Below are 55,639 nucleotides of genomic sequence, written 5' to 3' on the forward strand. Positions count from 1 at the left end.
AACGCCATGCACTACCTGATCGGGAAGCGGAAGGATCTGGAGAACGATGGCACCATCGTTGTTCCCGTGTTCGCCAAGGACCGCATGGGCCCCAAGGCCCTCACGGCCAAGTTCGACAAGGACCTCGCGCTGGATGGCCCGAACCCGGAAGTGGTCATCCAGGCGGCGGACCTGGGCCTGAACAAGATCAGCAAGGTGAACGTGATTCCCGGGTCTCTGGAAAAGGGCAAGCACTACAGCCTGACCTTCTCGGAAGACCATAAGAACGCCACCGTCCGCATCCTGGATGCTGATCGGCTGCGCAATGACCGCGTCGTGCTGGCGGTGACGGATTAGGTGCTGAGGTTTCCGTGGAAGCGCCCCTTCGCGGGGCGCTTCTGCTTGCTGGATTTGAATTCGCCGGCGCTGGCAGTCCTCTGGGGGGTTCGAACTGGTCTGGCTGCGCCAGTGTAACGCGGCGACCGGTTTGGCGCGACATTTGCACATGATTTGACACGTCAAACCAACCCAGGAGGAGCGCTAGTCGGTGGCTGTGTCCACGGCCGCTTCCAATTCGGGAACCCGGGCCTTTGCCTGGGCAATCTGGTCGCCCAGGTGCCGAACCTCCTCCAGAAGAGCATTGATGGTGTTGTTGTCGGATTCGACCTGGGCCATGAGCAACTTCACTTGAGCGAGCGCACCGGCCAACGTGTCCCCAAGCACGGCCTTGGCTTCTTCGCTCCCGGCTTCCATCACTTCGCGGATGGAGTTGGCGGCAATCTCGACCCCATCTTTGAGGACGACGCGTCGGGATTCGCGGTAAAGGTTGGAAGGCGCCCCGTCTACATAGGCAATCTCAATGCATCGGATTGTTGAAACTTCGGCAAGCGACATGCGCACTCCTTAGACGTTGAAGATGGTTCCAGAAATGATGAGCTGCGTTTTCCCAGAGCATGTCGGGAGGTAGAGTTTCCCATCGACGTTGACGAGGCAGTTCCCAACACCACCCCACGTCTGGTCGTTCATGCCGCAAGTTGAAAGCCGAGCGGGCGTAAACGGAAGCGTGATCGACGTCGAAGCCGTTGTGCAGCTCAAGGACGTTCCCGCGATGATGAGTGAAAAATCAGTCCGACCGCCTGCACGGACATATTTGGTCGCGTAGCCGATCCCGGAGCCGCCAAGATTTGCGGCGGTCGGGGTCCAGGTTCCTTCGTCATAAGCCGATAGACTTGCGGTCCCTCCGAGGTTAATCCCCTGCGGAAATTGGGGAATGTTTGATCCAGCCAAAACCTGCATGTAGGCTGCATTTTGTGCAACATTTTGGAGATAGAGGTCGTAAGTTGTTCCAGATGTAGCGGGTATGACGAGGCCAAACCCTGAAGAAAGGCGGATATTTATGGTCTGCCACGCGGTTCCATTGAAAAACCACTGCTGAGCAATTACCGAGGATCCATCTCGGACAGACCATCCCGTCCGCGCCGTGAAGAACTCCCACGCGGATGCAATGCTGGACCACCTGGCGATCTTGTTCCCCTGACCTGCCCAGGCGGCGGTAGGGCTCGTGCCGATGACATAGGCGTCTCCATCGGCAGGAGACCCCGGCGGAGCATTTGTCCCGACCCCCTTCATAGCAGGCATCAGAAGGGTATCCATGCCGCGCCATTGCTTCATCAGCTCGGCATAGTGAGCCTCACCCTGCGCTGCATCGACCAGAAGGCCTGTGTTTGGTCCGAATGATTTAGCCATCGATCACCCCTGAATTCCGCCGCAATAGAGGCCGCAGGTCATACCAGCCCCCGTCATCACAAAGGCCGGGCTCTTGCGCTCGACGCTTGCCAGAGCGCCATTGACGCTCTGAATGGAGATCTCCACTGTCTTGGTCCCGTCGACGTCGTCAGAGGCCCTCTGAGCGGCCGTGTAGGCTTGGCTGGTGGCCACCACCCCGGTAAAGGTGCGCTTGAGGGTGCCGCCAACGTAGGCCCGCACTGTATAGGTGCCCTCCGGCGCTGCCTGAGTGGGATCGTCCTGTCGAACGACCTGAGTCTGGGTCAGGCGGTTCCGATGCACCCATGCGGCCGCAACATCGCCCACGGAGGTTGTGAGGGTGGCAAGCCCGTTCACGGTGAGCCCGGCCGGGGGATAAGGCTTTGCGGCCCTGCCCACCAGATTGAGGTTGGACTGAAGGGCGCTCGCGATGGCCAAGGTGCCCCGGAAGCCCGTAGGCAGCAGCTTTGCAGCCAGGGTATCGCCAGCTGCGAAGATCTCATCCGTGGATGCCTGCCCGTAGGCGCCAAACCAGATGCGTTCACCAGCCGCATGAGCCTGAGGAACGGTGTCAAAGACGCCGCGCCACACTCCCTTCAGGGTCCACGTTCCATCTCCATTCGCGATGGGCTGCCGAATGACGATGGCCTCCCCGCTCTCGAAATAGGCCACATTGGCGCCCAGGCGCAGCTCTGAATCAAGCACGGGTGCTAGGGCCGCCAGGTCGGAGCTACCGGAGACCGTGAACCCGACCTCATCCACAGCGGCCGTCATGCCGTAGGCGGATGTCAGGATGCCCACGGGGGCGAAGGCCAGGCCGGTTCCACGATAGGTGAAGTCGGCATCCGCCGAGGGGGCGGTCTTCTTGATCCAGATGTCGTAGGTCTGACAGCTGCCATTAGGCCGCTGTCCCATGATGAGAAGCTTGGGGGCATCCTGCCGGGTGAGGTGGTAGGGTGCCTCCAGTAGCTGCTGAGCAGGGCACGCCGCTGGATCCTGAATGGGGTTGGTCCGGCCCGAAACAGCTGGAGCACCATAGAGCGCCTGGCCGAGGCTGAAAACGTCCTTCAGGACGCTGATGCGGATGGAGCGGTTCTTCAGTGTGCCACGGGCGGTACGAAGGACGCGGCAGACCACTTGGTCCAGGCCGAGGGGTCCCCACCGAAGCACGAAGACATCACCAGGGGCCAAGTCACGGGCCGCACGATTGCAGATCAAGTCGCCCTTGGCCAGGGAAGTGCAAATCGCCCGGAGATCACGCTCTGCGAGCTTCGCAGCGATGTCCGAACGGCTGATCATGGGATAGGACAGGGCCTGGTTCACGACCGCATCCTGCTGGCGAATGTTGCTGAACGATGCTGCCTGGACCTGCTTTTCCACGAATCCGGCCGCACGGTCCAGGTAGGTCAGCTGCACCTGATTGGTGCTCTCATCAATAGCCGATTCGCTGTAACCTTCCAGGCTCGTGATGACGGACTCATCGAGCACAGGAAGCGAGGCGATGTTGTAGCCACCACGGGCCAGCTTGAGCGTCCACTGGCCTGTCTTGAAATCCAAGTAGCAGGCGCCGTCGATGGTGCGCAGGATGTCATCCAGGAAATCGCGCACAGGCCTGTCATTGTCCCAAACCGCGCTGATGCCGAGCCCCTCTGAGGCCATTTGGTTCGCCGCAGCTTGAAAGGTGCTCAGGTTGATCATCGAGGTGGGCTGCGTCATCCCGCAATCGGGATTGGTCAGCAGCTCGTAGATGACTTCAGCAGCGTTGGCATCCCCGTTCAGGTTGGTGATACCTGCGGACAGGCCGAGGTTGGATGGAAGGCGGCGAACCACCGCGCTGATAGGCGCGATGCGTTTGCTGGTTCCTAGGTAGCCGCTTTCGCCTCCTGAAGAGGGCCCACGCCAAACCAGGCTCGCGATGCCGCGCCATGCGGGGAGTGGCGACCCGAGCTGGCTTTGGAGGTAGGGGTCCACCGCATGCGTCAGGGATCCAGGCAGGAAGTTAATGGTGCCAGAAAGACCGCAACCACTGTCCTCTCCACCAAAAAGACCGGGCGCGTCAATGTTCAGCACACCGCCCGTGGAAACACCAGTCCAGAACGACTTGCCATCGGCTTTCAGCTCCAGCAGCTCCACCGGGCCAAGGCATAGCTTCAAGAGCATCCCCGCGTAGTAGCGGAAGCCCACGTCCTGCCAGATGGTGCGGCCGGTCCCCATGAAGCCGCCTTTGCCCGCCTTCTTCTTGATAGGGCGGTTCGTGACATCACCCCACCACGTCACGTTCGGCGCCTTCAGCTCCACGGTTCCGCAGATGTAAGGCACTTTCCTCGCCTCAGTGGCAGTCGGAAACTCAAAGTCGGCGACGCCAGCAGGCTTCGCGTTGTCCACCTGGAGCTTTGGGCGCAGGAGCTCCCCAGCCACCATGCTGGCTACCCAGGTGAGGAAGAACGCCCAGAAAGGCATCAGCCGTCCAATCCGGAGGCGAAAGGGTTCTTCGCAGGAATGAAAGGATCACCACCGAAATTGACAGCGTTGCCGTAGACCGAATGGCAGTCGCCCCAGGAACCGTCAGAGCGCTTCCAGAGGTGATCACAGCCACGGATGACCTTGATGGCATCCGCGACCGCGGCACCGGGGAACGGCAGGCGCAGGGTCACAGCGTTGCCCACATGGCCCACGATGTCCTGCCGAACATCCAGCGCCGGATGGTATGCCTCGCCACGAATCCACCAGCCATCGGGCTGAGTCGCAAAGAATGGAGAGGTAATGGTGAGACCGTCACTGCTGATGGAAGCCAGAACCGTATCAAACGTCCACGCGGCCTCGGAGACTCCACAGCGAGCCGAGAAAAGACGGAGGCCACAAGAGCAGCCAAAGGTGTATCGGAGAGTTGCACGGCCCAAAGCCTTGTCCATGGGGTCGCATTGCAGCTTGGCCCTGGATCCAGTCCAGGCCACTCCTCGCACCTTCCCCTGCCAGAGCCATTCCGTGTCCGTCTCCCCGCGATGCTGGCAGCCAACGGACAACCAGATGGAGCTTCCAGGAGACCCACCTCGAAACAACATCGCGATGGGGAAATCTCTGACCACATCAAGGGTCAGGGTGGAATGCCGCTCCTCTTTGCCCAGAGCAGGATCGCTCCGCTCGATGGATGCCGGGAGGTAAAGACCGTCAACCGTCGTAACGGGAACCTCGGCACTGGTATAGAGCCAGCGCCTGGCGCCCCGCACAAACTTGTAGAACTCCAGCGGAGCAGCGTCATGCCTCGATGCTTCGCGAGTGGCCACAGTCACAGCAGGATCTCCTTGACCCGGAAACTAACCCGCAGCAGGTCGTCCGTCTCCCATACCAGCTGTAGGCTGTCCTGGTCCAGCCGCACGAATGTCAAGAAGCTGATGCAGCTCCAGTCAGAGGCTTTGCGAGTCTGCCCAAAGGACTGATCAAGGGTGATCCACTCCACGTTCCCGACACCCTGGGAGCTGGCTGTGATGCGACGGAAAATCGGGGGCCCACTCAGAGGATAGAAGGCGAGGTCGCGCCGGTTGAGATGTTGAGCTATGTAAACGCTGTATTCAATGTCTCGGATTTGAATAGAGACATCGGCGGCAGCGGCATCCTGGGCCTGCTCCATATCGTGGGCATAGCTTGGAAGCCAGAAGGGCACCTGGCGCCCAGAATGCCCATCCAGGAAGCCCAGGAACCGGGCGATGGCATCGCGGCCCTTCATGACCCAATTGAACGGACGCGAGAACTCAGGGGCCGAGGTGTGGGGATCGTAGGCTACAGGGCCCACCTCGAAGTCCACCAGGTCTTCATCCAACTCTGCGGATTCCCCGACCTCGAATGACCAATCGGGCTCCTCGGTCAGAACCTCGTATCCCTGATAGAGCGGCAGACCACTGGGGAGGATGCGGTTGGCGGCAATGCCAGAAGAGGTGTCCACGGACCAGTCGATGCGCAGCTGCGACATAAGGGCGTTGGGCCTGCCCCATTGCAGCGCCTTCGGCATGCGCGCCAAGCGCACCGGCACCACACGGGTGCCCTTGGCCCAGTCCAGCCGCGTGGGCTGTTTGAGCTGAATCGAGGTGGCGTCGAAGCTCGCAGTCTCCACGATTTCCCAGGTGAGAACATCCGCCCACAGCAGGACAGATTGGCCCGCCTCGATGTCCTGATAGGCCGTCTGGTAGGGCACGGCCACTGCTCCGGCTGCCAGGTCAGCGGCCAGCCATTGCTGATCCATCCACACCGGCACAGCGAAAACCCGCCCCTGCCAGCCCCAGACCTGGCTCTGGAACCGAGCGTTCTGGCTGGCGTCCTCCAGAAGATAGCTGAACGATAGCTTCCGCCTGGGCTGCCCCAGGATCTGGACCCGCTGCTCCGTGCCTTTGTAGGCCCGCAGAACTTCCGTCTTCCAGGTCAACAGCTCCTCTGGCGGCTCAGACCAATCAGGGCAGAAAGTCATGGCGATGACGCGGGTTCCAGTCACCACCAGCTGGGGCTGTTCGGCGGGGAACTGCCAGGTAAACACCGCGTTCAGTACGGCGGCACCGGCCGCGCTGATAGACACGTTGTAGAGCTTGCTCTCCAGAGGCCCAAAGGTGGCTGGCGGGAGGCTCGCGCCTGAGATCACCGTCCCGTCCGGAGTGATGGTCGCGATGGAGCTTAGGAGCTGGGCATCATCCCTGGCGTTCCAGACTTCGATGGTGCGGACCTGGTTGTCCAGCAGGTTCCCCAGGGCAATGGCAGGAGGGAAGAGGTGAATGTGCCCATAGAGAATGTCGCGATACGAAGCACCACCCAAACCGGTCAATGCCCAATGGGCCACGAGAACAGGGCCAACTGGGATCTTCCCCATAGCCATCCCACTGGCGGCAAGAGCCATCACACCCCAACTGGCCACGCCCAGGCTAAGGCTTGGGCTCACGCTTGGGCCTTCTAGCGTTGCGCCGAATGATCGAGGTGCCACGGAGGGCAAGACAGCCATGCCCTAAACCTGCTTTATTGCCGTGCCACGGGTGGGCAAGTTACCTGGGTAGGGGATGAACCAGTCCGCACCTTGCTGATAGGGCTTCCCTGCCACCATTCCTGAGATGTTGGTTGCATACACGTTCGGCAAGGTCCCAAGCAAGCTCATTCCACCCGCGTCCCGGGCGGTGAAGACTTGAATAGGAAGAAGCGCCGACAGGCTGTTCAGCGAGTTGCGAGCACGTTCCTGAAGGCCAAACAGAGAGGGGATCAATACAGACCTCCAATTGTTCCAGCCCGAAATGTTCGTTTCGCCCAACTTCCCGGTGGCGGCTGTCTGAGCACAGGTAACCCATTTCCCAATAAAGGCGTCCACATCGGCTCGCACAAACACCGAGGCCTCGTTGTTGGCATCTGTGTTCGCGCCGAATGGGAAGGCCGCTCGGTTGACATTCCCGCCGATGCATTCGGCGCCTGCAGTTTTGTAGCTGATGGAGCCAGTCATCCATGCCCCACCGGTCCATGCTCCAGCCTTGATCATGGACTCACCGAAGCCCATCCAACGCCAAACCCCGGTAGTCGTTTGAGCGTAGATCACCAATGACTTGTAGGTATCGTCATAGTCGAATCGGTATCCCACTACGGCGCCTGCTGGGAGCGAAAGAGCGACACCGATTGAATTCGGAGTGCCCGCAGTGTCCTTTGCTACGCCAGCCTGGTCTCTCCAGGCCACGGCGGCGCTATAGCCGGTCCCGAGGTTGAAGCCAATTTGTGGGCCAGCGTTTGATCCTGGAGTCCAAATCGTAGCGCTAAGATCGTCGGAACTCTTCGCGTTCAGATAGAAGGTTCCCTTGTGCATGTGCAGGCGTTTGCCTGGTGCCTCGACCGTCCATGCATCCACCGTCCAGCCTTGGGCTAGGAGGAACACTCGGACTTTATCCAATCCATCAGACGGGTTCAGCCAGGTTCCCGTTTCATAAGCCATTGACCACCTCAGGCGAGCTTGAAGGCCGCATAATCCACCTTCGTGGCACGGAAGACATTTGGAACTGCCATCCAGGTATCGGGTCCATCTGGGTGTGTGTTTTCTGCGGCGTTGGCATGCCCTGTGATCCAATTGACCTGTGATCCAATTGACCTGGTCAAATTGGCCCAGCACGTCGATCTCGCCTGTTGGTGTTGAGCGACTGAGAATCAAGGGCCAGCGCTGATAGGTGCCGTCAAGATTGGGCCTGACATCGGTCGCACCATTCGCGCTGGGATAAATGGCCCCTTCACCATCGACATAGTTCGGGCCGAATCCCCACCAGGTCCCATCAGCCAGACGGACGCGGAGTTGTGAGGCCCGAGCGGATCCACTGCCCGGCTTAAACCAGGCTCGGTTTTCGGTTCCCGTATAGCTCCACCGCAGGTTGGTATTACCAGCCAGCGTTATCGCGTTCGGCCACGCCTGATTTGCGCCTAGAACCATGGGATATGGCCATTGGCCAGGGCTCGCATACGGCGTCAATGCGAACCCAATAATGGTCGATACATAGACCGTTCCAACCTGCACAACAAGGTCGATCCAACGGCCATTGGCACTGAGCCAGTAGCGCATCGCCGCATTCTGCAGCGTCAGTATGGGCCCGGACTGATTCACGCCCCATCCGGTGTGGTGTGCACCTGGTTGAGCCTCAAAGGCCAGGCCCGCGTCAAAGCCAGTGAAGGCGCTCAACACCCAGTTGTAGTAATCGGCGCCAGCATCGCTGAAAGACTTCATCCCCACGAAGATCTGGTCGGTCCCCGTCAAGCCAGGCCCACGAAGAATGGCCTCTCCTGTCACGTTCCGCAGGGCCGTCCAGGCTTGAGCGCCCAGGGCGGCTCCGGTCACATAGGCCACCACCTTGGACATCAGGTCGTTGTAATCGGTCGCGGTGCCGGTCGTCGTGGCCATTCAGCCTCCCATCGCTTCAGGGTTGTCCTTCACCACGCGGATGATGGCCTTCGTGCCACGCGGGGCCTGGGCGGCCTTCTCCAGAGCCGCCTCCATGTCGTAGACGATGATCGGCATGACACTGACGCTGGGGCTCAGAGCCGCCGCCATTGCCCCTGGGGAGGGCGGGCCAACCTGGCCGCCGTCCGCGAATCCAGCACCTCGCCAACGCTTGGGATGCAGGCTGGCCAGGAACTGGGTTCCCCAGAATGCCGTGGTCTCTTGATCATGCACGTATTCGCCGCGATGGACGATTCCCGCCGGTTCGTATTTCCCGCCAAGGCCGGTGTATCCGCCGTCGGCGTAGGATCCACCAAACGCCTTGATAATCGATTGGGACCAAGTGTTCCCGCCAGCAGCTGAATCCCCTAGCCGGGCTCACTGGTGACCACCATGATGCTGGCCTCCGGTGCGGCCCGCCGCTCTAGGATGTCCAGCCCGGCTAGGAACAACCGGAGATTGCTGGTTTTGACGAATTGCCGTTTCACGATGCCTCCAAAAAAGGGGGGATGAGGTTGATCACGCCGAAGCCGCGTCATCGCGGCCCAGCAGGGTTGAAAACAAGTGGTCTTGACGCAGTCGGCGCTGCACCATCGCGGTTTCGTCCGCGTCGGCCAGGTCGGGGTTATCGAGGATCCAGCAGTAGTAGTCGCGGTCCGACTTGAAGGCTGGTCGCCGAGCTTCACCTGTAGACTCTTCCGTCTGAGGCTCAGTGCTCACGGGATCTTCAGGCAGCCCTAGCTTACGAAGCTGGGCATCGGAGGCCGCCACCATCTCAGGGGTCAGGGCCTGGATCGCAAGAGGTTCGGAGGCCGCATCACCCAGCACTCGCTGGGCCCTTTGCTCCAAGCGCTGCCGCTGTCCTTCTTGGCGCTTTTCTCGGAGGCTTTCCACGTAGGGCTTCGGGAAATACGCTGCCTTGTTGGCCTCGAAGCCAGCCTCGCAGATGAAGGTGCCATCCTTTCTGCTGACCCAAATGCGCGTGGCATCATGGATGTCAAAGGCCACGCGGACCTCTTCTCCATGCAGTTCGGCTAGCTCAGTGTTGAAGTAGGTGTTGCCGAAGAGCTGGATTTCTCCGCGCCGGACCTGGCGCAGTTCCTCTGGCCGGAACTCATCCAAGCTGATGGGAAGACCCTCTGGCTTCCAGCCCAGTTCCTGCGCCTTGGCCCATGTCTGGTCAGGGCTCAGTCTTCGCTGGCGGCCGGTTTCGGAATCAAGGGCCTTGGGGCAGGCCTTGCTCGCCCTCTGGTTGTGAGCTGCCACGGCCTGCTCAACAAACGCCACAAAGGCCTGCCAGGAGGGCAGCACCGGTTGACCCTGACGGCTGGCCTTGAAGACGATTTGCCGAGCCTGGCGATCCATGGAGGCGCCGACGTAGGTTGCAAAGGCTTTGGCAGCCAGATCCACCCAAACGGTCTTTTGCAGGTGTTCAATCACACCCCGCGCTTGCGAGTTGTAGGGAATGCTGAAGTGGTGTTCATAGCCCAGGCGGGCCTTCAAAGCCTCCATGCGTTCGTTGCGATAGCCTGGGCCGTTATCCGTATAGAAGATCAGCGGGACACCGCCCGTGAGCACGGCCATGCGGAATGCATCCATGACCGACCAGGTGCTTTCCTTCTCCCAGGCCGACCACCCGACGATACGGTTGGTGCTCACGTCGGCAACCATCGTCAGTTCGGGCCGGAAGGGCCGCCCATGTTCAGGATGTGCAATCTCGGCATCAAAGGTGTGACCGTCTGCAGTGAGCACGTCAAAGGGGAATTCAGGCTTCTCACGGCGCCGGAAAGGCTTGATGGTCTTGAGTTCGCGGGGCAGCATCCTGCCGCGTTCACGGTCTACCGCGCCAACCTTGAGGAGCCACCTGCGGGCGCTGTCATAGCTGGGCACCAAGGCTCCAGCTGGCAGTTGTCCGACCAGCGTTTGGACCGCCCAGCTAAGGGATGGTTTCTGGGGCTGGCGGTAGATCTCCAGTAGTTGTGGAAGCCAGGCAGGCATTGAGCGGTCGCAGGCCTTGGGCGCGAGCCGTTCCATGCCCTGTTTGGCATCAGCGGCCCAGCGTTGGAGCGTTCTGCGTGAAAGCGTTCGATCCCCCGACTGGCCAGAGCGAGCATTGGCCAGGGGAAGGAGGGTTTTCAAGTTCTCTGGAAGAGCACCTGACTCGACCTCTCCAAAGAGGCGATTCAAGGCCCTGTCTCGGCTGACTCGCCCCTCTTCAATCAGGTGGTCGACATAGCGAAGGATGGCCAAACGAGCATCCATTCGTTGCCGCTGCCAGCTCTTCATGGCGGAGATAGCGGTGGGGTCTGATGCTGGAGCGATGACAACAGTGGAAGGAAGCGGCAATTTTGCAGCGGCCTCTGCGGCCTCCAAACGCTGCATAGCCAACGGGAAGATCTTTGCCAAGGACTGTTGATGGACCCGGAAACTAGGCTTTCCCGCTCGATGGCCAATTTCTTCGACAACCACCTCTGCCTGCAGTCGGCCTTGGGCGATATACCGCTGGATCGTCCTGACTGACGAGCCAGCGAATTCGGCCGCTTCTGCAGTTGAAAGGAGACGACAATCCGAAGGGGTGGCCGCCACACCCCTCCCACCCCCAATCATTTCATTGGCACTGTTTTCATATGTTTGCCAACTGTCGCCTGTCCGTTGCGGAATGACGCCAGCACCCGCACAAACAGGCGCCAGTTTGGCGACAGAGGCAGAACTGGCGACATCCGGACTCGACGCCATCCTCGATGGTTTCAATGCCGCAGGCTTTGCCATAGATGCCTCAAGCCGCACTGGAAGTGCTTCGTCCCCACATCCGATTCGGCTCGATGCCAAACCTTGCAGCGATAGCATCCTCAATCCGCCGATCGCGCTTCCTCCGGGCGATGACGGCATGCACGTATGAGTCGCTGACTCCCATCAGTTCGGCGAAGGTCTTGATATCGACCTGATACCGTTCAAAGATGGCTTTAATCCCCTCGGGCCTGACACTCCCGTCCAAATTCACGACTCCGGCGAACAGCCGTTGAAAATCAAAAACCGTTTCCAGACGGGCTTCCTGCGCCGTAGGTAGGCCGATGGCCGCCCCTGGATTGACATCCTTTTGAGGCATTCCAAAATCTCCTTGAGTTGGTGCGGTGTCGAACCACCGTTGAGATCAGTATTGCTCTTAAAAAGAGCAAGTCAAGCCTGAGGCGCTCTTTTTTTGTGCAGGTAGGTAAGGGAAGGTTGGGTAAGGGATATGGAACCGCATGAACGTCTGCAGGAAATACGGAAAGAGATAGGACTTACAACGCGGGCTATGGCCGACGAGCTCGGGGTTGGCGCGTCTGTCTATTCTCAATGGGAGACAGGGAAGCCTCCGTTGCGTAAACCCAACGCCCTTGCGATTCAAGCGGTGTTTGGTTACCGCTGGGAATGGCTCATGACAGGCGAGGGGCCCAGGAAGGTCCAGATGGCTTCTGGGTCCTATGGCCTGATATCTATCCCCATCCTTGAGGTTTTCCAGGGCAAGCCGGTGCGCAACGATACGGCTGATGTCCAGGCGTTTAAGAGACGATTCCTGGAAGATCTAGTGAGTAGAGCTGGCGCGGGGTCTGTTGAGGACCTTTATTTGTTCGAGGTAACAGACAATTTCAACCTCCCATTTCTTGGAGAGGGAAGCTTGGCTCTCGTGAATCCGGCAGTCGAGTTGCGGCAATCACCCGTGGCGGGTGGCTTATACCTGGTTCGCAGGGGCCCAAGCGCCTCTAAGGCGCTAATCCGGCGTGTTTTCCATGGTGACTCCAAGGAGAACGGCCCCTACCTGCTGCTTTCAACATCTGGTTTAAACGGCGTCATCGTTCCACTGAAAAACACAGACATTTGTGAGATCGTTCTTGGTCATGTTGGTTGGTATACAAGTCCAGAGTCCGCTGCGAACCCCCTCGATGGACACTGACGGGCCAGAAGGCGCCAAACCTGCCGCAAATTGGCGCCAGTAATTGCAAACACTGGTCAATCCGTGCCAAAGCAAGTGCACACGATTGGCGCCTGCCTATCCGGTGCAAACCCGCGCACGAATTGAACCTAATCACCTGCGCCAATTCCGGTGCCAGTGACAAAGCAGTCGCCTCCCCACAGCCAGCCCCGGTCTCGCTCCCGACAGCGCCCCGCGCTGTCTCCGCGATCCCACTCGGAGGTCCTAATCCTCTCGCCTGCTTCCGGCCAATAAAAAAGGGTGCGTGGGCACCCTTTTTTATTGGTCGGGGCGAGAGGATTCGAACCTCCGACCTCTCGGTCCCGAACCGAGCGCTCTACCAGGCTGAGCCACGCCCCGACGAAGAACTGACTGTACTGGAAATGGGAGGTGGTGTCCAGCGCGCCTATTCGGATTCGAGACCGAGGCGGATCCGTTCCAGTCGGCGCGCTTCCAGCAAGCGCAGGGCGCGGCGCAGGGGATCGGGATCCTTGGGCTGCTCAAGCACCTCCGCAGGCGGGTCACAGGGCACGATCTGGAGGCCCATGAGGCTCAGCCCCAGAGCGCGCTGGATACGGTCCCGCACCTGGGGCCACACAGCGGTGGCGGCCTCCCGCAGGGGGGCGATGCGGGAGAGTTCCCAGCAGCCCATGACCAGGATGTTGCCCTGCACACGCAGGGGCCGCGTGCGTTCCGCCAGGGCCGGCCCCACCACGAAATGCCAGGCCTGGCGCAGGCGCGCCTCCGCCTTCTGGTTGGGCAGGCGGGCACCCATGGGCACCAGCCGGGGTAGCGGGCGGGGCCCAGGTTTCATGGCTTCCAGCGGGGTGGAGGCAGGGAGGCGCAGGCCCGTTCACCGTTCAGCAGCAACGGCGAAGCCAAGGTGGGCACCATGGTGTTGGTTTCCACTTCAAACAGCGGCTGCAGCAGGTTGTGCAGGGTCCCGCCCTGGCGGAAGAGCACCTCATCGACGCTGCGCACCCGGCTGGCGGGGATGGCGTTGGCTTCGCAGACGGCGAGCACCTCTTCCACGGTGCTCAGGCGAGTGCGGGCCTCGATGAGGGCCACGAGTTCCTCGCGGTCCTTCACGCGGCCGCGGTTCTTCCGCCATTCGGGCCGGGCTTCCAGATCGAGGCCCAGCCACAAGGCCAGCACCTCGAATTGCCGGTCGCTGCCCACGCCGATGGCCACGTCGCCATCGCTGCAGCGGAAGGATTGGTAGGGCACGATCTGCGGATGCGCGTTGCCCCAGCGTTCCGGAGCCTTGCCGGTCATGAGGGAGCCCGCGGCCACATTCACCAGCCCCGCAAGGGCCGCTTCCATGAGAGGCACTTCGATGTGGATGGCCTCGCCCGTGCGTTCGCGGTGCAGCAGGGCCGCCTGGATGCCGTTGGCGCAGTAGAGACCCGCCAGCACATCCACCAGGGCCACGCCCACTTTCATGGGACGCCCTTCGGGTTCACCCGTGATGGCCATCCAGCCGCTTTCGGCCTGGATGATGAAGTCGTAGCCGGCGCGGCGGGAGGCCGTGACATCCGAGGCGAAGCCACGTACGGAGGCCAGGATGAGCTTGGGGAACTTGGCGTGGAGCCGCTTCCAGCCCAGGCCCAGGCGGTCGGCGGAATCGGCGCGGAAGTTTTCCACCAGCACATCGGCGTCCTTCAGCAGCTCGAAGAGATCGGCCTTGCCCTCCTCGGTGTGGAGGTCGATGTTGCGGGTCTTCTTACCGCGATTGGCGGCTCGGAAATAGGCGCTTTCGCCCGTTTCACCGTCCTCGAAGGGCGGTCCCCAGCCCCGGGTGGGATCGCCTCCGGGAGGCTCCAGCTTCTGCACTTCGGCGCCGAAATCCGCCAGCAGCTGCGTGGCGAAGGGACCGGCCAGCACGCAGGACAGGTCCACGATCCTGAAGTGGGATAGAGGCTTGGGCATCGCGGGTCTCCAGGAACCAGCCTACTTCATGTCCACCTGGACCTCGCCCTCGAGGTAGGCCTGGGATTTGAAGCCCTCCTGCCCGGTGGTCACGGCGGCCACGCGGAAGGCTTTCAAGGTGCCGCTCAGCTGCAGGTGCGGGGCCAGCTGGCGGTTCAGGCCCGCTTGCACGGCCTCGCGCAGGCCCTGGAACTGCTGATCCATGAGGAAGTGGGCTTTGTCCGTGAGCAGCTTCCGCAGGTCCGAGTGGTAGATCCAGTCGCCCATGCGGGCCAGCCAGCTCTGGCTGTCCAAGGTGAAATCCAGGTCCGCCAAGCGCAGGGAGCTGGTGGCGGGATCGGACAGGGGCTTCCCCGAGAGCGTCACCTTGCCCGTGATGCGGCCCTTCAGCCCGATCTCAAGAACGGCTTTGCCCTGGTCGCCCCAGACCCGGGCGGAGGTGATCTCGAAGCGTCCCTTGTCGGTGTCGAACACCTTGCCCACCACCTGGCTGGCGAACTGTTGGCTGGCGTGGGTGTAGGAGAGATCGGCTTCCACCCGCAGTCGGAACCCGGGTTTCGGTGTCGCGTTCACCTCGAGATCGGGCAGGGGAGTGGTATCAACCAGGGGTCTGGGGCCCAGCACCAGGCGGGGCTGAGCCTCGATCTCGGGGGTGATGACCACCGTGCGCCCCTGGGTGCTGATGGGCGCCAGCCGGATGCGGCGGGGCTGGAACAGCAGGTAGAGATCCTTGCCGAGTTCGATGGGCTGGTTGAACTGGGTCCAGGCCTCCTGAGCCTTCTGCCGGGCCAGGGCGTTCTCGCGCACCAGCTTGGCCAGCATGTCCGCACCTGCGGAGATGTTCTCCTTCATGCCGGCCACCACCTGATCTGTGATGTCGAAGCCGAGGAACGTGACCTCGCAGGTGTTGAGGGGGGTCACGTCGAAGGCAGTCTGCTGAAGGTCCAAGCCCCAGCCCGGCAGCACGCTGAGGTTGGTCTTGAGTTCGAGCATCACCCGGCGCGGAGGTTCCGGGCTGCGTCCGCAGGAGCCCATCACGGTGTAGTGGTTGCCGATGGTGCGCAGGCCCACATCCATGCCGAAGTTCGCCACCAGGCGCACGGACACCTGCGAATCCTTCACCCGTACGCTCAAGGGCTCGCGGATGAGGTTGAAGCGGAAGTAGGTTCGCGGCTTGCCCTTGATCTCAGCCCAGGTCTCGACGTTGGGCGGAGAGAGGGGCACCTGGGCTTCCACTTGCTTCATCAGGGGTCCCAGCTCCACACGGATGGGCAGGGAAAGGGTGGAGGGCTCCAGTTCCTCGACGAAAGCGGAGGGGGAGGCTGACGGGAGGGCCGAGGGCGGTGCCTGTCCTGCCAAGGGCAAGGCGGAAGCGATGAGAAGGCAGGGAAAGCAAGGGCGCATGGGGCATCCAGGGATCCCCAAACGCTAGCAGATCAGCTGGCAGCCACGGTCTGGCGATAAGCGTTGCCCAGGGCGGCGGCGATTTCCTCAGGGGCATGACCCAGGAAATCCGAGCGCTGCATGAGGTGCACCAGTTGACCGTCCTTGAGGATGGCGGCCTGGGGGCTGGTGGGCATGGCGCCCTCGAAGTATTCGCGGGCCTGGGCGGTGGCCTCCTTTTCCATGCCGGCGAACACCGTGACCAGGTGGTCGAACTTCAGGCCTTGAGTGCGCAGGGCCTCGGTGACGCCTGGCCGGGCCCCGGCAGCGGCACAGCCGCACACGCTATTGACCACCAGCAGGGTGGTGCCAGGCTGCTGCAGGGCCTGATCCACCTGGGCGGGGGTCAGCAGCTGCTGGAAGCCAGCCTGAACAAGCTCTTCACGCATCGGGGCGACCATGTGTTCGGGGTAGTTGGACACAACATCCTCCAGGGATGAAAAAGTTTACCAATCAAGTCAGGATTGATCCAGATCACATTGAAGGAGGAATCTATGCGACTGGTCTTGATGGGCGGAAGCCTTCGGCCCCAATCCCTGAATGGAAAGCTGCTCCGGCACCTGGCCAGGGAGTTGGAAGGCCGTGGCCACGAGGTGGCAGCCTTCGGTGGAGAGACCCTGCGGCTGCCCCTGTACGAAGACGGACTGGCGCCCTCGGCTGAAACCAGGGCCCTGCACGAGGCCCTTCAGGGGGCGCAGGGGTTGGTGATCGTGTCGCCCGAGTACAACGCGGGCATTCCGGGCCACCTGAAAAACGCGGTGGACTGGCTGAGCACCCTGAAGCCCAGCCCCTGGCCGGGCCTGCCCGTGCTGCTTTGCGCCGCGAGCCCCGGGGCCTTTGGCGGTGCCCGCAGCCTCATGGCCTGGCGGGCCACCTTGGCGAACATGGGGGCCCTGGCGCTGCCGGAAGTCCTCACGGTGCCCCACGCGGACCAGCAGCTGGATGAGGAGGGCCGTCCCACGGAGGCCCGAACCGCTGCGGCGGTGCCGAAGATCCTGGACGGCTTCCTGGCCCTGGCGGCGCGGCTGCGGCCCTAACGCGCGGATTATGCGATCCTGAACCACCCTTTCGGAGCTGTCATGAAGGACTTCTTCAAGACTTTTTTCGCCACGCTGCTGGCCCTCGCGGTGGCGGGTGGGCTCACCTTCGTGCTGTTCTTCGGGCTGCTGGCCGTGATCGGCTCTTCTGGCAAGCCCACCGTTCCTGGCAAGGCGGTGCTGGTGTTTGATCTGGACACCAGCCTGTCGGATGCCGAGCGCGAGCCTGATCCCAGTGAAGTGGTCAACGAAGTCATGGGCATCGGCAATGCCCACGGCCAGTCCTTGCCCGCCATGATTGAAGCCCTAGATCGGGCCGCTTCGGATTCCCGCATCAGCGCTCTGTTTTTGACCGGCAGCCTGCAGGGCGGAGGCCCCGCCCAGCTGCGGGAACTGCGGGAGGCCATCCAGCGCTTCAAGGCCAAGAAGCCCGTACTGGCCTACAACCTGGGCTGGAGCAAACGGGACTTCTACCTGGCGGCTGGGGCCACCACGGTGTTCATCAATCCCTTCGGCGAAATGGAAGTGAACGGTCTGGCCAGCGAACCCATGTTCTTCGGCGAAGCCTTCAAGAAATATGGCGTGGAAGTCCAGGTCACCCGCGTGGGCAAGTACAAGAGCGCTGTGGAGCCCTTCATCACCGACCGCATGAGTGAACCCAACCGGGAACAGATCCAGAAGCTGCTGGAGGACATTTGGGGCGAGTGGAAGGACACGGTGGCCAAGGATCGCAAGAAGGCGCCCGCCGACCTGCAGGCCCTCGCCGATGAGAAGGGCATTGTCGATGCGGACGAGGCCCGAAAACTGGGGCTGGTGGATCGCGTCGCGCCCTACGACGAAGTGCTTAACGAACTGAAGAAGGTCGCTGGCAAGGATGCGAAGGACAAGGATTTCCCCCAGATCGCCCTCACCACCTATGCCGGTATTCCCGGCGACGCCAAGTCCGTGAAGACCCGCCTCGCAGTGCTGGTGGCGGAAGGCGAGATCGTGGATGGCGAAGGCAAGGCCAACCAGGTGGGTGGCGAGAAGCTGAGCCGTGAGCTGCGGCGCCTGCGCATGGACGAGCGGGTCAAGGCCGTGGTGCTGCGCGTGAACAGCCCCGGCGGCAGCGCCTCGGCCTCTGAGCTGATTCAGCGCGAAGTGGTGCTCACCAAGAAGGTGAAGCCCGTGGTGATCTCCATGGGCCATCTGGCCGCGTCTGGCGGCTATTGGATCAGCACCTACGGCGACCGCATCTTCGCGGAACCCACCACCATCACCGGTTCCATCGGCGTCTTCGGCATGTTCGCCAACGTGAAGAAGCTGGCGAACGAGCACGGCATCACCTGGGACAGCGTCCAGACCGCGAAGATGGCCAATCCCACCACCCTGACCCGGCCCAAGAACGATCTGGAACTGAGCCGCCTCCAGGGGCTGGTGGACCGCATCTACGAGCAGTTCATCACCAAGGTGGCCGACAGCCGCAAGCTGAAGAAGGAAGCCGTGCAGGAGATTGCCCAGGGCCGCGTGTGGTCCGGCCAGGAAGCCCTGAAGCTGGGCCTGGTGGATGAGCTTGGCGGCCTGGAGGCGGCCTTGAAACACGCCGCGAAAATGGCCAAGGCCGAGAATGATTTCTATGTTGCGGGCCCCGAGCGGGAACCGGATGCCTTCCGGGAGTTCCTCAAAGGGTTGGGCCAGGGCAAGAGCCGGAAACTGGCCAAGCAGGGCCCCGTGGAGGCGCTGACGGAATCCTTCAAGCTGCAGCTGGAGCGGTTGTCCGCGCTGAATGATCCCCAGGGCGTCTACGCCCGGATTCCCTTCGAGATCGACCTCAAGTGATCTGACGCCGTATCATCGGCGCCATAGCCCGTGGAGCTCCTATGCTTGGATCCAGGCCCATGTCGGAGTGGATCCAAGCCTACGCGCTCAGTCACGAGCATCCGGTCAACCAGGCCTGCCATGCCGTGGGCATCCCCATCGTGACGCTGTCGATTCTGACGCTCGCGGCCTCACCTTGGGTTCACGGTCTTTGGAGGGGAGGGCTGCTGCTGTTCGGGGTGGGCTGGGCGTTCCAGTTCCTGGGGCACGCCGTCGAAGGCAAGCCGCCGGAATTCTTCAAGGACTGGCGCTTCCTGCTGGTGGGGCTGCGCTGGTGGCTCATGAAGGTTTCCGGCCGCAATCTTCCCATCCATTGACAGATCGCCAAAGACCTCCGGCCTTTCCGGGTGCAAGGCCCTGTCCCGGGCTATGCTGAGAATCTATGGATTCGTCTTCCTTCATCTCTGCCATCGTTCTGCTGGTGCTGGTGACGGATCCCCTGGGCAACATCCCCCTCTTCGTGGGGCTGCTGCGTCAGGTGGATCCGGCCCGGCGTCAGCGCATCATCGTGCGCGAGGTGCTCTTCGCCTTCGCGATTCTGGTTTTCTTCGCGCTCTTCGGGCAGCGGGTGCTCAAGCTCATGCACCTGACGGACACCTCCCTGGGCATCGCGGGCGGCGTGATCCTCTTCCTCATCGCGCTCAAGATGGTGTTTCCCCATCCCGAGGGGCGGAATGGGCACCCGCTTCACGGCGAGCCTTTCCTGGTGCCGCTGGCCATCCCCTTCATCGCCGGACCTTCGGCCATCGCTACGGTGCTGCTGCTGGTGAGCCGGGAGCCCCACCGCATCTGGGAATGGCTGGGGGCATTGTCCGTGGCCATGGCCGTCTCGGCCATTGTGCTGGGGTTTGCCGAGAAGATCTCTGACTTCCTGGGCGAGCAGGTGACCATGGCCTTCGAGCGGCTCATGGGGCTGGTGCTGACGGCCATCGCCATCGAGATGCTGCTGGCGGGCATCCAGAAGTTCGTGCAGCAGATTCATGTGATCGCAGTCTAGATCTGGCTCCTCAAGGATCGCCTGGGCTTTGTCGATGGGTGGGTAAGGAGAAGGTGAATGCGCCTCCGAACCTGGCTTGCCATGGGCCTGATGGGGCCGATCCTGCTGCTTGTGGCCTGTGGACGGGCCGAGTCGCGCCGCGCCCGCGAGGTGGATCTCCTGGTCCAGGTCATGGCGGTGGAACTCCGCACAGCTTCTGAACAGGCGACGGCCGCCTTCAGCCGCAGGCCTGACTTTGAGGAACTTCGAAAATCTTTCGGCGATGACCGCTTCGATACCGGCATTCCTCTGGGTCCCGCCTTCCAGACCAGTCTCTCCACCATGATCAAGGATCTGGAGGCTCAGCTGGCGAAGGAACCGCGAGATGTGGAATTCCCCCGGAAGGCCGTGCGCAAGGTCCGCCAGATCCACCAGTGGTGGGACTTTGTGCGGAAGCAGCTGCAGACCCGCCGGGATCAGCTGGCGAAAGGCCACCGGGAAGGCCAGGCCCAGCGCCTCCTGGGGGGGCGCGAGCGCGGCCAGGACGTGGTCGAAGTGTTGGATGAGACCATCCAGGTGATCCAGGGCTTTGAGGCCATCACCCAGCGCTGCATCCGCAGCCTGGAGGAGATCATTACCCAATCTTGAGCGATTCGTCCCGCCGCTTGAGGCTGAGTTCCAGCACGAATTCGGCCACCGGCTCGAAGCTGCCTTCGGCCGTCCTGATGGCTGCCTGCACACGCACGGGTTCGGTGATGCGATCCTCCGAGGCGAGGGCGCGCTGCACCTGCGCACGGATGGCTGCACCCTCTTCGCAGATGAAGTAGACATCGGTTTCAGGGCGCTTCAAAAAGGTGGCCTGGAAGGCCTTGAAGACCAATGACACCTTCTGCTTTGAGCGGTTGATCTGCTCCATGGCCAGCAGGCCCCCGGCGCAGTCGGCGCCGATGGCCAGGGCGCCAAAATACATGGAGCCCAGGTGGTTGCGGGTCCAGCGCCGCAGAGGCACGCGGATCACGCAGCGGGTCTCGCTGAGTTCCACCACGGTGGGGCGCACAGAGGCCAGCAGGGGGATCTTCAGCCACCCGAAGAGGCGCATGCCGAAGGTCTGCTTGAAGCGGCTGAATGGGGAGGTCATCCCTCCGATTCTCAGGGCTCGGGCTGGTTCACGTCCAGCAGGCCTTCGGGAGGATCGAGATTCATGCGCCGGTTGGGCAGGTCCAGGGTCCACCAGGCCTTGATGTAGGGGATGTCCCGCTTGCCCGTGCGACCGGGGCGCAGATCCCTCATGACCACCATGTCGTAGCCAGCGGGGCCTGGATCCAGGCGCAGGACTTCGCCGACCTTCTGGCCCGCGATGAAGACCTCGCAGCCGATCCATTGATGGCGGAAGGACTCGCCTTCCTGCAGAGTCGCGGCGGATTCGGGCATCCAGAGTGCCCAGCCCTTCAGGGGTTCCGACGCGGTGCGGTCGGGGATGCCCGTAAAGGCCACGCAGGGCCGGTCCTGGTGCCAGCGGAAGCTGCGCAGGGAAGTGCTTCGGGCCGGTGGCGCAGCCTCTCCGTGTTCAAGGTTCTGCTGGGGAGGTGCCAGGACGAGTCCCTGCATGCCTTCGAGGCGCTCCGGCTCGTCCATGACCGAGTGGAAGAGGAACTCTCCTTTGAGGCCCTGGATTTTCGCGAGGTGGCCAGCGAGCAGCACGGGCTCAGGCCTCGTCGCCGTCGAAGAGTTCCAGCTCCACTTGCAGTCCGGCCTTCTCGCCGGCGGTCTTCGCCAGCGTGCGCAGGGCCGAGATCATGCGGCCATGCTTGCCGATGATGCGACCGCGGTCCTGGGGATCGGCGTGCACCAGCACATCGCGCCGCCGCCCCTCGCCGGTGACTTCCACCTTGAAGGCATCGGGGTGGTCCAACAGGGGCGTCAGCACGTCACGCAGAAAGGCTTCGAGGTTCATGGTCGCTCCAGGAAGAACAAAGAAAGCCGGACCTCGGCCCGGCTTTCGTGGATCTGAAACGGGCTTCGCCGCTTTGAACAACCACCATCGTCAATCTATAGCGGCGAGGGCGGCATAAGGAGCCCTAACGAAATAACCAGAACCGCGCTGGTCATTTCCTAAGGTCTCCTAAATGACCTGATTCTTCTTGAACAGGTCGAGCACAGTCTTGGAGGGCTGGGCGCCCTTCTGCAGCCAGGACTTGGCCTTTTCCACGTCGATGCGCACCGCTTCGCCGGAACCGGCAATGGGGTTCACGAAACCGAGCACTTCCACGGCCTGGCCGGTGGGGATGCGATCGTTCTCGGAGACGACGATGTGGTAGAACGGGCGCTTCTTGGCACCATTACGAGCAAGACGAATTGAAAGCATGGGCACTCCCTGAGCAGGAAAGTGTATCCCGGAACAGGCCATCTCCCAAGCGTTAATTGCGCGCAGGCTGCTTTATGGCTCGAATGCCGAGGGCGGAAAGGTGCCTTCGAGCACCGCCTGCCGTTCACGGATGTTCCGCCGCAGCATGGGCCAGCGGGGATGCTTCCGGACCTTCTCCAGAAAGGGAGAGGCCTCGTACCAGGCGGCGCAGCTGAAGCCCTGCACGAAGGCGCGGGTGGCGCAGTCGATGCCGCGGTCGGAGTCGCCCAGCAGCGAATAGGCCTCGGCCTCCTTGAAGGTCCACTCGCCATCGGGGATGTGCAGCTTGCCGCGGACCTCGTCGATCTCACGCAGTTCGAGCAGCCCCTGATTGGGCCGGCCCTCCAGATAGGCCCGGTAGACGCGGCAGAGATCGCGGAAGGGGGTCGGGGCCATGGCGGGCTCGCTCCCGGTGCGAAGGAACCCCAGCGCCAGTTTGGGTTCGCCCTGCAACATCGCGAAGTAGCCTTTGTAGAACAGGATGTTGGCGTCCTGGCGCAGCGACCCGGCCCGGGCCAGCTCTTTGCCGAAGGCCTCCTGGTCACCCAGGTAGAGGTAGGTCGTTTCTGCGAACCAGGCCGAGGGCGAGGCCAGAGGGCCCAGCAGCGCAGCCCGGCGGACCAGGGCCTGCTTGGCGCCCTCCAGCAGTCCGGAGGTGCGCCCGGCGTAGGCCATTCCCAAATACAGATCCGGGATGCCGGGGCGCAGGTGGATGGCCTGTTTCAACTGCTCCAGGGCCAGGTTCTGGTTTCCAGTGTCGGTGAGCATCATGGACCAGAGGAAAGTGCCCCTGGGGTGGCCGGGTACCAGGGCCTCGGCTTTCTGGAACGCACGATGGGTGCGGGAGTTCAGGCCGATGCCAGCCTGTTCTGGGTTGACCCAGAGGCTGCGGTACAGGTGATCCCCCAGGGCTGTCCAGGCCGTGGCACAGCGGGGCTCCTCCTGGGCCAGCCGCTGGGAGAGGGCCAGGTGCTCGGTGGCGGTATGGTCGTCCCGGATGGAGAGGCCTTCCAGCAGCAGCCAAAACCGTTCTGGTGATCTCGGGATCAGGGAATCGAGCTGCCGGTACCGCTGACTCAGGGGCCAGTGACGTACGGCCTGGGCCATGGCGAGGGCCGGTTCCTGCGGGGGGATGTCCTCCTGATCCCAGGGCCGCCCGGACCTCATCCGCGCCACCGTGGTCCATTCCAGCCTCAGGGCCAGCCGAGTGCCCTCCCTGCGCCCACGGAAGCGGAGCAGACGGGTTTCCGGCAGGAGGCGCTGCATGTCGCCAGGGGATGGCAGTTCCGGAACATGGATGACGGCGGCCCCTGTCAGGACTTCCAGACAATCGGACAGCAGCGTTTCCATGCCCGCGCCCACCTCCTGTCCGGCGCTCTGGAGGGGGGAGGGGAGAAGCAGCACACGCTCAGCGGGAGCCGGCTTGGAATACCGCAGGAGGAGGGCTCCGATTCCCAGCGCGACGAGAATCGCGGACATCCAGATCCAGGTGAACCTCGGGGCCGGTCGGGAGGGGTGCATGGAGCCTAGAAGGGCAGGTTGGGATTGCCACCCATTTTGGCCATGCGCTGCATGCGGGCCATGAATTTGGGGTCGTTGAACTGGCCCATCATCTTCTTTGTTTCAGCGAACTGCTTGAGCAGCTGGTTGATCTCGCTGACGGGGCGGCCAGAACCCGCAGCGATGCGGCGCTTGCGCTTGCCATCCAGCAGGTTGTGGTTGGCCCGTTCTGCGGGGGTCATGGAATTGATGATGGCTTCCAGATGCTTGATGCGCTTGTCCGTGGCCACCGTGGCGAGCTGATCCTTGATCTGGCCCATGCCCGGCAGCATGCCCAGGATCTTATTCATGGAGCCCAGCTTCTGCACCTGCTGGAACTGCTTGCGCATGTCCTCCAGTGTGAATTGGTTCTTGGCCAGGCGCTTGGCCATGACCTCGGCTTCCTTCTCGTCGATTTTGTCTTTCGCGTGCTCGATGAGGCTCAGCACGTCGCCCATGCCCAGGATGCGCTGGGCCATGCGGTCGGGATGGAAGCGCTGGAAGTCCTCCAGCTTTTCGCCCTCGCCCACGAACTTCAGGGGCTGGCCCGTGGCCTGCTTGATGCTGAAGGCCGCGCCGCCGCGGGTATCGCCGTCGGTCTTGGTGAGCACCACGCCGGTGATGCCCAGCTTCTCATGGAAGGCCGTCGCGCTGCGGACCGCATCCTGGCCCGTCATGGCGTCGGCCACGAAGAGGATTTCATCGGGCGAGGTGGTCGCCTTGATACGGGCCAGCTCTTCCATCAGGCCTTCATCGAGGTGCAGGCGGCCGGCGGTGTCGAGCACCACCACATCCCAGCCCTTGACCTTCGCCTCGGCGAGTGCCGCGGCGCAGATGGCCACGGGATCCTTCTCTTCGGTGCGGAAGGACGGCACGCCGGCATCCTTGGCCACCACGTGCAGCTGCTCGATGGCCGCGGGGCGGTAGACGTCCGCGGGCACCAGCAGGGGGGAGCGGCCCAGCTTCTTGAGGAACACCGCCAGCTTGCCGCAGCTGGTGGTCTTGCCCGCGCCCTGGAGGCCCACCATCATCACCACGGTGGGCGGCTTCGAGGCGAAGGCGATGGGGTGCTCGGGCGCCTGCCCGCCCATGATCTCCACCAGTTCCTTGTGGACGATGTCGATGAACGCCTGGGTGGGGTTGAGGCCCTGCATGACCTCGGTACCCAGCGCCTTCTCCTTCACCCGCTGCAGGAAGGTGCGGGCTACGCTCACATGGACGTCGGCCTCCAGCAGGGCCATGCGCACTTCGCGGAGCACTGCTTCGAGGTTGGATTCCGTCAGCTTGGATTGGCCCCGGAGGGCCTTCATGGCCTGGCTGAGTTTCTGGGTAAGGCTGTCGAACATGGGACCCCGGCTTGGACCAAAAGCCCATTCTACCGGGCTAGGAGCCTGTCCAAGTCATCGATAGGGGCTGCATTGACGACAAAGGGCCTCCAGGCACGGAGGCGGGCGCAGGGCGGTGCGGGCACACCGTTCAAGCACGCCGACAAAGCATGGGGGCCCTTTGCCGCCAACCCTCCGGGCTGGGGCGGCAGCCGTCGGGATGCGGCGTCAGGCTCCTCGACCTTGGAACCGCCAGATTTCAGTTCGTCTCGCGTATCGGCGAAGCCGATACCGAGAAGGCCTTCGTCGTCTTCCTGGCCTCCCTCGGCTGGCGCCCCAGTGCAGCCCCCACCCATGACTTGGAAAGGCTCCCGGCCCTTTCTCCTGTCTGGAAAGGGAAGCTGGGGCATAATCCTGACCACCGGAGTCGGAATTCATGACCAACCATTTGGCCCACAGCCTCAGCCCCTACCTGCTTCAGCACGCGCACAACCCTGTGGATTGGCACCCCTGGGGCGAAGAGGCCCTCGCCAAAGCCAAGGCGGAGCAGAAGCCCATCTTCCTCAGCATCGGTTACAGCGCCTGTCACTGGTGCCATGTCATGGAGCGCGAGAGCTTCGAGAATTTCGCCGTGGCCGAGGTGTTGAACCGCCACTTCGTGAGCATCAAGGTCGACCGGGAGGAGCGGCCCGATCTGGACGACCTCTACATGGATGCCGTGCAAACCCTCACAGGGCGCGGCGGCTGGCCCATGAGCGTGTGGCTCACGCCGGACCTGGAGCCTTTTTATGGCGGCACCTACTTCCCGCCGGAACCGCGGGGGGGCATGCCCGGCTTCGTGCCTTTGCTGACGCGCATCGCGGAGCTTTGGGAAAGGGATCGGGCTGGATTATTGGACCAGGCCAACCAGCTCACCGCTGAACTGCGGAAGCAGGCCGAAGTGGAAGCGGGTCGCCAGGTTCCCGAAGCCCCCCTGTTCGAGGCAGTCCTGGCCCAGTTGCGACGCAGCTTCGATGCCCGTTGGGGCGGCTTTGGTGGTGCGCCGAAATTCCCCCAGCACATGGCCATTGAATTGATCCTGGCCCGGGGCACTGCGCAGGACCAGGCCATGGCCATCCGCACCCTCGACGCCATGTGGGAGGGCGGCATGTACGACCACTTGGGCGGCGGCTTCGCCCGCTACAGCGTGGACGGCCAATGGCTGGTGCCCCACTTCGAGAAGATGCTTTACGACAACGCGCAGCTGGCCTGCTGCTACTTGGCGGCCTACCAGGCCACGGGTGAGGAACGCTACGCCCAGGTCGCTCGCGAAACCCTCGACTACCTGCTGCGCGACCTGGGCGATGCCGGGGGCGGCTTCCATTCCAGCGAGGATGCCGACAGTGAAGGCGAAGAGGGGAAGTTCTACGTCTTCACTCCCGCCGATGTCCAAGAAGCCCTGGGAGAAGCCGATGCGGCGCGGTTCTGCCGCGCCTACGGCATCAGCGAGGGGGGCAACTTCGAGCATGGACAGAGCGTGGTCCATCGCTTCTCCTGCCCCGAAGGCGCTGCCCTGGCGCCGGGGGACGACCGTGCGTTGCGAGAGGCGTTGAGGCTCTGGCGCAATCGCCGGGTAAGGCCCGGCAAGGATGACAAGGTGCTGGCTTCCTGGAACGGGCTGGCCCTCTCCGCCATGGCCCGGGGTTTCCAGGTGCTGGGCGACACCCGCTACCTAGAGGCGGCCCAGGCCTGCGCAGCCTTCCTGCGCCGGGAACTCTGGCAGGGCGGTCGGTTGTTACGGGTCTGGCGCCAGGGCCGAGCTCACACCGAGGGCTTTCTGGAGGATCACGCGGCCGTGCTGGAGGGTTTGGTGGACCTTTTCGAATCGGACTTCGATGCGACGTGGCTCAACTGGGCAGAAGCCCTGGGCGAGGCCCTGCTGGCGCGCTTCCACGATGCGGCGGAGGGCGGCTTCTTCAGCACGGAGGCCCATCAGGGGGACCTGCTCTTCCGGTTGAAGCCGGGCTTCGACAACGCCATTCCCAGTGGCAACACCCTGGCGGCCCGCGGCTTGCTGCGGTTGTCCCGCCACTTGGAGCGGGAGGATTTCCGGGTGGCCGGCGAAGGCGCCCTGCGTTGCTTTGGTCCCTGGATGGAGCGGGCACCGCGGGCCTTCCTGGGGATGCTGAATGCCCTGGATCTGCTCTTGCGCGAGCGGCTGGACGTGGCCCTCTCAGGCCAGCCCACGGACCCGGCCATTCGCGAGATGCTGAATGAGGTGCATCGGCGCTTCCTGCCGGGCCGGGTCCTGTCTGTGTCCGCCGATCAGTTGCTTCCTTTGCACGAAGGGCGGGGCGCCACCGGCAAGGTCATGGCCTTCGTGTGTCGCGGCAACGCCTGCGCGCCGCCGGTAACCTCTGCTTCCGCGCTGGCAGCATTGCTTCAGGTGAATGCCGCGACAGTGTGATCCATTCGTTGTCGTGACGTGAGTAAACTGATCCCGAACGCGTGCCGAAGGGATGTTGGAACCTGCCTGGGATTCCACCCACGAATGACGCGGCAGGTAAGGGAGCGGCCATGAAGACGTTTGGGTTCAAGATCGACCCATTGACCGGCGAGGACTACTACGAGGTCTACATCCGCGGCCGCCAGCTGCTGAACGATTCACACCTGAACAAGGCCTCGGCCTTCCAGAAGGAGGAACGGCTCAGCCTCGGCATTGACGGGATGCTGAGATCGGGCGTGTCCACGCTGGACTCGCAGGCCGACCGGGCCTATGAGGCCTTCCTCCGCAAGCCCGATGACCTCGAGAAATACATCTACTTGGCCGGGCTCCAGGACCGCAACGAGACGCTGTTCTACCGGCTGCTGCTGGATCACCTCGAAGAAATGGTGCCCATCGTCTACACGCCCACCGTGGGCCAGGCCTGCCTCCAGATGAGCCACATCCAGCGGCGCTACCGGGGCATCTACATCACGCCCGATAACATCGCCAACATCGATCAGATCTTCCAGAGCCTTTCCCAACCCCAGGTGAACCTCATCGTGGTCACCGACGGTGAGCGCATCCTGGGCCTGGGCGATCTGGGCTCCGATGGCATGGGCATTCCCGTGGGCAAGGTGAGCCTCTATGTGGCCGCTGGCGGTGTGCATCCCGCGGTGTGCCTGCCCATGTGCCTCGATGTGGGCACCAACAACCCCCGCCTGCTGGAAGACCCTCTGTACCTGGGCATCCGCAAGCCCCGCCTGCGCGGCGCCGAATACGAGGAACTGGTGGAGAAGTTCATCCTGGGCGTGAAGCGCAATTTCCCGGGGGCGCTGCTGCAGTGGGAGGATTTCGCCAAGCAGACCGCCTTCAAGAACCTCGACCGCTACCGTGAGCGGATCCTCTCCTTCAACGACGACATCCAGGGCACAGGCTCCACCGCGCTGGCGGCCCTGATGACCGCCATGCGCATCAAGCAGAGCCGGTTCCAGGACGAGCGCTACGTCATCGTGGGCATGGGTCAGGCGGGCACGGGCATCGCCATGAACATCCGCACGATGCTGCTGGAGGAGGGCCTGTCCGACGAGGAAGCGCGCAAGCGCATCTTTGCCGTGGACATGCAGGGCCTGCTGCTGGAGGGGGATCCCCTGCTCGAAGGCCCCCAGGAGCCCCTGGCCCAGCGCCGGGCCTGGGTGGAGGGCTGGCAGTTGGACGACGCCACCCGCATCGGCCTGCAGGACGTGGTCCGCAACGCCCATCCCACCGTGCTCATCGGCGTCACGGCCCAGCCGGGGCTCTTCAGCGAGGCCATCCTGGCGGAAACCGCCAAGCACTCGGCGCGGCCCATCGTCTTGGCCCTGTCCAACCCCACCCACAAATGCGAGTGCTCACCCGAGGCTGTGTGGAAGGCCACGGATGGCAAGGGCCTGGTGGCCACGGGCAGCCCCTTCGAGCCCATGGACTGGAAGGGCCGCACCCTGCAGGCTTCCCAGTGCAACAACATGTACATCTTCCCGGGGGTGGGCCTCGGCGCCCTCGTCTGCAAGGCCAGCCGTGTCACGGATGGCATGTTCCTGGCTGCGAGCCGGGCCATCAGCGCCTTCGTGACTCCCGAGCAGGAAGCCATGGGGCTCCTGCTGCCCGAGATGAAGGACATCCGCCAGGTCTCGGCCTCTGTGGCCAAGGCCGTGGGCATCGAGGCCCGTGATGCGGGTCTGGGCCGCCTGTTGGATGATGACCAGCTGGAAGCTGTGGTGGCCAAGGCTCAGTGGAGACCCGCCTACGCCTCCTATCGACCCGGGGTTCCCCGCTAGGGATGGATTCGCCCTTTTTCTCCTTGTGAGTGGGCTCCCGGAGCCTAGCCTGGGGAGTGGGAAGAGTGTCTCTTCCTCCCGCGGGGCGACCGTTTTCGCCAGCCCCTTCCGGCCCGAACCTGTTGTGGCCGAGACTTCTGGGCACCCTTCGGGGTGCCCTTTGTTGTTCGGGCGGAAACTTGGCTTGAAGAAATTCAAGTTGACAGGTCGAAATATCTACACAATATTGTCTACATCTTCTTGTGTAGGAACTCCCGTGACCCGTCTCCAGAAGCCCACCGAGGTTGAACTGAAATTCCTCCGCATCCTTTGGGAGCTGGGACCAGCCACGGTCAAGGATGTCCACGTCCATCTGAACCACCGTGAGGACTACGCCTACACCGGAGTGCTCCGCATGCTTCAGGTGATGTTGGAAAAGGGGCTGGTGACCCGCGATGAAAGCGCACGAAGCCATGTCTACGCGGCAGCCCACAGCCGAACGGCCATGGAGGGCGGCCTGGTGGCCGACCTGACCGAGCGGCTCTTTGGAGGTTCCGCCGCCGATCTGGTGCTGGCAGCGCTGCGCTCCGGGAAGGTCAGCGCGGAGGAGAAGGCCCGCATCCGCGCGGCGCTGGGGAAGGAGAAGCCGTGAGCGCGCTTATCCAGCTTCTGGGCTGGGCGCTGCTGCATGCCCTTTGGCAGGGCTGCCTCCTCGCCCTGCTGGCGGCCTTTTGCGGCCTCTTCCTGGTTGGCTCCCACCGGTACCGCCTGCATGGCTTGGTGCTGGGCCTCTGCCTGATCCTGCCCGCGGCCACGGCCTGGCATTTTCACCGACCTGCGCCCGCGGGCATGGGCGCGACGCTGCGGGAAGAAGCAGCGATCGACCTCCCGCAGCCCCGGCCGGAGCTGACTGGTGCCGTCGCCCGGCCGCTGCTGGAGCGGCTGGAGGCCTCCCTGCAGCCCCACCTGCCACGCCTGGTGGCCCTGTGGGCCGTGGGGGCAAGCCTCATGGCGCTGCGACTGGGCGGAGGCCTCGCCCTCAGTCTGCGCTGGAAGCGGCAGGGCAATCCGGCCCCAGGGGATTGGCAGGCGACGATGGATCGGCTGGCACGCCGCATGGGGCTGCGGCGGAAGGTCCCCCTGCTCTTGGCCAGAAAGGGGAATACGCCGTTCTCCCTGGGGCTGTGGAAGCCCGTGGTGCTGTTTCCGGCAGTTCTGTTCACCACCCTGCCGCCGGATCACCTGGAAGCGCTGCTGGCTCACGAACTGGCCCATGTGCACCGGCTGGATTACCTCAGCAACCTCTTGCAGGGCGTGGTGGAGACCCTGCTTTTCTTTCACCCAGCGGTGTGGTGGCTTTCGGCCCGGATTCGCGTCGAGCGGGAAGAGCTGGCCGATGACCTCGCAGCCCGGAGCCTCGGAAATCCCCGGTGCCTGGCCCTGGCTCTGAATGCCTTGGATGACCTCCAGACTGACCTTTCCCGCCCTTTGTTTCCGGCCCTGGCGGCCCGAGGAGGACACTTGCTCCACCGCATCGAACGTCTGCTTTCCCCCAAGCCCTGGGCCGGATCTTCCTGGGGTTGGCTCTCCTTCCTGGTGATTCCCGGGCTGGTGTTGGCTTTGCGAGCCTCGATTCCCGAACAGCCACCCATCGCCGCACCCGCCGATCTGGTGGCGCAAATCGACGCCCTTGCGGCTCAGGAAGGCCTGGATCCCCAGCTGCTCCGCAGCATGGCCTGGGTGGAAAGCGGCTTCAATGCCAAGGCGAGAAGTTCCCAAGGGGCGATGGGGGTGTTGCAGGTGATGCCGCAGACGGCCCAGGCCCATGGGGCCAAGGATTTGAACGATCCGGCCCAGGTGATGGCCGCGGGCGCGAAATACTTGCGCTTCCTGTTGGACCGCTACCAGGGAGATCTTCAGAAGGCCGTGGCCGCCTACAACTGCGGCGAACAGGCCCTGGAGGAAGGACGCATCAGTGAGGAGGCCACCCGCTACAGAGCCCTGGTGCTGGATGTATTCAAAGCGAAGGCCGTACAGCCAGAGGCGCCGCTTGGAGAGGGGGAGGTCCAGGGGTATCTGCGACGGGTTGGAGGGGACCTTCAGGTTCAGCTTCGCATCCGCCACCGTGGCAGCCTGATTGTGGACCTCTTGTCTGAGAACCATTCCCTTGGGGCAGTGCGCATTGGAACCACGGATCCGGAAGGTGCCTCATCTGCAAGTGCCTGGGTGGAATCTCGGCCCAACATCCGGATTCAGGCCCCCAAGCCTGAGGGCCTGCTGAAGATCCGGGTGGAAGACGGCGGGGGCAGGAGGGGCGAGGTGGTGCTCCGGGCCGATGGGCCATGGAATACCTTTGACTTCCAAACGAAATGGACCAAACCCTAGGTTGCTCCGTACGCAGAGAGGCCCGGCCAAGGCCGGGCCTCTCTGCATGCTGGAAAGACTTAGGCCGCGACGACGCGACGGCTGCGGTGCATCACTTCGGCTTCGAGTTCGGCTTCCAGAGCCTGCACCTGGCGGAGCACGGCGAGGCCGCGGGGGGAGCTGCTCATCTGGCGCTCCAACTGATTGAACACTTCATGCAACCGCTCGGCGGTGGTCCAGAACGCAGGGTTGTGCTGACGCGCTGCGGTATCCATGTGCATGTCGGCTCCGTGGCTTCCTGGACAACATCATCGTGTTTGGCGATGACTTAGGCTAGTGATAGGCATCACAAGAAATGTCACGAGTTACGGGGATATTTGTCATGGCCGTCATGACAAATGCCAAAGCCCTTGAAAAACCTGACATCAAGGGGGTCTATAGGTCCGGTCAGGCCCTTCGGCTGGCCAGCAGATGACCGATGGCCACCGCCGCTGCATCGGCCGCGTCCGCGGCCAGGGGTTCCTTCAGGTTCAGCAGGGTCATCACCATCTTCCCCACCTGGCCCTTGTCGGCCCAGCCGTAGCCACTGACAGCCTTCTTCACCTGCATGGGGTTGTAGTCCCCCACGGGCAGCCCGTGCAGGGCCGCGCTGAGCAGGATGCCCCCGCGGATCTGGCCCAGCTTGAGGGCTGTGGCGGCGTTCTTTTCAACGAAGGGCGATTCCACCGCCATGAAACCCGGATGGTGGGCCGCAATGGCTTCGGCCAGCCGCTCGTGGATCCGCAGGATGCGCTGGTCGAAATCGGCGCCCCTGGGGCTGCGGATGACCCCGGCCTCCACCAGGCTCATCCGTGAACCGAAGCGCTCCACCACGGCCCAGCCGCAGGCCAGGGAGCCCGGATCCACGCCCAGGCAACGCACCGGGGCCGGAGGAACCACGATCATCGGGCCTTCCGCTTGCCGGGGCCCCTGACGCTGCCCTTGGGGGGCTTGGGGTGGGCTTCGCGGGACTTGCCGCTGGCCTCCCGGGCTTTCTTGGGAGGGCGGCCCTTCGGTGCAGATTCCCGGCGCCCTCGTTCGCCACCCGTTCTCGAGTCACGCCGGGCCCTGGGCTTCTCCAGATCGCCTTCTTTCAGGACGGCGGGCGCCGCCAGGGTCGGCACGAACTGGAACGCCTTCCCATGGGCATCCTGGGCCTTGGCCTCGGTGATCCAGGCGCTCACGCGGCGGAGGTTCTCATCCACCGTGGTGATCTCGACTTCCACGCCATCGCCGATGGTGAGGACCACGGTGCCGCGCAGACCCGTGGCCTTGGTGCGGTGTTCATCCACCCAGAAATCGCCCCCGAGGGCAGCCAGGGGTACGCCCACCTCCACGAAGGGGGCATCCAGGGTCACGAACACCACCTTGGCGGAATAGCCCTGGATGCGCCCCCTGAAGCGTTGGCCGATGCGCTCTTTCATCAGGAGGCAGGCTTTCCATTTGTCGTTTTCTCGCTCAGCCTCGGTCGCCTTCTGCTCGCAGTCGCTGGCGCCTTTGGCCAGCACGGCGAGGTGGCTGTGCAGGCCCTCGGGCAGGGGCCGGCCCCGCAGCACCTGGCGGAGCAGGCGATGGACGATGAGATCCGGGTAGCGGCGGATGGGGCTGGTGAAGTGCAGGTAGTCCTGCAGCGCCAGGCCCGAGTGGCCGATGTTGTCGACGTTGTATTCAGCCTTTTTCAGGCTGCGCAGCAACAGCGTGTTGATCATGGCCTCGAGCGGCCCGCCGCGGATCTTGTCGAGCATGGCGTTGAGATGCTCGGGAGTGGGCAATTCCTTGGGCTTGAGCAGGCCGAAAGTGCGAGCCACGTCGGCGAACACCTCGAGCTTGAGGGCGTCCGGCTCATCGTGGATGCGGTAGATGGCGGGGATTTTCTTCCGCGTGAAGAAGCGGGCCACGGTTTCGTTGGCCAACAGCATGAACTCTTCGATCATGCGGTGGGCGTCGTGGCGCGGGTAGCGGCGGGCATCGATGGGACGGCCCTCTTCATCGAAGATGAACTCGGCCTCTTCGGTATCCAGGTTCATGGCGCCTCGGCCCAGACGAATTTGCGTGAGTCGGCGGGAGAGCACCAGGGCCTCGTCCAGCATGGCGCAGAGGGGATCGCCCAGCTCAGCGCGCTTGCGCTTGGAGAGGTCGATGCACGCTTCCTTCACTTCGTCGTAGGTGAGCCGCTTGGCGCTGCGGATGACGCTCTCTGACAGTCGAGTCTCCACGACTTCCAGCTCGGGCGAGAGGGTCATCCAGGCGGTCATGGTGAGGCGATCCACGCCTTCCCTCAGGCTGCAGAGGTCGCCGCTGAGCCGCTCCGGGATCATGGGGATGGCCTCATCCGGGAAGTAGACGGAGGTGCCGCGCAGGCGGGCCTCCTCGTCCAGCGGGCCGCCCTCGGCCACGTAGTGGCTCACGTCGGCGATGTGGACGCCCAGCAGCCAGCCGCCACCTTCCGTTTTGGGAAGGGCTTCGAGGCTGATGGCATCGTCGAAATCCTTGGCGGTGGGCGGATCCACGGTACAGGTGAGGGTCTCCCGAAGATCCTCACGCGGCCAGTCCTTTGGCCGCGCCCTTTGGGCCGAACCTTCGGCTCGATGGGCCTCCGCTCCTGCTTCGGCCTCTCGTCCCTGGAGCCACTCCGCAGGAATGCTCGTGGGGAAGGGGGCCAGTTCCTTCATCACCGCGTCGGGGAATTCGGTGCGCAGGTTGAAGAGGGCCGCCGTGAGCTTGTTCTCGATCTTCAGGTCGGTCCTCTTGCCCAGGCGGGCGACCACGGTGCCCCGCAACTGCTTAGCCTCGGGATCGGCATCCAGCTTGACGCTGACCAGCTCGCCATCCTCGGCAAGGTCCGTGGGCGGGACGGAGATGAGCTGGGCCAGGCGCGGCTCCAGGGGCACCACCCGCCAGCCCCAGGGCTGCTTCTGCAGGGTGCCGGGCAGGGGGACTTCGCCCCGGCCCTTGATCTCCAGCACCCGCGCCTTCAGGCGGCCGTCCCAGCCTTCGCCGCTGACTTCAGCCACCACTCGATCGCCATGGATGGCGCCATGGGCATCCCGCCAGTCCACGAACAGGTCCATGCGGGGGCCTTTCGGGGCGCCCACCACGCGGAGGAAGCCGCCCGCACCTTCGGGATGTCCCAGGAAGGTGGCTTCAAAGCTTTCGTACGGCCGAAGCCCCAGGCCCTGAGATGGAGCGGCCTGGGGCTTCGGGGCTTGGTTTGAGGTCCGGCGGTCAGGGGTGCGTGACGGAGCGCGGACGGGAATGCGGGGGGCTGAGCGGCGGGCCATGCCTTCAGGGTACAGGCCCGGGAGCGATTCGGCCTACTTTCCCTTTTTGGCAGGTTTGGCGGGGCCGGCAGCGGCCTTGCCATTCAGGACGTCGAGCTGGTGCTGGACCTTCTTGCTGTCGGGGTCGATGGTCGCGAGGCGATAGAGCCACCGGGCCTTGCCCGCTCGGTCGCCCTGGGCTTCCAGGTAGGCGGCGCTGGACACAACCGCCTCCACCCACTTGAGCTTGTCGCCCTTGCCGGCCTTGTATTCCTCCACCTGGTCGGCCTCGCCCTTGAGCTTGTCCTCCATGACTTTCACCAGGGGATCGTAGGCCTCACTCTCACGCTTGGTCACGTCGATGTAGGTCTGGAAGAACTTCACCCACTTGGCACTGTCGACCACTTCCTTTTCCACGCCCAGAGCGAGATCCAGCTCCTGGCGTTCGCCGGGATCCAGCACACTCTTGGCTTTCAGCTCCTTGATGCGGTCCGCGTTCTCTTCCAGCACCTGCTTGGCCCGGACGCCTGACTGGGAGTAGTAGGTGACCGTCTGGGCGAAGGGTTCCTTGACGCCCGCATAGGCTTCCTGGGCCAGGGATTTGGCGGTCTTGGCATATTCCAGCGCCTTTTCCCATGCGCCTGCAGAATCGGCGGTCTCAGCGGCGAGGCGCAGGGCTTCGGCCATCTCGAGATTGGCCGTGCAGCTCTGCACCAGCGTGGTGTTGTCCTTTTTGTCGAAGGTGGGCCGGGCCGCAGGCACCAACGCCTCGGCGCGCTTGTAGGCCTCGGGGTATTTGAGTTCGGCGAGCAGTTGCTCGATGGCCGGGCGCTCGGCCTTGACCCGCTCACCCAGCGATGGCGCCGGTGCCGGGGCCTGGGCGACGAGGGCCGCGGGCAGCAGGAAGAGGGAAAGGAAGGCGGTTTTGCGCATCGTTTCGACCAGTGATGAGAAGGGAGAAGTCCCCGGGGGAGCCCCCATTGTTTCCGGGTTTCGCTTCCTTTGGCTAGCCCCGACCCGGTGAGGGGAAGCACAACCGGTCCGGGGGCTTCCTTGGGCATGGCAGGTAGCATGAGGACATGGACCTGGTTCTGCTCCGCCTCTCCGCTCTGGGTGACATCCTCCGGGTGATGCCGGCCTGGGGCAACCTGCATCATGCCTTCCCCGCAGCCCGCTTGCGTGCGGTCGTGGAGGATCGGCACGCCTTCCTGCTGGAGCCCCTCCCCTGGCTGGAACCGGTGGTGGTGCGCCGGAAGCGCTTGTCCAACCCCTTGTCGGCGCTCGGCGAATTGAAACGGGTGGCTGGATTGCTCCGGGGGGCAGAGGTCAGCCTGGATTTCCACGGCATCCTGAAGGCCGCCCTGATTCCCCGAATGGCGGGCATCTCTGAGCGCTGGGGTGATGGCGTCACCAAGGAATTCGCTGGATCGCTGCAGACCCAGCCGCTGCCCTTCCGGCACCAGACCCGCTATGACCAGGCCCTCGGGCTGGCGGAGGCTTTCGGGCGCAAGCACGGGGCGGAGGGCCTGGGCCGCTTCCGTCCGGTCCTGAGCGACGTTGCTTTGCCCAATCCCGGCGCCATCTGGACTCAGAGTGTGAAGCCGAGGGTCGTGCTGGTGCCAGGGGCCTCGCGTCGCGGGGCGATCAAGCGCTGGCCCCTGACCCACTGGCTGTCCTTGGTGGAACGCCTGAAACAGCGGTGTGAGCTTCGCTGGTCGCTGGGGCCTGAGGAGGAAGAACTACGAGGTTGGCTGCCGGAGGCCACGGGGGTCGAAGCCCTCCCGAGGCTAGGATTCTGGCAGCTGGCCGCGGCCCTGCGACAGGCGGACCAAGTGATCGCGCCGGACACGGGGCTGTTGCACCTGGCTGTGGTGCTGGGCGTTCCCGCCCTGGGGATCTATGGCTCCAGCGATCCGGTGGTGGCCGGACTGCCCGATGGGTCGGGTCGGGTGCTTCGCACAGGAATTGGCTGCTCGCCCTGCCGGGAGCGGGCCTGCCAGCGGCGGCAGTGCATGGAGGAACTGCTTCCAGAGCAGGTGGCCGCGGCCCTGATCGGGGGCTGAACCTTCAGGGGATCTTGAACTTGTACTTCCCCTCGTGGCATTCGAGGCACTTCACCACCGGGGGGCGATGCTGGCGGTGGCATTCGGTGCAGGGGATCTCGCCCTTGTGGGAGTCGTGGGGGTTGGGCTTTACATCCTTGGTGACCACCTTCATGGCGGGGTAGTCGCCGTGGCAGGTCATGCAGGATTCAGAAGGCACCGCCTTCTTGGTGGGCTTCTCCTCCTGGTGGCAGTCGAAGCAATGGACGCCTGCCTTCGCATGATGGGCCGGCAGGCTGACGCCCTTCGGTTCCTGGGCGGGAGAGGGCAGTGCCAGCAAGATCATGAGCAAGAGGGCGAACGTTCGGATCGGAGCAGGTTTCATGGCGCATCCCGGAGAGGGTTTCGTTGAGTCGATCGAAGGATCCTTCAGTCTAGCGGTTTGAATCAGGAGTCACCTTCGCCCATCCATTGGCCGACAAGAATGGGAGGCCTCGGCCCGGAACCCGTGACCTGAATCACGATTGTGAGGATGGACGCAAGCGGGTGGCGGGCAAATAGAGGATCATGACCGGTTGGGAATTTATGCTTTCACCCATGGATCTTCCAGGTGGTATTCCCGCTCCGCTTTCGTCAAGCCCTGAGTTCAATTGAGAGGATGCGTCATGAATAGGATTCCCGCACACCTGTTTTCAGGGGTGATACTGGCCGCCGGGATGATTGCCCAGGGAGGTCTCTGGGCCCAGACCGCGCAGGTTCGCGCGAAGGTTCCAGCCGCCATTCCCCCCTATCAGGCCCAAGCGGTCGTGAAGGGGACGTTTGAACTCCTGGGAACCGATGCCCTTTCCGATCTGGGCGATGAATGGGCTGCCTCGCTCCGGAAGGTCCACCCAGAGGCCAACCTGGTCTTCAAATCCAAGCTCACCAAGGAGGCCGTGGCGGCCTTCATGGAGGGGACGAACCTGCTCATCATCACCGCCCGGGAATTCACGGCCGAGGAGGGCAAGGCCTTCCAGACCAAGTACGGCTACATGCCCATGCGCATCCCCATCTGCCTGGATGCGAACATCGTGTTCGTCCACAAGAACAACCCTCTCACCTCCATCTCCATGGAGCAGCTGGACGCCATTTATTCCAAGTCCCGCCTAGGTGGTGCGAAGACGGCAGCCCTGGTCTGGGGCGACCTGGGGCTTCGGGGCGAGTGGGCCAAGCTGCCCATCCACGCCTATGCGCGGGCCGAGGGCACGGCGACTCGGTCTTCCTTCGCTGAAAAGGCGTTGCTCAATGGCGAGTACCGGGCCGGCATCCTGGACCGGAATGATGCCTCCGCCTTGGCCGAGGCAGTCATGACCGATCCTGCTGGCATCGCCTTCGGCACCATGTCGTCCTGGTACTTCGCGAACAAGGTGCTGCCCGTGACGCCCTACCACGGAGAGGATGCGCGGTTCCCCAACCAGGACAACGTCACCACCAGCAAATACCCCATGCCACGCCTGTACTACGCCTACCTCAACCGCGCCCCGGGCGCAGCCCTGCCGCCGGCGGTCAACGAGGTCATCCACTTCCTGCTCAGTCGCGAGGGGCAGACTGCCGTAGCGGATGCTGGCCTCCTGCCTGGCCCTCCCGAGTTCATCACCATCGCCCTGAAGCGGCTTAGCCGCTAAGGGTGATGCGCTCCGTTCTCCGGGGGGTTCCGCGCTGCGCGCACACCCCCGGACCCCCGCGCCCGCCTCGGCCAAGCCGATGGCGGGCTTTCCTTTCTGGGGGGTCCGCGCTGCGCACACCCCAGGCAGCATCACTCACCCCTTGCGCCAGCCCACGGTGCCGTCTTTGCGATCCTCGAGGATGATGCCCATGGCCTTGAGCTGATCGCGCACGCGGTCGGCTTCGGCCCAGTTCTTTCCGGCCTTGGCGGCGCGGCGGGCTTCGATGAGGGCTTCCACCTCGACATCCAGGCTGGCCTCCTCGCGCGGCCAGGCCTGGAAGATGCCGTTGGTTTCCTCCAGGAAGGCCAGCACCGCATCCCGTTCTTCCCGGGTGAGCGCCGTGTGATCATCCTGGGCGTTGAGGTCGCTGATGAGGGTGAAGATCGCCGCCAGGGCCTCGGGCGTGTTCAAGTCATCGGCCATGGCCGCCCAGAAGGCTTCACGGGCCTGCTCCAAGCGACTGAAGGGATCCAGGGCTTCCTTCCAGGGGCCGCTTCCTGACTGGCCTTCCCCTTCCATGCGCTTGCGGAAGGCCCGGATGCGCTTGAGTGAATTTTCCGCAGCCCGCAGGCCCTCGAAGCTGAAGTTGAGCACCTTGCGGTAGTGGTTGCTCTGGATGGCGTAGCGCAGGGCGATGGGATCCACGCCCTTGGCGATGAGGTCGCGCAGGGTAAAGAAGTTGCCCAGGCTCTTGGACATCTTCTGGCCTTCCACCAACAGGAACTCGCCATGCACCCAGTGGTTCACCCACGGGTGCCCCAGGCAGCCTTCGCTCTGGGCGATCTCGTTTTCGTGGTGCGGAAAGATCAGATCCACCCCGCCACTGTGGATGTCCATGCGCTCACCCAGCAGTTCCATGCCCATGGCGGAGCATTCGATGTGCCATCCAGGCCGCCCCTGGCCCCAGGGGCTGTCCCACCAGGGCTCACCGGGCTTGGCGGACTTCCAGAGCACGAAATCCGTCACCGAATCCCGCTCGTATTCGTCGGCATCCACCGAAGCACCCACCTGCATGCCTTCACGGTCGAGGTGCGCCAGACAGCCGTACTGGGGCAGCCCGGAAATGCGGTAGTAGACGCTGCCCTCCCGGGCATAGGCCAGACCCTTGGCCTCCAGATCCTGGATGAGGCGGATCATCTGGGGGATGTAGGCGGTGGCTCGGGGCAGGAAGTTCGCCGGGAGCACCCGCAGCGTGGCGAGGTCTTCCAGGAAGATGGCGGTGAAGCGCTCCGTCAGGGCCGCCATGGCTGCGTGGCGAGCCTCGTTGGTGGCATCGGGGGGCAGCCCGCCCTGGGAATCGCGGATGATCTTATCCTCAACGTCGGTGATGTTCATGCAATGCCGCACCCGAAGGCCAGCGCCCAGGAAGGTGCGTTTGAGCAGATCCTGGAAAAGAAAGGTCCGCAGGTTGCCGATATGGGCGTAGTTGTAAACCGTAGGCCCGCAGGTGTACAAGGAGAGCTGTCCATCCACCAGGGGAACCACAGGCTCGACCCGCCGTGACAGGGTGTTGAACAGGGAGAGGGTTCGCTGCTTCATCTTCATGGTTCTAGGAAACCATCATTTTGCCTTCCATCCAAAGCCCCCAGGTGTCTTCATGAGCCTCTTCGGTGCCCGAAAGCACGAACAGTCCCTCGCTGAGCGCGATGAGCAGCTGCAGAAGCTGGAGGTTGACTGCCTGGCCCTGCAGGGCCGCCTGGAGGAAACCCAGGAACTGGTCCGGCACCTGGATGAGGATCGGGACCTCCTGCTGAGCGCCCTGGAGCGCCTGCACCCGGGGGATTCCGCCGAAGTGCTGGCTCAGACCCTCCTGGAGGTGACCTTCAAACCCATGGGGCTGGCCTGCTTCTTTCTGGCGCTGGCGGACTGGGACCAGGATCTGCTCCAGTTCGTGCTGTACCAGGAAGGGGGGAGGGCCCGAAACCATCCCTCCCGCAGGCTTTCGGATCGGGCAGGGCTTTCCGAGCGGGTGCTTTCCGGGCGTCGTTCCATCTACATCCGCACCATGGAGGAGGGTCATGCGGCCGGGAGTTTCCTCACCGCTGCGGAGCAGGCCACGGGCCTCATCCCTCACTCCTGGTACGGCGTGCCGCTGGGCCATGGACCCCGGCCCATCGGGGTGGTCAGTTTCCAGAGTTTCCAGACCGATGCCTTCAGTGACAGCCGACGTCGGGTCATGGATGCCCTGGCAGGGCTGCTCTCCACCTGCCTGGAAGCTCGCGCTTCTGCTCAGGAACCCTGAATCAGGGCCAGCAGGTCATCCGGCAGAACCCGGGCGCGGTTGTCCGATCCTGCCGCCAGGTGGATGCTTTCGCCTTCGGCCAGCAGGACGCCGTCGCGTTCGATGCGATAGCCGAAGGTCACGCGGCGCCTCCCCGTTTCCTTGAGGAAGGTGCGCACCTGCACCAGCTCGTCGTAATAAGCCGGCGCCCGGAACTTCACCCGGATTTCGTTGACCACCAGCCGCACGCCTCGGGCCTCCCACTCCGCGTAGCTTTGTCCCAGCTCCCGCAGGAAATCGCTGCGTCCCAGCTCCATCCACACCGGGTAGGTCGCGTGGTGGACGATGCCCATGGCATCGGTTTCGGCGTAGCGGACTCGAAGTTCGGTGAGCGATTCCATGCCTTGAGCGTACACGAAGAGGCCCCGCCGAAGCGGGGCCTGATGAGCCACGGACCGGAGCTCCCGGTTACTCGATGGTGACGCGGACGTGATCGCCCTTGTCCGTGGTGATCTCCAAGAGCAGGTCACCGGCCTTGGCATCGGTGAGCAGCTTGATGAGCTGTTCAGGCTTCATGCCCTTCTTGGTTTCGCCGTTGACCTTGATTTCCCCTTCACCGGCCATGTCCAGGACGCCCTTGGCAAGGCTGATGGGCATGCGCACGTGCACTTCGGTGGGGCCCTCTTCGCTCTTGGCCTCACCCTTCTGCCGGTGATGGTGGTTGAAGGACTTGGAGACGATGTCGACCTTGATGAACCGCGCACTCTGCGCGGCCAGAGGAAGGCTGAGGCTGGCCGCCAGGGCCAGCGGGATCATGATGGCGCGCATGGGCGGCCTCCTTGGGTGGTTGGGGTTCGGCACTCGCCGGATTGCATGGGATTACGGGCCTCTTGGACCGCGGATTAGCCGGGTATTCTGGACCGGTCACAGAACCCCCTCGGTCCCCATCCAAACCCTGTGCGGCCGCCGCCGCCACTGGAGCCCGCCCATGAAATCCATCGCTGCCCTGCTGCTTCTCGCCGCGCCCCTGTTCGCCCAGGGCGCCACCAAGTGGGAACACGACTATCAGTCCGCCCTGAAACGGGCCAAGGCCGAGAACAAGGTCATCTTCATGGATCTCTGGACCGAATGGTGCGGCCCCTGCCAGCACCTCCAGAAGAATGTCTTCCCCACCGCCGAAGCCACCGCAGCCCTGGCCAAGGTGGTGCCCTTCTCCTCCCTGGTGCAGAAGAAGGACGGCACCCCCGTCGCTGAAGGCACCAAGCTGGCGGAGCAGTTCCAGCTCAACGCCTTCCCCACCCTCGTGATTCTGGATGCCGACGGCAAGGAACTGCGCCGCCAGGTGGGTGCCTTCCGCAGCGGTGCGGAATTCGCCGCCTGGTTGAACGCCAAGTAGTCAGCCTTCGCCTTCCCATTCAGGAAGCGGCGGCCATGGGCCGCCGCTTCTCATGGATCAACAGCCATCACAGATCCTTCACCCCGGCGGGTGATCGAGGCGGCTTGGGCAGGCGCTGCTTGAGGCCTTCCAGCTCATCCTGCTGCGCGCCCATGCTGGGGCGCGGCGGGGGTGGCGGAGGGGGCTTCTTGGGGTTGGGGGGGGGCGGTGGCGTGGTGTCCTTTACCAACGTTTGAAGATCATGGGTGGCCTCGGGCTGCCCTGGCTGTTCCAGCAGCAGGCGCTCCAGCAGGGCGCGGGCCTCTTCCGGGCGCTTGGCCTCCAGGTGGGCCCGGGCCGCCAGCAGCAGGGCGGGTGCGCGCCAGGCTGGAATGGGCCGAGGCGTGCCCTGGCCGGCCAGGGCGGAGAGCGCCTTCAGCGCATCCTCCGGGAAGCCCGTGCGCAGATCGATCTGCGCGGCCAGCAGCGCGTGCGCAGGCTTGGCGTCGCGCGGGCGCCAGCGCCGGGCCGCGGCCAAGTTGCCCTCCTCCAGGGCCCGCTGAGCCAGCCAGGCCTTGACGCTGGGCGGAGCCCAGGGCTCAGAGCCTTGGGCGGAGAGAGGAGCCATCGTCAGAGCGACCAGCAACACCAACAATGGACGCCAGCGGGTGAGGGGTTTGCCTGAGAAGAGCAGCCAGAGGGCCAGCCCGGCCAGGGCCAGCCAGGCACCAACCTCGGGGTGGGCGGGTTGGAGCGAGCGACGCGCGGGCAGGGGCAGTTTTCCCGCCGCCAAAGCCTGAAGACCCGCCGCAGCCGCCTCGCCATCCTGGAAAACCTGGCCACCAGTGGCTTCGGCCAGCTGCGTCAGGAACTCAGGGTGGGCGGTGCTCCGGGCCGGTTCGGCCGTTGAAGCCGTGGCGCCTTCCCGAAGGGGCACCGCATGGGCCTGGCCATCCCCGAAGGCCATCACGCAGACAGGGATGCGGGCCTTCTTGAGGGGCGCGACAGCCCGGGCCAGGGCTTCCTCGGGGGCCTCCCAGGTTTCCTCGCCGTCGCTGAGCAGGAGGATCACGGCGGGCAGATCGCGGTCCACCTGGGCGGCCAGCTGAGGCAGGCCGCGGCCCAGGCTGGTGCCGGGGGAGCCCACCTCGCCGGGCAGGGCGGCCCTGAGGGCCTCGCGCAGCAGCGTGCGGTCCTCGCCGGGAGGCTGCACCGGAATGTCGTCGCCGGTGAGGAAATCGAGGCCCCAGCGGATGCCGGGTTGGGGCCTCGACCAGATGCGATCCAGGGCGGTCACCGCGGCTTCCCAGCGGCTGCGGCCCTGGGCATCGGGCACGGCCATGGAGCGGCTGGCATCCAGCGCCACGTGCACGGTGAGGCGTGGAAACTCGGGAAAGCCCCAACGGGGCTCGGCCAGGCCCAGGCCCAGTCCCGCGGCCATGAGCGCCAAGCCCAGCCCCTGCCATAGAGGACGCTGACCCACCACCTGCACGCCCTGACCGGGCCGCAGGTGGGCGCGGAGCGCCAACGCCAGAATGATCAGGATGGCCGCAGCCGTGGGGATCAGGGCCCAGGGATGGGAGAAGGGCAGCTTCATGAGGCCACCACCCAATCTGGTCGCCGCTTTCCGCGTTTGAAGGCCAGATCCACCATCAAAGGCAGCGTCAACAGGGCCGCGGCCAGCAGGAACCAGCGGGCCAGGGGACGGCCTTCGCTGGGAGGATCCACGGGAAGCAAGGTTTTCTCGAGGCGATCTACAGACGTGAGGCTGCGCTCCAGGCCGGTGGGATCTTCTGCGCCGAAGGACTCGCCCCCGGTGAGGTGGGCCACCTGTTGGAGGCTGGCGTGATCCACCTCCACATGCAGGCGGGCGAAGCCGCCGCCATCCAGGGGCACCAGGCTTTCACCGTTGGTGCCGATGGCCACGGCATGGATGCGGATGCCCTGGCGGCGGGCCTCTTCGGCGGCTTCCATGGCGGTCACCCGGCCCCGATTCTCCACGCCATCGGTGAGGAGCAGAATGACGCGGCTGCGGGCGGGGCTTTCCTCAAGGCGGCGCACGGCGGTCATGAGGGCCGAGCCGATGGCCGTGCCATCGTCTCGGCTGTCGATGTCGAGCCGGGCCAGCATGCCCAGGAGGCGCTGGTGATCGGCGGTGAGGGGGCTGAGGGTCACGGGGTGGGCGCTGAAGAGGATGAGGGCGAAGCGATCCTCTGGCCGACGCAGGACGAACTGTGCCAAGGTGCGCCGGGCGGCGTGCCAACGATCTTCGTCAGGCCGATCGAGAATGCGCATGCTGCTGCTGCCATCCAGCACCACGGCGAAGTCCACCACGGGGGCCGCGCCGCGCACGGCTGTGCGCCATTCTGGGCCGGTGGCGGCCAGACCGAGGATCATCGCCACCAGGATGGGCAGCCAGCGGGAGCTGAGTCGGCCCAGGCGGCTGGAAGGCCGGGAGGAGGGAATGCCCCAGCGGTAGCTCACGCGCCAGGCCCAGAGCACCAGGGGCACTGCCGCCAGCAGGAGCAGGGGATGGCGCAGCGCGATCATCGCGGGCCCTCCACATCGCCTCGCGCATCAAGCGCAGCCACCAGGTGCGTCGTGGCCGGGAAGGGGGGCTCGGTCTGACCGAAGCGGGCGGCATCCAGGCTTTTCACCCATTGATCCCAGGGGCTCAGGTTGTGGGCCTCCAGTTCCGCGGGCCCCCAGGCCCGGGCAGCATCGCCAAACCGGGCGGCCAGCAGGTTGCGCCCATGATTGTGGGCCGCATCCAGGGAGAGCCGGTCCCGGTGGGCTGGCGGCCATTGATGCTGGAAGGCGTGGATGGCTTTGGCCAGGTGGCGCTGGCGAGAACCCTTCCGCCAGCGGTGGAGGATCCAGCCCACCAGGGCCAGCGCGGGCAACAGCAGCAGGCTGGCCCAGGCCCAGGGGAAGGGGATGGCGGGCAGCAGATCCTCGTTGCCGCCCCCGAAACCCACCCAGGGACCGCCGTAGGGAATGGTGCGCGGCACCTGGATCCGCAGTTCCGGGCTGCGCTGGCCGTTGCCCAGATCCAAGGCGGGCACCACGGCAAGGCCAGGCTCCAGGGCCTGCACCTGGAAGCGCCAACCGCGCCCATCGGGCAGGGGCTCTAGGGCCCGCAGGCGCAGGGGCCCCAGGCGATCTTCCACCGAGGGCCTGGGCGGCGCGGCCTTGGCGGGATCGTCTTCGCGGAGTTCAAGCACGTGCAGCTCACCGAGCTTCAACTGGGTCGGCGCCTTCCACACGGGGGCTGCATTCAATATGAGCCCGGTCGCAGCTAGAACCGCAGCGCTGCGCCATGGCGACGCAGGCCTGTGCTGCCATCCCCGGGCCATGCTCATGCGCCACCGGCCCGCAGCCAGCCGTTGAGCTTCACCACGGGATCCTCCATGAGGCTCCAGTCCAGCCTTTCGATGGCGGAGGTGAAGCCCGGGTCGGGCCACGTCATGCCGCGCCGCTTCTGAACTTCCAGGGGGCGGAACCACACGAGCCGGTGCCGCGTGGCCAGGGGTTTCAACAGAGGTGCGAGGCCCTGCAATCCTGCGCCGTTGCTCAGCAGCCAAAGGCGGTGCCCCTTGCCGTGCTCGCCCCAATGGCCCAGCGCCTCCCGCCAGGAAGCCTCGGTGGGAATGGAAGGGCCGCGTTCAGCCAGGGTCTCCAGGATGCGCAGGCCATGGATGCGACCGCGCTTGGGGGCGATGCGCAGAGCGGGTGTGCGGCCATCACCGGGGACGATGAGACCCAGGCGATCCCCGGTGGCCTGTAACGTGGCCGCGGCGGCCCCGCAGAGCTCCAGAGCCCAGCGCAGGGGCGAAACCGGATCGCCCAGGAACATGGAGGGCGAGGGATCCACAACCAGCCAGAGAACCAGATCACGGCTGCTCTCGAAGCGCTTCATGATGGGCTCGCCCGTGCGCGCCGTCAGAGGCCAGTTGATGAAGCGCGGATCATCGCCGGGCACGTAGGGGCGGTTCTCCACGAAGGTGAGGCCCGCGCCTTTGAATTTGGAGGGATGCAACCCTTCCGTGCCCCCGCCCAGGCGCCCCCGCAACCGCAACGGCAGGCGTCGCAGGCGGGCGAGGAAGCGGGCGGGCAGGGGCATGGGGGTTCAGTATGGCGCAGGTGCTCCGCCTTCAGGCTGAAGACCTCGGCGTGTTCTTACCACTTCACCCGGACGCGGTAGGTCAGGGTGGCGCTGCCTTCGGCGGGGATGGTGACCTTGAAGCGGGCTGTCCCGGCGGCCTCCTTGGTATGGGGCTGACTGCTCTGCAGCATCTCCCAGTCGCCGGGCAGGGGCTCGAGGAGGTTCACGGTGACGGGTTCCTTCTTGGCGTTCTTCAGCTCCACCTCGAAGGCGGACTCGTGCACGTAGCCGTACTTGCCCTGGCGGCCCAGGCTCTTGTAGTCGGTCTGCTTGCGCTTGGCGGTGACATCGAAGGCATCCCCCAGCTTGAGGCGCACCAGCTCGTTCTTGGGCGTGTGATCCACGTTGTCTTCGCCCACGAACTGGGCGCGGCCCTCGCTGTCGCGCTTGTAGACGCGGATGATGCCCTTGGGCAGGGGCATGCCCAGGCGGCTGGATTCCTTATTGTCGAACTCGACGAAGACGCCCACCTTCTGCTTCTCGCCCAGGTCGCCGTAGCTGCCGGAGTAGTAGTAGTTCTGTCCCTGCAGCAGGTATTCCTTGCGCACGGGCACGGAGCCCGCGCTCAGCAGGGCCACCTGCTTGGTCTGGTTCACGGCCAGGGTGGTGGGGCGGTCCAGGGTGTAGAGGTGGTATTCGAAGAGACTCTCTTCGGCCATCTTCGGGGCGGGCGCGGCCTTGGCCACGGCGCCTGCGGCCAGGTAGGCCACGCTTTCGGTTCGCTGGTCCCTGGCCCGGTTCACATCGCCCGCGACGAGCTGCAGGGTGGCGTTGGGATAGGCGGCGCCGCTCTGGTTGGTGAGGGTCACCCAGCCGCTGAGATCGAGGGTCTTCTCGTCCGAGGACAGGTTGGCCACATAGTCGGCCCGCCAGGAGAGGCCCCCGGTGAGGTAGCTCAGCTCCAGCTGCTGGGGCTTCTCCACGCCGCTGTTGAGGCTGATGACCAGGGTGGGCCGGGCCCGCAGGTTGCCCGGCACCTTGGGGAAGACCAGGCGGCCGGGGATGCTCGTTTCGATGCGGTCGGCGAACTGCAGCACGGTGCCGTTGTTGGTGGCCAGCACCGTGGCCTCCTCGCGCACCTCCTTGCTGCCTGCGCCGTCGGCGTTGGGAACGCTGCGCACCACGGTCACCTTCTCGCCCACGTACTTCTCCAGCAGCTTCTGGGGTGTGAGCAGGTCGAAGTCGAAGTTCTGCTCCGCGACCCAGAAGTCCTTGGGCGCCGTGAGGCTGCGCAGCAGGGCCGTCTCGGGCCGGATATTGGCCGACACTTCTTGGAAAGCCAGCCGCGCCTCGCCCTTGGGCAGCCGCACCTCCCGCGTGTCCTTCACCAGGGCCAGGTTGTCGTTGTAGATCGTCACCGCCAGGGCCTTCTGATCCTTCAGGGTGGTGGAGGATTCCTGGGCAACCAGGAGCGAGGGCAGGGCGGCGAGAAGCAGGGTGGGGCGCATGGAACCTCCGATGGGGTGGTGGGCAGGATACCTACCCGATACCTGGTGATGCCGTGAGGGGGGAAATCCTTTCAAGGAATGTTTGAAGCTGTAGAGGACTCATTCGCTTCGAGTGCCTCTGATTCCGGATCTTCGACATCGGGTGTAGCAGTCTGGGACGAGATCTCTTCAGGCGAAGTCCGAACCGTGTAGGTCAATTGGGTCACCTGATGGGGCTGGACCCTCACCTGGAAGTCCCACGCGTTTGGGCCTGCCCTATGCCCCGTGTGGCTGGCTGATTTCAATTCCCAATCAGTCTTGAGGGGTTCTCGGACTGTGATGTTAGCGACCTCATCCAAGTCATTCTTGAGGTGGATCTGAACGCTGTAGATCCAACGGCGTTGAGGGCGTAGCCTGCCCTGGCTGTTACGGTGCGGTTTTGTGATGGCGGATTTGCATGAGGTTCCGTACCGATCCACATGAAGGCCACGAGCGGGACCAAACATAAGTTCGATGTCCTCCCCGGGAGCCGTCTGAGGGAACTCGGAAGAGTGGCCTCCACTGCCAGGAAGGGCAATTTGAACGCCAGAGGCATCCTGGTAGCGAACTGTTACCGATCCCTTTGGAAGCGCCCGACCCAGCTGGTGCAATTTGATATTTTGAATCGTCCCCAAGCGATAGACGGTCGGTTGTCTGCGAGAAACCCAGCCTCTGATCGCACCGGGATTGGACGGTGGCCGGAGTTGGAAAAGTGGCCCATCCTCCTGAAAGCGATTTGTCGAATAGTCCTGTGGGGCACTGCCAACCAGAAATGTTGTGCGAACGGGGATGTTCTCGGCATGCAGCAGGGCTATTTGTTTTTCCTGTTTGTCTTCAATCGTGATTGGTCGATCCAGGGTGAAGAGTGGGTATTCCGAGAGCTTTTCCTCCCGGAAAATCGGGGGGCCGTCCACGACTCCCCCCACCACGCCGCCGATGACTCCACCTGGGACGCCATCCAATAACTCCTCTTCCTCAGGGGGTGGGTCTTCAACCAGATGGGGTTCACCTGCAATCAATTGAAGGCTGGTTCCGACCAGAGGTGCACCGCTCGAATTTTTGATCCTAGCGAAGGCGCGGAGGTCCAGTTCTCTGGCAGAGGTGCTTAACGTGGCCTCGTAGTGGCAAGACCATTCGAATTGCTCGGCGGTGTAGAGGAGTGTGAGATCGTTCGGACGTGCTCCTTCAGCCTCCAGAAATTGGAAAATGGTCGGTGAGGCTAGAAGCCCTAGAGGAATCGCCTGGAATTCAATGGCTGAGGGTTTAGCGGGAAGAAAGCCGTCCTTGGTGGCCAGGAGGACTTTTGGGTCCCTCCGTTGCAGAATGACAAGATCCTGCCGCCAGAGAGGTTCCGTGTCGTCGTCATCTTCTCCTAGTAACTGGGGCTCATATCCTATTGGTGGCGGGGGAGGTGGAGGCGGCGTGATTGGCCTGGATCCATCATCTTCATCGACATTTCGAATGGTTGGAGTGGCGATCAGCCCGATTCGTCTCTTCAGGAGTGGTTTGGAAACGAGTCTCCCCGTTTGACCCACCACGCCCCTTTCGTTCTTGACCCCCACGGTCGCACCCAGGCTGGCCTCCACCAACGAGGCCGGGCTGAGCAGGTTGAACTCGTAGTTGCGTTCCCGCACCTGGATGCCAAGGCCTGGGTCCAGCAGCGTGGCGCTTTTTGGGCGCAGGGTAGGCACCAGGTCGGAGAAGGCCAGGCGGCTGGGGCCTGCGGGCAAGTTGATACGTCGGGTGTCGCGGATGGCGGCGAGGCCGTTCTGGTAGATGGTGACGCTCAGTCCGACGCGATCCTTGGCTGTGGTGCGGACCTCCGGCACCTGGGCCTGGAGGGGCACCAGCGCGAAAGCCAAGAAGATGGGGAGAGTGCGCATGCCACCAGCATGGCGGAAATGACTTGAGGAGGAAACGAAGGGAGCGCGCGGATGAACATGATGGGAGGAGAAGGGACAATCCATCCTTTTCAGCTTTCCTCCGCCCCTCCGTTCTCCTCCGCTTTCAAAATTCCTTTCCCTCAGCGCTAGGGCCTGTTTTCAAAGTCAAGAAAGGCAAATGGACGTAAGGGGTTGTACAAATTGCCTAACTGCGGTACCTCATGGGTATGACGTTGAGGTAGAGCGTGGCGAGAACTTTTCTGACTGAACGAATGTGGGCCAGGCTAGAGCCTCTGCTGCCGAGCGAGCAGGGTGGAATGGGGCGCCCTCGCCTGGACAATCGCCCCATCGTTGAAGCGATCCTCTGGAAGCACAGAACGGGAGCGCCCTGGAGAGATTTGCCTGAATCCTTCGGACCTTGGAACACGGTCTTCACGCGCTTCAATCGGTGGAATCGGAGCGGAGTCTGGCAGCGGGTCCTCGAAGCCCTTCGAGGTGAAGCGGATTGCGAATGGGTCATGGTCGACGGAACCGTTATCTGCGCCCATCAGCATGCGGCTGGTGCAAAAGGGGGACCTACATCCAAGGGCTTGGCCGCTCGCGCGGCGGTTTCTCGACCAAAGTCCACCTGATCGGGGATGCCCACGGCAACCCCGTCGATTTCGTGCTGACACCAGGCCAGTCGCACGAGAGCAAGCAACTCGGAAGCCTATTAATGGGCCGGGAGGCCGGGGCTGTTCTCGGTGATCGTGCCTACGACGGAAAGTCCTGCCGGGATCAGATCGCGCCTATTGGAGCAGAGGCAGTTGTTCCACCTCATCCATGCAGGAAGGATCCAGCCGCCTTCGATAAGCATTTCTACAAGGCCCGCCACGCCGTCGAGAACCTGTTCGCGAAGCTCAAACAATACCGAAGCCTCGCTACCCGTTACGACAAAACCATGCGCAACTACAGCGCCATGGTCGCCATTGCCTGTGTCCTTACCTGGCTCCGACTTTGAAAACACACCCTAGGCCAGCTTGCCTTCGCCCGCCAGCTCCTGAATCCGCGCCAGGGCGCTGTCCAGCTGGCCCTGGAGGAGTTTTTCGGCACCCATCATCTGCATCATCATCGGGATGTCGGCTTCGTCCACCAGGCGCAGGGTGCTGCCATCCCCGGCGGCGGCGATCTCGAAGCGCAGTTCGTGGTCGAACATCTTCTTGGCGCCGGGCACGAGGCTCACCAGCTGGCCGGGCGTGCGGGTCCTGACGACGAGTTCCTGGGGCATCTTCATGCCCATGACCTCGACGACGTAGCTGTGCTTGTCGGCATCGCCCTGGAAGTTCATGGCGGCGGGCTCAAGAAAGATGCGGTGCTTGGACAGGTCGGAGAGGAAGGCGTACAGCGCATCCGCAGAGACAGGCAGCGCGGCCGTGGCGGTCTTCAGGGTGGTCATGGCAACTCCGGGGTGAGGAGCCATCGAACCACGAAGCGGCGCTGATCGCGAGGCCCTACCCTCGGACAGGCTGTTTCACCGAGGAGTGTAGACCCGCTCGCCGAAGAAGGCCGTGCCGATTCGGATCTGATCGGAGCCCGCGGCGATGGCCGTCTCCAGGTCACCGCTCATACCCATGCTCAGGCGCAGGGGCTGGCCCAGGTCCTGCTGCAGGTGATCGCGGAGGTCGGCCAGCTGGGTGAATGCCCCTGCATCCTGAGGCGGTGGGATGGCCATGAGGCCCCGCAGGGGCAGGCGCGCGTCGCCGCCCAGCGCTGCGAGCAGGGCGGGCAGGTCGGCTTCGGAGCAGCCACCCTGCTTGGTGGACTCGTCCCAGAGGTCCACCTGGATCCAGACGGGGCGCACCACGTCGAGTTCTTCGGCCAGGCGGCGCAAGCGCTCGGCCAGATCGGGCCGGTCCAGGCTCTGGATTTCCGCGAAGTGCTGAAGAGCGGGCTTGGCCTTGTTCCGCTGCAACGGGCCCAGCAGGACGAACTGCAGGTCGAGGGCGGCTGTGGCCTTGTCGGCGCCTTCCTGCACGTAGTTCTCACCGAAGCGAGCGAAGCCAGAACCCGCCGCCTCGCGGATGAGTGCCAGCGGCTGCTTTTTAGACACGGGCAGCAGTTCGATGCTGGCAGGATCGCGTCCCGAGGCTTCGCAGGCCTTGCGGATGCGGGCCCGTAGGCCCTCGATGCGATCCCGGAGGCTCACGGCAGGAAGAGGGTTCGCCCGCAGGATTCGCAGGTGATGAGGGTTTTGCCTTCCTTGAGCTGGAAGAAAATGGGGCCGCGGAGCTTCACGTTGCAGCCCGAGCAGGCGCCGTTCTCCACCACGACCACGGCCTTGCCCTGGCGGGCATTGGCCAGGCGGTGGAACCGGGCCACTTCGGCCGGGGTCAGCTTTGCCTCCAGGGTCGCCTGCTTGGCCAGGAGCTGCTTGCGGCCCTCCACCTGGTTGGCATGCTCATCGAGGAATACGGAGTGGAGCTCGTCAAACTGGGCCTGGGCTGCGATGCGCTGGGCCTCCAGGGCGGACAGGGTCGATTCCAGGGTTTGAATGGTGGTTTCCAGGGTTTTCAGGGGCTTGGAGACGGCGGCCTTCAGCCGCTCCTTCTCGTCCAGTTCGCGAATGGCGGCGGTGTACTGCACCTTCTGGCTGGTGGACTTGACCGCGGCCCGGGCCCGGTCTTCATCCTTCTGGGCCTGGATCAGTTCCTTGGCCTTGACCTGAATCTGGGCCTTGGCTGTCTCCAGGGCCTTGGTCTTCTCGGCGATCTGCTTCTCGGTGGACTTGACCCTGGAATCCAGAATGGCCAGGTCCGGGGGCAGGTTTGACAACTCGCGCTGGATGGTCGCCAGGTAGTCCAAGGTGGCTTGCAGGTCGCGCAGGGTGGTCAGTGGTTCCATGAATTGAGGCTACACCTCAATTGGCAAAGCGTTCCTGCTTTCAGGTATTCATTGCAAACGAAGAAAATCTTCGTAACAGAACTAAAATTTTTGCCGTTCGCAGGCCAAATCGACTTGACGTAGGTCCGCAGCGATGGGAAACTTTGGCACTCGCTGTTGGTGAGTGCTAACAGCCTCCCTTCCGTTTTTTTACCTCAATCCCTTTTCAAGGAGGTCCCATGGCCATCCAGCCCCTGTCTGATCGCGTCGTGCTGAAGCGCGTCGACGCCGCCGAAACCGTCAAGGGCGGCATCATCATCCCCGACACCGCCAAGGAGAAGCCCATGGAGGCTGAAGTGGTGGCCGTCGGCGAGGGCAAGATCAACGAGAACGGCACCCGCAATCCCATGTCCGTCAAGGCTGGCCAGAAGGTCCTGATCGGCAAGTACAGCGGCACCGAAGTGAAGATCGACGGCATCGATCACGTCATCGTGCGCGAAGACGAAATCCTCGCGATCGTCGGCTAAGACACCCAAGAGACCAAGGAGACACACATGGCCAAGTCCATCATCTATGCCGAAGACGCCCGCCAGGCCATTCTGCGCGGCGTGAACAAGCTCGCCGACGCGGTGCAGGTCACCCTCGGGCCCAAGGGCCGCAACGTCCTCATCGAGAAGAAGTTCGGTTCCCCCCTCATGACCAAGGACGGCGTCACCGTCGCCAAGGAAGTGGAGCTGAAGGACAAGCACGAGAACATGGGCGCCCAGCTGGTGCGTGAGGTCGCCTCCAAGACCTCCGACATCGCCGGCGACGGCACCACCACCGCCACCGTGCTGGCCCGCGCCATCTACCGTGAGGGCATCAAGGCCGTCGTGAGCGGCGCCAACACCATGGAGATCAAGAAGGGCATCGACCTCGCCGTCGACACCGTCGTGGCCGCCATCGACGAGATCAAGAAGCCCGTCGAGGGCAACGCCATCGCCCAGGTCGGCACCATCTCCGCCAACGGCGACGCCGAGATCGGCAAGATCATCGCCGAAGCCATGGCCAAGGTCGGCAAGGACGGCGTCATCACCGTCGAGGAAGCCAAGGGCCGTGAGACCGAGCTGAACGTGGTCGAGGGCATGCAGTTCGACCGCGGCTACCTCAGCCCCTACTTCGTGACCAACCCCGACCAGATGAAGGTCGAGCTGGAGAACCCCTACATTCTCGCCTACGAGAAGAAGGTCTCCAACATGCGCGACCTCCTGCCCCTGCTGGAGCAGGTCGTCAACAGCCGCCGCCCCCTGCTGATCATCGCCGAGGACGTGGACGGCGAAGCGCTGGCCACCCTCGTGGTGAACAAGATCCGCGGTACCCTGAACGTGGCCGCCGTGAAGGCTCCCGGCTTCGGCGACCGCCGCAAGGCCATGCTGGAAGACATCGCCATCCTGACGGGTGGCAAGGCCATCAGCGAGGATCTGGGCCTCAAGCTCGAGAACCTCACGCTGGCTGACCTCGGCACCGCCAAGAAGATCGTCATCGACAAGGAGAACACCACCATCGTCGAGGGCGCCGGCGCCAGCGAGGCCATCCAGGGCCGCGTGAAGCAGATCCGCGCCCAGGTCGAGGTCTCCACCAGCGACTACGACAAGGAGAAGCTGCAGGAACGTCTGGCCAAGCTCGTGGGCGGCGTCGCCGTCATCAAGGTGGGCGCGGCTTCCGAGACCGAGATGAAGGAGAAGAAGGCCCGCGTGGAAGACGCCATGCATGCCACCAAGGCCGCCGTCGAGGACGGCATCGTGGCGGGCGGCGGCGTCGCGCTGCTCCGCAGCCTGACCAAGCTGGCCGCCCTGAAGGCCACCGGCGACCAGGCCACGGGCATCGAGATCGTCCGCAAGTCCCTGGAGGAGCCCCTCCGCCAGATCGCGAACAATGCCGGTGTCGAAGGCTCCGTGGTCGTCAACGCCGTCCGTGAGGGCAAGGACAACTACGGCTACAACGCCGCCACCAACGAGTACGGCGACATGGTCAAGTTCGGCGTCGTCGACCCCGCCAAGGTGACCAAGTCCGCCCTGCGCAACGCCGCCTCCGTGGCCTCCATGATGCTGACCACCGAAGCCATCATCACCGAGATCCCCGAGCCCAAGGCTCCCGCTCCTGCGGGCCCCGGCATGGGCGGCATGGAAGACATGTATTAATCAGCCGCAGCTTCGCGGTTCTGGAAAAGGCCCCGCAACCGCGGGGCCTTTTTGATGGGGCCGGGGGAAGAGCTTGGTGGGGTGCTCCGACGGGCGTGATTCGCTCCCTGTGGGGCCCCGCTGCGCAGGCTCCCCCGGAGCCTGCTTCGCGACCCACATGGTCGCGACATGGTCAAGTTCGGCGTGGTTGATCCCGCCAAGGTGACCAAGTCCGCCCTGCGAATGATGTCGAGTGCACCTTCGGTGCTGGCGCCTCCGTGGCCTCCATGATGCTGACCACCGAAGCCATCATCACCGAGCTCCCCGAGCCCAAGGCTCCCGCTCCTGCAGGCCCCGGCATGGGCGGCATGGAAGACATGTATTAATCAGCCGCAGCTTCGCGGTTCTGGAAAGGCCCCGCAACCGCGGGGCCTTTTGACTTCGGGCCCTCGCTCTTCCTGTTCCACGGAAGGGAACTCCGCTAGGATGCCGGAAACCCCCAAGAGGCACCCATGGCCCACGTCGCGGAGTGGCTGAAGGAATTCGACCTGGAGATGTCGCGCACCAGAAAAGTTCTGGCGCGGGTTCCCGAGGATCGCCTGGGTTGGCGGCCCCACCCGAAATCCTGGACGCTGGCCGAACTTGCCACGCACCTGGCCTGGATCCCCTCCTGGGTGACGCCATCGCTGCGCTTTCCCGAC

55 protein-coding genes, 1 tRNA gene and 1 pseudogene (2 of these 57 cut by a window edge) are annotated in these 55,639 nt (G+C 63.9%); 20 read left to right on the forward strand and 37 right to left on the reverse strand.

The window, feature by feature from the left end; translation table 11 throughout:
- Positions 1-336: the 3' end of a hypothetical protein gene (locus Q9293_RS05730; protein WP_306250927.1), read on the forward strand. The gene continues 801 nt to the left of window position 1, outside the view; 336 of the gene's 1,137 nt are visible here — the last part of the coding sequence; the start codon falls outside the window, past its left edge; its stop codon occupies positions 334-336.
- Positions 337-519: 183 nt separating this feature from the next.
- Here the strand turns inward: Q9293_RS05730 and Q9293_RS05735 are convergent, their stop codons facing one another.
- From Q9293_RS05735 to Q9293_RS05775, 9 genes are all read right to left on the reverse strand, one after another.
- Positions 520-873 (reverse strand): hypothetical protein, encoded by a 354-nt coding sequence (locus Q9293_RS05735; protein WP_306250929.1) that lies wholly within the window; start codon positions 871-873, stop codon positions 520-522.
- A gap of 9 nt (positions 874-882) precedes the next feature.
- Positions 883-1,725 (reverse strand): DUF2793 domain-containing protein, encoded by an 843-nt coding sequence (locus Q9293_RS05740; RefSeq protein WP_306250931.1) that lies wholly within the window; start codon positions 1,723-1,725, stop codon positions 883-885.
- Positions 1,726-1,728: 3 nt separating this feature from the next.
- The gene (locus Q9293_RS05745; protein WP_306250933.1) at positions 1,729-4,203 is read right to left on the reverse strand and encodes a phage tail protein; all 2,475 of its coding nucleotides are present in this window, start codon (positions 4,201-4,203) and stop codon (positions 1,729-1,731) included.
- Positions 4,203-4,697: a phage BR0599 family protein gene (locus Q9293_RS05750; RefSeq protein WP_306250935.1), complete on the reverse strand. Its 495-nt coding sequence runs from the start codon at positions 4,695-4,697 to the stop codon at positions 4,203-4,205. Before Q9293_RS05750 ends, Q9293_RS05745 begins: the two co-directional genes overlap by 1 nt.
- Positions 4,698-5,029: 332 nt before the next feature.
- Entirely contained in the window at positions 5,030-6,664 is a 1,635-nt protein-coding gene (locus Q9293_RS05755) for a hypothetical protein (protein ID WP_306250937.1), read from the reverse strand.
- A 63-nt stretch (positions 6,665-6,727) separates the two neighbouring features.
- The gene (locus tag Q9293_RS05760) at positions 6,728-8,641 is read right to left on the reverse strand and encodes a hypothetical protein (RefSeq protein ID WP_306250939.1); all 1,914 of its coding nucleotides are present in this window, start codon (positions 8,639-8,641) and stop codon (positions 6,728-6,730) included.
- Positions 8,642-8,914 carry a hypothetical protein gene (locus tag Q9293_RS05765; RefSeq protein WP_306250941.1) on the reverse strand — a complete coding sequence of 91 codons (273 nt, stop codon included), beginning with the start codon at positions 8,912-8,914 and terminating at the stop codon, positions 8,642-8,644.
- Between the two features lie 285 nt (positions 8,915-9,199).
- Positions 9,200-11,449, reverse strand: a complete 2,250-nt coding sequence (locus Q9293_RS05770; protein ID WP_306250943.1) for a Mu transposase C-terminal domain-containing protein — start codon at positions 11,447-11,449, stop codon at positions 9,200-9,202.
- Between the two features lie 7 nt (positions 11,450-11,456).
- Entirely contained in the window at positions 11,457-11,786 is a 330-nt protein-coding gene (locus Q9293_RS05775) for a hypothetical protein (protein ID WP_306250946.1), read from the reverse strand.
- A gap of 189 nt (positions 11,787-11,975) precedes the next feature.
- Here Q9293_RS05775 and Q9293_RS05780 point away from each other — a divergent pair, with 189 nt between their 5' ends.
- Positions 11,976-12,614, forward strand: coding sequence for a helix-turn-helix transcriptional regulator (locus Q9293_RS05780; protein ID WP_306250948.1), 639 nt, complete (start codon positions 11,976-11,978; stop codon positions 12,612-12,614).
- 301 nt (positions 12,615-12,915) lie between these two features.
- Here the strand turns inward: Q9293_RS05780 and Q9293_RS05785 are convergent.
- The 5 genes from Q9293_RS05785 to Q9293_RS05805 all read right to left on the reverse strand — a co-directional run bounded on the left by Q9293_RS05785 (position 12,916) and on the right by Q9293_RS05805 (position 16,405).
- Positions 12,916-12,992, reverse strand: a tRNA-Pro gene (locus Q9293_RS05785).
- A gap of 46 nt (positions 12,993-13,038) precedes the next feature.
- Positions 13,039-13,446 carry a DciA family protein gene (locus tag Q9293_RS05790; RefSeq protein WP_306250950.1) on the reverse strand — a complete coding sequence of 136 codons (408 nt, stop codon included), beginning with the start codon at positions 13,444-13,446 and terminating at the stop codon, positions 13,039-13,041.
- On the reverse strand, positions 13,443-14,561 hold the full coding sequence (locus tag Q9293_RS05795; protein WP_306250952.1) for a CaiB/BaiF CoA-transferase family protein: 1,119 nt from the start codon (positions 14,559-14,561) through the stop codon (positions 13,443-13,445). Before Q9293_RS05795 ends, Q9293_RS05790 begins: the two co-directional genes overlap by 4 nt.
- A gap of 21 nt (positions 14,562-14,582) precedes the next feature.
- Positions 14,583-15,965 (reverse strand): DUF4403 family protein, encoded by a 1,383-nt coding sequence (locus Q9293_RS05800; RefSeq protein WP_306250954.1) that lies wholly within the window; start codon positions 15,963-15,965, stop codon positions 14,583-14,585.
- Between the two features lie 32 nt (positions 15,966-15,997).
- On the reverse strand, positions 15,998-16,405 hold the full coding sequence (locus Q9293_RS05805; RefSeq protein ID WP_372342199.1) for a BrxA/BrxB family bacilliredoxin: 408 nt from the start codon (positions 16,403-16,405) through the stop codon (positions 15,998-16,000).
- A gap of 93 nt (positions 16,406-16,498) precedes the next feature.
- Here Q9293_RS05805 and Q9293_RS05810 point away from each other — a divergent pair, with 93 nt between their 5' ends.
- From Q9293_RS05810 to Q9293_RS05830, 5 genes are all read left to right on the forward strand, one after another.
- On the forward strand, positions 16,499-17,041 hold the full coding sequence (locus Q9293_RS05810) for an NADPH-dependent FMN reductase (protein ID WP_306250958.1): 543 nt from the start codon (positions 16,499-16,501) through the stop codon (positions 17,039-17,041).
- 42 nt (positions 17,042-17,083) lie between these two features.
- Positions 17,084-18,859: a signal peptide peptidase SppA gene (sppA, locus tag Q9293_RS05815; RefSeq protein ID WP_306250960.1), complete on the forward strand. Its 1,776-nt coding sequence runs from the start codon at positions 17,084-17,086 to the stop codon at positions 18,857-18,859.
- 59 nt (positions 18,860-18,918) lie between these two features.
- Positions 18,919-19,215: an Mpo1-like protein gene (locus tag Q9293_RS05820; protein ID WP_306250962.1), complete on the forward strand. Its 297-nt coding sequence runs from the start codon at positions 18,919-18,921 to the stop codon at positions 19,213-19,215.
- Between the two features lie 65 nt (positions 19,216-19,280).
- Entirely contained in the window at positions 19,281-19,895 is a 615-nt protein-coding gene (locus Q9293_RS05825; RefSeq protein ID WP_306250964.1) for a MarC family protein, read from the forward strand.
- Positions 19,896-19,952: 57 nt separating this feature from the next.
- On the forward strand, positions 19,953-20,522 hold the full coding sequence (locus Q9293_RS05830) for a hypothetical protein (RefSeq protein WP_306250966.1): 570 nt from the start codon (positions 19,953-19,955) through the stop codon (positions 20,520-20,522).
- On the opposite strand, the gene Q9293_RS05835 is transcribed toward Q9293_RS05830, so the two are convergent.
- The 6 genes from Q9293_RS05835 to ffh form a co-directional block, all read right to left on the reverse strand.
- Positions 20,509-21,012 (reverse strand): DUF4442 domain-containing protein, encoded by a 504-nt coding sequence (locus Q9293_RS05835; protein WP_306250968.1) that lies wholly within the window; start codon positions 21,010-21,012, stop codon positions 20,509-20,511. The genes Q9293_RS05830 and Q9293_RS05835 overlap by 14 nt on opposite strands.
- Before the next feature lie 11 nt (positions 21,013-21,023).
- Positions 21,024-21,575 (reverse strand): ribosome maturation factor RimM, encoded by a 552-nt coding sequence (locus tag Q9293_RS05840; protein ID WP_306250970.1) that lies wholly within the window; start codon positions 21,573-21,575, stop codon positions 21,024-21,026.
- A gap of 4 nt (positions 21,576-21,579) precedes the next feature.
- Positions 21,580-21,828, reverse strand: a complete 249-nt coding sequence (locus Q9293_RS05845) for a KH domain-containing protein (RefSeq protein ID WP_306250972.1) — start codon at positions 21,826-21,828, stop codon at positions 21,580-21,582.
- A gap of 168 nt (positions 21,829-21,996) precedes the next feature.
- Positions 21,997-22,239, reverse strand: coding sequence for a 30S ribosomal protein S16 (rpsP, locus tag Q9293_RS05850; protein WP_306250974.1), 243 nt, complete (start codon positions 22,237-22,239; stop codon positions 21,997-21,999).
- Positions 22,240-22,311: 72 nt separating this feature from the next.
- Positions 22,312-23,757: a hypothetical protein gene (locus Q9293_RS05855; protein WP_306250976.1), complete on the reverse strand. Its 1,446-nt coding sequence runs from the start codon at positions 23,755-23,757 to the stop codon at positions 22,312-22,314.
- A gap of 47 nt (positions 23,758-23,804) precedes the next feature.
- Complete coding sequence (gene ffh, locus Q9293_RS05860) at positions 23,805-25,163, reverse strand: signal recognition particle protein (protein ID WP_306250978.1); 1,359 nt, start codon at positions 25,161-25,163, stop codon at positions 23,805-23,807.
- Between the two features lie 415 nt (positions 25,164-25,578).
- Between ffh and Q9293_RS05865 the strand changes: the two genes are divergently transcribed.
- From Q9293_RS05865 to Q9293_RS05880, 4 genes are all read left to right on the forward strand, one after another.
- Positions 25,579-27,588: a thioredoxin domain-containing protein gene (locus tag Q9293_RS05865; protein WP_306250980.1), complete on the forward strand. Its 2,010-nt coding sequence runs from the start codon at positions 25,579-25,581 to the stop codon at positions 27,586-27,588.
- 110 nt (positions 27,589-27,698) lie between these two features.
- Positions 27,699-29,420, forward strand: coding sequence for an NAD-dependent malic enzyme (locus tag Q9293_RS05870; protein ID WP_306250983.1), 1,722 nt, complete (start codon positions 27,699-27,701; stop codon positions 29,418-29,420).
- Positions 29,421-29,676: 256 nt separating this feature from the next.
- Entirely contained in the window at positions 29,677-30,051 is a 375-nt protein-coding gene (locus Q9293_RS05875) for a BlaI/MecI/CopY family transcriptional regulator (protein WP_306250984.1), read from the forward strand.
- Positions 30,048-31,784, forward strand: coding sequence for a transglycosylase SLT domain-containing protein (locus Q9293_RS05880; RefSeq protein ID WP_306250986.1), 1,737 nt, complete (start codon positions 30,048-30,050; stop codon positions 31,782-31,784). Before Q9293_RS05875 ends, Q9293_RS05880 begins: the two co-directional genes overlap by 4 nt.
- Positions 31,785-31,843: 59 nt before the next feature.
- Here Q9293_RS05880 and Q9293_RS05885 read toward each other — a convergent pair whose 3' ends face one another.
- The 4 genes from Q9293_RS05885 to Q9293_RS05900 all read right to left on the reverse strand — a co-directional run bounded on the left by Q9293_RS05885 (position 31,844) and on the right by Q9293_RS05900 (position 35,995).
- Positions 31,844-32,044: a hypothetical protein gene (locus Q9293_RS05885; protein ID WP_306250988.1), complete on the reverse strand. Its 201-nt coding sequence runs from the start codon at positions 32,042-32,044 to the stop codon at positions 31,844-31,846.
- Between the two features lie 166 nt (positions 32,045-32,210).
- Positions 32,211-32,708 carry a crossover junction endodeoxyribonuclease RuvC gene (gene ruvC, locus Q9293_RS05890; protein ID WP_306250990.1) on the reverse strand — a complete coding sequence of 166 codons (498 nt, stop codon included), beginning with the start codon at positions 32,706-32,708 and terminating at the stop codon, positions 32,211-32,213.
- Positions 32,705-35,083 (reverse strand): ribonuclease R family protein, encoded by a 2,379-nt coding sequence (locus tag Q9293_RS05895; protein WP_306250992.1) that lies wholly within the window; start codon positions 35,081-35,083, stop codon positions 32,705-32,707. The genes ruvC and Q9293_RS05895 overlap by 4 nt, the downstream gene beginning before the upstream one ends.
- A 33-nt stretch (positions 35,084-35,116) precedes the next feature.
- A complete protein-coding gene (locus Q9293_RS05900) occupies positions 35,117-35,995 on the reverse strand; it encodes a hypothetical protein (RefSeq protein WP_306250994.1) in 879 nt (292 codons plus the stop codon).
- Between the two features lie 146 nt (positions 35,996-36,141).
- Between Q9293_RS05900 and Q9293_RS05905 the strand changes: the two genes are divergently transcribed.
- The gene (locus Q9293_RS05905; protein WP_306250996.1) at positions 36,142-37,125 is read left to right on the forward strand and encodes a glycosyltransferase family 9 protein; all 984 of its coding nucleotides are present in this window, start codon (positions 36,142-36,144) and stop codon (positions 37,123-37,125) included.
- Between the two features lie 4 nt (positions 37,126-37,129).
- On the opposite strand, the gene Q9293_RS05910 is transcribed toward Q9293_RS05905, so the two are convergent.
- Entirely contained in the window at positions 37,130-37,489 is a 360-nt protein-coding gene (locus Q9293_RS05910; protein ID WP_306250998.1) for a cytochrome c3 family protein, read from the reverse strand.
- 280 nt (positions 37,490-37,769) lie between these two features.
- Here Q9293_RS05910 and Q9293_RS05915 point away from each other — a divergent pair, with 280 nt between their 5' ends.
- Positions 37,770-38,768, forward strand: coding sequence for a PstS family phosphate ABC transporter substrate-binding protein (locus tag Q9293_RS05915; protein WP_306251000.1), 999 nt, complete (start codon positions 37,770-37,772; stop codon positions 38,766-38,768).
- 135 nt (positions 38,769-38,903) lie between these two features.
- Here the strand turns inward: Q9293_RS05915 and cysS are convergent, their stop codons facing one another.
- Entirely contained in the window at positions 38,904-40,349 is a 1,446-nt protein-coding gene (gene cysS, locus Q9293_RS05920) for a cysteine--tRNA ligase (RefSeq protein ID WP_306251002.1), read from the reverse strand.
- A 58-nt stretch (positions 40,350-40,407) separates the two neighbouring features.
- On the opposite strand from cysS, the gene Q9293_RS05925 reads away from it, so the two are divergent.
- Complete coding sequence (locus Q9293_RS05925; protein ID WP_306251004.1) at positions 40,408-41,052, forward strand: GAF domain-containing protein; 645 nt, start codon at positions 40,408-40,410, stop codon at positions 41,050-41,052.
- On the opposite strand, the gene Q9293_RS05930 is transcribed toward Q9293_RS05925, so the two are convergent.
- Entirely contained in the window at positions 41,040-41,483 is a 444-nt protein-coding gene (locus tag Q9293_RS05930) for a thioesterase family protein (protein WP_306251006.1), read from the reverse strand. The two genes, Q9293_RS05925 and Q9293_RS05930, sit on opposite strands and share 13 nt — an antisense overlap.
- Positions 41,484-41,499: 16 nt before the next feature.
- Complete coding sequence (locus tag Q9293_RS05935; RefSeq protein WP_306251008.1) at positions 41,500-41,859, reverse strand: hypothetical protein; 360 nt, start codon at positions 41,857-41,859, stop codon at positions 41,500-41,502.
- A gap of 160 nt (positions 41,860-42,019) precedes the next feature.
- Between Q9293_RS05935 and Q9293_RS05940 the strand changes: the two genes are divergently transcribed.
- Positions 42,020-42,427: a thioredoxin family protein gene (locus Q9293_RS05940; protein ID WP_306251010.1), complete on the forward strand. Its 408-nt coding sequence runs from the start codon at positions 42,020-42,022 to the stop codon at positions 42,425-42,427.
- Positions 42,428-42,494: 67 nt separating this feature from the next.
- Here Q9293_RS05940 and Q9293_RS05945 read toward each other — a convergent pair whose 3' ends face one another.
- The 6 genes from Q9293_RS05945 to Q9293_RS05970 all read right to left on the reverse strand — a co-directional run bounded on the left by Q9293_RS05945 (position 42,495) and on the right by Q9293_RS05970 (position 49,920).
- Complete coding sequence (locus Q9293_RS05945) at positions 42,495-44,003, reverse strand: tetratricopeptide repeat protein (protein ID WP_306251012.1); 1,509 nt, start codon at positions 44,001-44,003, stop codon at positions 42,495-42,497.
- The gene (locus Q9293_RS05950) at positions 44,000-44,956 is read right to left on the reverse strand and encodes a VWA domain-containing protein (RefSeq protein WP_306251014.1); all 957 of its coding nucleotides are present in this window, start codon (positions 44,954-44,956) and stop codon (positions 44,000-44,002) included. The genes Q9293_RS05945 and Q9293_RS05950 overlap by 4 nt, the downstream gene beginning before the upstream one ends.
- Positions 44,953-45,672, reverse strand: a complete 720-nt coding sequence (locus tag Q9293_RS05955) for a hypothetical protein (protein ID WP_306251016.1) — start codon at positions 45,670-45,672, stop codon at positions 44,953-44,955. The genes Q9293_RS05950 and Q9293_RS05955 overlap by 4 nt, the downstream gene beginning before the upstream one ends.
- Positions 45,673-45,764: 92 nt before the next feature.
- Positions 45,765-46,529, reverse strand: coding sequence for a DUF58 domain-containing protein (locus Q9293_RS05960; RefSeq protein ID WP_306251018.1), 765 nt, complete (start codon positions 46,527-46,529; stop codon positions 45,765-45,767).
- A 56-nt stretch (positions 46,530-46,585) separates the two neighbouring features.
- Positions 46,586-48,019 carry a DUF4139 domain-containing protein gene (locus Q9293_RS05965; protein WP_306251020.1) on the reverse strand — a complete coding sequence of 478 codons (1,434 nt, stop codon included), beginning with the start codon at positions 48,017-48,019 and terminating at the stop codon, positions 46,586-46,588.
- A 71-nt stretch (positions 48,020-48,090) separates the two neighbouring features.
- Positions 48,091-49,920: a DUF4139 domain-containing protein gene (locus Q9293_RS05970; protein WP_306251022.1), complete on the reverse strand. Its 1,830-nt coding sequence runs from the start codon at positions 49,918-49,920 to the stop codon at positions 48,091-48,093.
- Positions 49,921-50,165: 245 nt separating this feature from the next.
- Here Q9293_RS05970 and Q9293_RS18650 point away from each other — a divergent pair.
- A protein-coding gene (locus Q9293_RS18650) for an IS5 family transposase (RefSeq protein ID WP_372342177.1) occupies positions 50,166-50,920 on the forward strand; the annotation gives its coding sequence in 2 pieces (ribosomal slippage) (positions 50,166-50,502 and positions 50,502-50,920; 756 coding nt in all).
- A 9-nt stretch (positions 50,921-50,929) separates the two neighbouring features.
- On the opposite strand, the gene Q9293_RS05980 is transcribed toward Q9293_RS18650, so the two are convergent.
- The 3 genes from Q9293_RS05980 to Q9293_RS05990 form a co-directional block, all read right to left on the reverse strand.
- Positions 50,930-51,355 (reverse strand): hypothetical protein, encoded by a 426-nt coding sequence (locus tag Q9293_RS05980; RefSeq protein WP_306251025.1) that lies wholly within the window; start codon positions 51,353-51,355, stop codon positions 50,930-50,932.
- A 75-nt stretch (positions 51,356-51,430) separates the two neighbouring features.
- Positions 51,431-52,105 (reverse strand): YggS family pyridoxal phosphate-dependent enzyme, encoded by a 675-nt coding sequence (locus tag Q9293_RS05985; protein ID WP_306251027.1) that lies wholly within the window; start codon positions 52,103-52,105, stop codon positions 51,431-51,433.
- Positions 52,102-52,800, reverse strand: a complete 699-nt coding sequence (locus Q9293_RS05990) for a zinc ribbon domain-containing protein (protein WP_306251029.1) — start codon at positions 52,798-52,800, stop codon at positions 52,102-52,104. Before Q9293_RS05990 ends, Q9293_RS05985 begins: the two co-directional genes overlap by 4 nt.
- A 218-nt stretch (positions 52,801-53,018) precedes the next feature.
- On the opposite strand from Q9293_RS05990, the gene Q9293_RS05995 reads away from it, so the two are divergent.
- From Q9293_RS05995 to Q9293_RS06005, 4 genes and pseudogenes are all read left to right on the forward strand, one after another.
- On the forward strand, positions 53,019-53,306 hold the full coding sequence (locus Q9293_RS05995) for a co-chaperone GroES (protein WP_291200360.1): 288 nt from the start codon (positions 53,019-53,021) through the stop codon (positions 53,304-53,306).
- A 27-nt stretch (positions 53,307-53,333) separates the two neighbouring features.
- Positions 53,334-54,959 carry a chaperonin GroEL gene (gene groL, locus Q9293_RS06000; protein WP_306251031.1) on the forward strand — a complete coding sequence of 542 codons (1,626 nt, stop codon included), beginning with the start codon at positions 53,334-53,336 and terminating at the stop codon, positions 54,957-54,959.
- Between the two features lie 165 nt (positions 54,960-55,124).
- Positions 55,125-55,324 (forward strand): annotated as a pseudogene (locus Q9293_RS18655) (hypothetical protein); the annotation flags it as partial.
- 126 nt (positions 55,325-55,450) lie between these two features.
- A protein-coding gene (locus Q9293_RS06005) for a DinB family protein (protein ID WP_306251033.1) crosses the window boundary here: on the forward strand, positions 55,451-55,639 show its 5' end (the start). Its footprint extends 318 nt past the window's final position; only the first 189 of its 507 coding nucleotides appear in the window; the start codon lies at positions 55,451-55,453; its stop codon lies beyond the right edge, outside the window.

It is taken from the genome of Geothrix sp. PMB-07 (assembly GCF_030758935.1).
Lineage (GTDB): Bacteria > Acidobacteriota > Holophagae > Holophagales > Holophagaceae > Geothrix.

Coding starts and splice junctions, on each gene's coding strand:
- Q9293_RS05735 (WP_306250929.1), bottom strand. CDS start 873: ATGTCGCTTGCCGAAGTTTCAACAATCCGATGCATTGAGATTGCCTAT.
- Q9293_RS05740 (WP_306250931.1), bottom strand. CDS start 1,725: ATGGCTAAATCATTCGGACCAAACACAGGCCTTCTGGTCGATGCAGCG.
- Q9293_RS05745 (WP_306250933.1), bottom strand. CDS start 4,203: ATGCCTTTCTGGGCGTTCTTCCTCACCTGGGTAGCCAGCATGGTGGCT.
- Q9293_RS05760 (WP_306250939.1), bottom strand. CDS start 8,641: ATGGCCACGACGACCGGCACCGCGACCGATTACAACGACCTGATGTCC.
- Q9293_RS05770 (WP_306250943.1), bottom strand. CDS start 11,449: ATGGCAAAGCCTGCGGCATTGAAACCATCGAGGATGGCGTCGAGTCCG.
- Q9293_RS05775 (WP_306250946.1), bottom strand. CDS start 11,786: ATGCCTCAAAAGGATGTCAATCCAGGGGCGGCCATCGGCCTACCTACG.
- Q9293_RS05780 (WP_306250948.1), top strand. CDS start 11,976: ATGGCCGACGAGCTCGGGGTTGGCGCGTCTGTCTATTCTCAATGGGAG.
- Q9293_RS05790 (WP_306250950.1), bottom strand. CDS start 13,446: ATGAAACCTGGGCCCCGCCCGCTACCCCGGCTGGTGCCCATGGGTGCC.
- Q9293_RS05795 (WP_306250952.1), bottom strand. CDS start 14,561: ATGCCCAAGCCTCTATCCCACTTCAGGATCGTGGACCTGTCCTGCGTG.
- Q9293_RS05800 (WP_306250954.1), bottom strand. CDS start 15,965: ATGCGCCCTTGCTTTCCCTGCCTTCTCATCGCTTCCGCCTTGCCCTTG.
- Q9293_RS05805 (WP_372342199.1), bottom strand. CDS start 16,405: ATGGTCGCCCCGATGCGTGAAGAGCTTGTTCAGGCTGGCTTCCAGCAG.
- Q9293_RS05810 (WP_306250958.1), top strand. CDS start 16,499: ATGCGACTGGTCTTGATGGGCGGAAGCCTTCGGCCCCAATCCCTGAAT.
- sppA (WP_306250960.1), top strand. CDS start 17,084: ATGAAGGACTTCTTCAAGACTTTTTTCGCCACGCTGCTGGCCCTCGCG.
- Q9293_RS05820 (WP_306250962.1), top strand. CDS start 18,919: ATGTCGGAGTGGATCCAAGCCTACGCGCTCAGTCACGAGCATCCGGTC.
- Q9293_RS05825 (WP_306250964.1), top strand. CDS start 19,281: ATGGATTCGTCTTCCTTCATCTCTGCCATCGTTCTGCTGGTGCTGGTG.
- Q9293_RS05830 (WP_306250966.1), top strand. CDS start 19,953: ATGCGCCTCCGAACCTGGCTTGCCATGGGCCTGATGGGGCCGATCCTG.
- Q9293_RS05835 (WP_306250968.1), bottom strand. CDS start 21,012: ATGACCTCCCCATTCAGCCGCTTCAAGCAGACCTTCGGCATGCGCCTC.
- Q9293_RS05845 (WP_306250972.1), bottom strand. CDS start 21,828: ATGAACCTCGAAGCCTTTCTGCGTGACGTGCTGACGCCCCTGTTGGAC.
- rpsP (WP_306250974.1), bottom strand. CDS start 22,239: ATGCTTTCAATTCGTCTTGCTCGTAATGGTGCCAAGAAGCGCCCGTTC.
- Q9293_RS05855 (WP_306250976.1), bottom strand. CDS start 23,757: ATGTCCGCGATTCTCGTCGCGCTGGGAATCGGAGCCCTCCTCCTGCGG.
- ffh (WP_306250978.1), bottom strand. CDS start 25,163: ATGTTCGACAGCCTTACCCAGAAACTCAGCCAGGCCATGAAGGCCCTC.
- Q9293_RS05865 (WP_306250980.1), top strand. CDS start 25,579: ATGACCAACCATTTGGCCCACAGCCTCAGCCCCTACCTGCTTCAGCAC.
- Q9293_RS05870 (WP_306250983.1), top strand. CDS start 27,699: ATGAAGACGTTTGGGTTCAAGATCGACCCATTGACCGGCGAGGACTAC.
- Q9293_RS05885 (WP_306250988.1), bottom strand. CDS start 32,044: ATGCACATGGATACCGCAGCGCGTCAGCACAACCCTGCGTTCTGGACC.
- ruvC (WP_306250990.1), bottom strand. CDS start 32,708: ATGATCGTGGTTCCTCCGGCCCCGGTGCGTTGCCTGGGCGTGGATCCG.
- Q9293_RS05895 (WP_306250992.1), bottom strand. CDS start 35,083: ATGGCCCGCCGCTCAGCCCCCCGCATTCCCGTCCGCGCTCCGTCACGC.
- Q9293_RS05900 (WP_306250994.1), bottom strand. CDS start 35,995: ATGCGCAAAACCGCCTTCCTTTCCCTCTTCCTGCTGCCCGCGGCCCTC.
- Q9293_RS05905 (WP_306250996.1), top strand. CDS start 36,142: ATGGACCTGGTTCTGCTCCGCCTCTCCGCTCTGGGTGACATCCTCCGG.
- Q9293_RS05910 (WP_306250998.1), bottom strand. CDS start 37,489: ATGAAACCTGCTCCGATCCGAACGTTCGCCCTCTTGCTCATGATCTTG.
- Q9293_RS05915 (WP_306251000.1), top strand. CDS start 37,770: ATGAATAGGATTCCCGCACACCTGTTTTCAGGGGTGATACTGGCCGCC.
- cysS (WP_306251002.1), bottom strand. CDS start 40,349: ATGAAGCAGCGAACCCTCTCCCTGTTCAACACCCTGTCACGGCGGGTC.
- Q9293_RS05925 (WP_306251004.1), top strand. CDS start 40,408: ATGAGCCTCTTCGGTGCCCGAAAGCACGAACAGTCCCTCGCTGAGCGC.
- Q9293_RS05935 (WP_306251008.1), bottom strand. CDS start 41,859: ATGCGCGCCATCATGATCCCGCTGGCCCTGGCGGCCAGCCTCAGCCTT.
- Q9293_RS05940 (WP_306251010.1), top strand. CDS start 42,020: ATGAAATCCATCGCTGCCCTGCTGCTTCTCGCCGCGCCCCTGTTCGCC.
- Q9293_RS05945 (WP_306251012.1), bottom strand. CDS start 44,003: ATGAAGCTGCCCTTCTCCCATCCCTGGGCCCTGATCCCCACGGCTGCG.
- Q9293_RS05950 (WP_306251014.1), bottom strand. CDS start 44,956: ATGATCGCGCTGCGCCATCCCCTGCTCCTGCTGGCGGCAGTGCCCCTG.
- Q9293_RS05960 (WP_306251018.1), bottom strand. CDS start 46,529: ATGCCCCTGCCCGCCCGCTTCCTCGCCCGCCTGCGACGCCTGCCGTTG.
- Q9293_RS05965 (WP_306251020.1), bottom strand. CDS start 48,019: ATGCGCCCCACCCTGCTTCTCGCCGCCCTGCCCTCGCTCCTGGTTGCC.
- Q9293_RS05970 (WP_306251022.1), bottom strand. CDS start 49,920: ATGCGCACTCTCCCCATCTTCTTGGCTTTCGCGCTGGTGCCCCTCCAG.
- Q9293_RS05980 (WP_306251025.1), bottom strand. CDS start 51,355: ATGACCACCCTGAAGACCGCCACGGCCGCGCTGCCTGTCTCTGCGGAT.
- Q9293_RS05990 (WP_306251029.1), bottom strand. CDS start 52,800: ATGGAACCACTGACCACCCTGCGCGACCTGCAAGCCACCTTGGACTAC.
- Q9293_RS05995 (WP_291200360.1), top strand. CDS start 53,019: ATGGCCATCCAGCCCCTGTCTGATCGCGTCGTGCTGAAGCGCGTCGAC.
- groL (WP_306251031.1), top strand. CDS start 53,334: ATGGCCAAGTCCATCATCTATGCCGAAGACGCCCGCCAGGCCATTCTG.